Origin of the sequence: Aminobacter sp. MDW-2 (genome assembly GCF_014250155.1) — a bacterium.
Lineage (GTDB): Bacteria > Pseudomonadota > Alphaproteobacteria > Rhizobiales > Rhizobiaceae > Aminobacter > Aminobacter ciceronei.
Genome location: NZ_CP060197.1, coordinates 5094336 through 5148450, shown reverse-complemented (window position 1 = coordinate 5148450; position 54115 = coordinate 5094336). Strand labels below are relative to the sequence as shown.

Below are 54115 nucleotides of genomic sequence, written 5' to 3'. Positions count from 1 at the left end.
ATTGCGCTCGGCTTCTCGACCGCCCGGACCTTCGACCATGACGAGCGTGCCGACTTCGTTTCCGTCTCCGCCCTCAACGAAAACCGCATCGATCGCCTGTTCCGCGCCGCGGCCGAAGCAACCGAGGAGGCCGTGGTGAACTCGATGTGTGCAGCCGAGGTCATGCATGGCCGCGCCGGGCATGTCAGGCCGTCGCTGGCGGATTGGTTGCGAGGGCGAGGTTAGTTGCTAGGCTGAGGCTCAGAGCGGCAGCGGCTGACGCGCGTTGCGCCAGAACTCCTCAGGTTCTTCCAGCAGATGTGTCAGCCCGACACGCTCGAAGGCGAGTATCGCCTGCTCGGCGGCATCGGCGAGGATGTCCTCGGCGTCGAGATGGTCGGTCCTGCGGCTGCGCATCAACACCTTGCCGTTGACGATGACGGTGTCGACGTCGGCGGCGTTGGCGAAATGGGCGATGCGCGTCACCGGCATGACGGGCGGGTAGAGATGCGGCTTGCGCATGTCGACCAGCACGATGTCGGCCTTCTTGCCGGGCTCCAGCGACCCCAGTTCCTTTTCCAGGCCAAGCGCCCTGGCAGCGTCGATCGTTGCCATCTCGATGGTCTTGCCGGGCGGCAGATAGGCCGGGTCGCGGAAATGGCGGCGGTGGTAGTGCATGCACTGCGCCATGTGGCGGAACATGTCGTAGCCGCGGTCGGGGGCGGCCGCGTCCGAACCCAGGCAGACCGTGATGCCAGCCTCGAGCAGCTCCGGCACCGGGCAGCGGCCATAGACCGACATGATGGCGCTCGGATTGTGGATGATCGACGCGCCTGTCTCCTTCAGTGCTGCAAAATCTTCCTCGGTGAGGTCGACGCTATGACCCAGAAGCGCGAACTCACCGAGGACACCAAGATCGCGCGCCAGCGCGATCGACCCGTCGCGGTGGCCGTCCTGGGTGAACAGCACGCCCTTGCGACGGCGCAGATCCATGACCGCTTCGCCCATCTCGACGACCTGCCGTCGGGCATCGGCATCCGCCACCTGGGCGGCATAATAGACCGGCATGACAAGGCACACGCCGGTGCCGCGGCCGAGCAGGTCGTTCCAGCGATCGATCAGGATTTCGCTGACCTCGAGCTGGCGCTCGAAGCCGACGGATACGTCGCGCGCCTGACCGGTCTCCGAGAACTGGCGGTAGTTTTTCGGGAAGGGCGTCCGGCCGGGGCCGACGGCCATGAAGGTGCGCAGCCCGGATTCGGCGGTCGCACCGCAATGCGCGTCGCCATAGATGGGATCGTCGGTGCGGTAGATATCGGCGCCGCCGCCGAGCAGCGTCATACCGGTGGTGATGCCGCCACGCAGGCGTTCGAGCTGGGTCATGCGCGCCTCGGCGCGCCAGAAGTCCGGCGTCGAGCCGCGCGCGTAGATCTCCTCGCAGGCGTCGAACCAGCTGTCGAGCCCGGCGCCGGCATTGCGCACCAGCCCGTGGCCGGCATGCGAATGGCTGTCGATCAAGCCGGGCATCGCCACCATGCCTGTGCCGTCGATGATGTCCCTGGCGCCGACAGGCTCGGCGTCGCCGTCGCCACCGATGGCGCTGATGCGGTCGCCGGTGACAGCGATCCAGGCGCGGTCGATCACCCGGCGTTCCGGGTCGACGGTGATCGCCGTCACGTTGCGGACGAGGATGTCTGGCTGCGTCATGTCACTGCTTTCCAAAAGTCGGCGGGCGAAATCGCATGGTTGCGGAAGTCCGAGCCGGACTTCCGCAAGCCATGTCAAACCGGGGCTACAGCCCCAGAATGTCTTCTAGGTCACGCGCGAGCACGCGTTCGCTTTCGAGATCGAGCTGGTTTTCGATATGGGCGAGGTGGTGGTGCATGACGGCAAGTGCCTCCTTGGCGTCGCGCGCGGTGATGCTCTGCACGATCGCCGCATGCTCGTCGGGGCCGCAGTTCTGGATTTCCTTCTGCTGGTACATCGCCATGATCAGCGACGTCCGCGAAACCAGATCGCGCAGCAGGGTGGCGAGGATCTGCGATTGCGCCAACTCGGCGATCAGCATGTGGAACGCGCCCGAAAGCCTTATCGCCTCGGCGGTGTCGCCATCCTGGTGGGCCTTGCGTTCCTGGTCGACATGCTCGCGCAGCCGGGCCATGCCGGCGGCGTCGATGGTGGCGCACAGCCGCTCGACCAGACGCTCCTCGATGGTGCGGCGGGCGAAGAACACGTCGCGCGCTTCCTCGATCGACGGTTTGGATACGAACGCACCGCGATTGGGAACCAGTGTGATCAGGCCGTCGCGGGCGAGGTTCTGCAGCACATGGCGGATGCGTGCCCGGCTGGCGCCGAAGATGTCGGCAAGCTGCTCTTCTTTCAGCCGCGTGCCGGGGCCGATCTGCCGCTCGGCGATGGCGCTCCAGATCTTCTCGTAGATTTCCTGATCGGTGGCATGCCGCATGCCTGCTTCAGCGTCCATCCAATCCTCCTCCCGTTCGTCCCGATATGCGGCTCCAACCTATTCAAACCTAAAAGCGCGGCAAGTCAACAAATCTGTCGACAACGATTGTTGACAATAATTGGATACGATGACAGCGTGCGATGGATGGAGCCGGGAACCGACCTGCTACATGGTGGCGCGGGTCTGCCGTCCGGAAAGGTGAGGCGCCGGTGCTTCGGGTGTATGATATCGGCACCCACCACATGCTGCGGATTGCGGTCTGAGGGAGAAAAAATGGATTTCGATTTCGCCGAGCTGCCCGAAATGGACCGCTACCGGCTGCTCACCAACTTCGTCGGACCGCGCCCCATCGCGCTGGTCACCACCATCGACGAGCATGGCTGCAACAACGCCGCGCCGATGAGCTTCTTCAACGTCTTCTCACATGAGCCGCCGCTGCTCATCCTCGGCATGCAGACCCGTCCTGATGGCACCGCCAAGGACACCGTCGCCAACATCCGCCGCTCCGGCGAGTTCGTCGTCCACATGGTCGACATGGCGATTGCCAGCGAGATGATCGTCACCGGCATCAACTTCCCCGCCGACGTCGACGAGATCGAGCTCGCCGGCCTGACCAGCACGCCGTCGAAAAAGGTCGCGGCACCCCGCATCGAGGAATCGCCCTGCGCCATGGAGTGCCGTGTGTCGCAGATCCTCGATTATGGCCGCCGCACCATCGTCATTGGCGACGTCGTGCAGATGTATGTTCGCGACGACTGCCTCGATGAGCGCGGCCGCTATGTCCGGCCCGAGGTCTACCAGCCGATCGCCCGTCTCCACGCCGACAACTACATCGTTGCCGCCGACCAGTTCGTGCTCAAGCGCCCGGCCGAGCTTTTTCCTCAAGAGGAAAAAGCCGCCAATGCCGCCCCGAAGTCGGAAAAGGTCATCGGCTGAGGCTAGAGCCTTGTCGGCCCACCCGCTCCACCGCAAGGCGTAAGCCCCCGACGACCTTGCATGGGAAGGGCGCTCGTTTCGGGCGCCCTTTCTGTTTGGGCGTCAGTCCACGGCCGCCGCGCCGATGTTCTCGCTCAGCACGCGCAGCACGCGGGTCGCGCTTTCGATGTCGGCGTCGTCAACACCGGTAAGCACCAGGCAGCGCAGCTCGGCGACGTCGGCGAACATGCTGTCGGCCTCGCGCCGCGCCGTCGGCGTCAGAAAGATGCGCTTGGTGCGCCGGTCGCCGTCGGTGGTGCAGCGCACCACCAGCCCCTTCTTCTCCAGCCCGTCGATGAGCCCGACCAGCGAGGGCTGCTCGATCTGCATCTGCTCTGCCAGCTCGGCCTGCGTCTTGCCCTCGCATTTGGCGATCTGCATCATCAGTCGGGCGCGCGCCAGCGTCAGGCCGCGCTCCTTCACCCGCGCGTCGAACATCGTCCTGAGCTTGCGGTTGACCTTCAGCAATTCGTCAAAAAACGCGCTCTTCAGCTCGGCGCTGCTCATGTCGATCCCCCTTTTGTTCTTTTGATTATCATTAGATACCTATGTAATTCGCGGCAATATCTCCGGCAAGAACCATCCTCCTAGTCCCTTCGGACGAGGCTGCGGCTTCGATCAGCGTAGGTAATGTCCATTCTCGCCAATGGAGCGGCGCAGCCGGGGATGGAGGAGGTGGGGTGTGGTCCTGCGCAATCTGGCAAAGCTCGACCTCAACCTGTTGCATGTCTTCGAGGCCGTCTACGGCGAGGCCAGCATCACCCGTGCCGCCGAAACGCTCAACGTCACCCAGCCCGCCGTTTCCAACAGCCTGGCGCGCCTGCGCGACATCTTCGGCGACCAGCTGTTCGTCCGTGCCCGGCAGGGCATCGCGCCGACGCCGCTCGCCGAAACGCTGATCGGCCCTGTCCGTGAAGCGCTCACCGCGCTCGATCGCACGCTCGCACGGCACGAGCGCTTCGACCCGCTCGCCTCCGAGCGAATCGTCTCCTTCAGCATGAGCGACTATGCCGAGGCGGTCGTGCTGGCGCCGTTTGTCGGCGAGTTGAACCGGCTGGGCTCGAGGCTGACGGTGCGCAACCGCTTCCTTGCCGAGCGCGACCTGTTTCCCGGCCTGGCCTCGGGCGAGATCGACTTCGCCGTCGAGTCGCATCCGCTGGCCGAGGATGGTTTCGGCCAGCGCCTGCTTTTCAGTGACGAATTCGTCTGTGTCATGCGCCGGGGCCATCCGGCGGCGACCGAACCCTTCACCATCGAGCGCTACATGGCGCTCAGCCACCTGCACATCTCCAATCGCCCGCGCTTTGCCAATCTGGTCGACGGCGCGCTGGCCCGGATGAAGCTGAAGCGGCAGGTGGCGGTGCATCTCGAACATTGCCTGGCCGCTGCCGCCATCCTGTCGCGCAGCGACCTCTGCCTCACAATTCCGACCTCCTTCGTCCGGCACTTCCTGCCCGAAGATGGTTTCGTTGCGCTGCCCCGGCCTTTCCGCATGCCGCCGCTTCAGACCTGGCTCTACTGGCACCCGGCCTCTGAAGGCAGCCCGGCGCATGATTGGGTTCGCGGCGTGCTCGACGATTGTTTTCCGGACGCCTGCCGGGATCACTCAGGCTGATGTCGGTCATTCGGATTGGCAATTTGCCCGGGCAAACACCGCCGACCTATAACTTGAGCCAACAGCTGAGATCGAAAACCTGTCGCTGGGGCGATGGCCGCGAGGCTGTCGCCGGGAGGATGGCGCATGCGTGCTGCGGCAAGCATCGAGGAGATTGTTGAGCGTGGGCTTTGCACCGGCTGCGGCGCTTGCGCGAGCCTGCTCGGAGGCGACGCCCTGCGCATGGATATGTCGCCTGAAGGCTTCATGCGGCCGCGCGGCCAGCGCCCGCTCGACAAGGGCGAGCAGCAGGCGGTGCTGGAGATATGTGCCGGGCGCGCGCAGCAGGGCGCGGCACCAGCCAAGGCCAAGCCGCACCGCATTTTCGGCGCGATGCTGCATCTCGCCAAGGGCCATGCGACCGACAAGGAGATTCGCTTCAGGAGCGCCACCGGCGGCGTGCTCACCGCGCTCGCGGTCTATCTGGTCGAAAGCGGCGAGGTCGACGGCGTGTTGCAGACCGGCGTCGCAAGCGACAACCCGCTGCACAACGAACCGAGGTTCAACACCACGCGCGAGCAGATCGTTGCCTCGTCGGGCTCCCGCTACGGGCCGTCGGCGCCGCTGAAGGACATCGCAGCGCTGCTCGACAGCGGCCGCCGCTTCGCGTTCGTCGGCAAGCCCTGCGACGTCGCCACCTTGCGCAACCTGGCGCTTGTCGATCCGCGCGTCGACCTGCAGATCCCCTACATGCTGGCGATGGTCTGCGGCGGCAATCCCAGCATTGCCGCCACCTACAACATCGTCAGGCGCTTCGGCGAGGACCACCGCGACGTCGACGAGTTCCGCTATCGCGGCCATGGCTGGCCCGGTCCGACCTATCTGCACACGCGGCAGGGCAGGGCGCACAGCCAGAGTTATGACGAGACATGGTTCTCTAATCTCACCTACGAGCTGATGTTCCGCTGCAAGATCTGCGCTGACGGCACAGGCGAGCACGCCGACGTCGTCGCCGGCGATTGCTGGGTCATGGAGGATGGCAAGCCGAGCCATCGCGAGGCCGGCGACGGCTGGAACATGCACATTGCCCGAACCGTACGCGGCAGGCAGTTGATCGAGGATGCGCTCGTCGCCGGCTACATCCATGAGGAGGCGTTCTCCGTTGCCGAACTCGAAGCCATGCATGACGACCACGGCACCAAGAAGCGCTCGGTGCTGTGGCGGCTCGCCGGTCTCGCCCTGACCGGTCAGCCATTCCCCTGTTATGGCGGGCTGCGGGTGGTCCAGGCCGGCCTTGCCGCCAGCTGGCGCGAACGCTGGGCAGCCTTCCGCGGCACGCTCGCCCGCTCGCTCAAGCGCCGCAACCGCGAGAGCCCGATCACCTCGGGGACCTTCGTCCCGGACACCAAGACAAGCTGACAACGATCATCAAGGAGGAAACAATGTCTGTCGATCATCTGCGCGCCAAGCTCTCCGGTTCCGGGCCGGCGCTGTTTTTCCCGGATCCCGAAGTGCCGGCGATCTTCAATTTCGACCAGGGACTGGCAGCGCCCGAGACGTTTCCCACCGAGGACCTCGTTCGCCTCGCCCGCAAGGCGCTCGACGAGCACGGCGCCAAGGTGCTCGACTATTTCGACCCGGCCACCGGCTATGAGGAGCTGGTCTTCGGCTTCAAGGGCTTGCGCAAGGAGATCGCTGACCGCATTGAACGCACCCAGGGCAAGCAGCTCGGCACTCTTGGCGTCATCCTGACCTCGGGTTCGGTGCAGGGCATCGCCCTTGCCGCCAATGGCTACGTCAATCCGGGCGACGTCGTCGTCGCCGAGGCGGCGTCCTTCCCTTATGCGTTGCGCTTCATGCAGATGGCCGGCGGCGACCTGCGCACAGTGCCGGTCGACGACCACGGCATGGACATCGACAAGCTCGAAGCCTTGCTGAAAAAAGTCAAAGCCGAGGGCAAGAAGGTCAAGGTCGTCTACACCATCCCGACCTTCCAGACGCCAACCTGCACCGAGATGTCGGTGCCGCGCCGCAAGCAACTGCTCAAGCTCGCCAGCGAACATGACTTTCTCATCATCGAGGACAATGTCTATGGCGACCTGCGTTTCGCCGGCGAGGAATTGCCGACGCTGCTCAGCCTCGACACCGACGAGCGCGTCATCCAGTGCGGCAGCTTCTCCAAGATCGTCGCTCCCGCACTGCGGCTCGGCTGGATCGCCGGTCCGGCTGCCGCCATCGAACCCATCGCCGCCGTGCGCCAGGATCTCGGCGTCGGTCAGTGGCATGCCCGCGTCATGACATCCTATATCTCGGAAGGCTTGCTCGACGAGCATATCGCCGAAGTCAACAAGGTTTACAAAAGCAAGGCCGAGACGGCAGCGGGCGCCGTGCGCGACCATTGCGGCAACTACGTCACCTTCCGCATGCCGCAGGGCTCGTTCTATCTCTGGCTCGAAATCGACGAGCGCGTCGACTGGCAGCGCGCCGCCGAGCTTTCGGCGAGGGAAGGCATCTTCTTCCGCCCCGGCGAACGTTTCATGGGCGAGAGCGACGGCCGCCAGTTCCTGCGCCTTGCCTACAGCCATGTTAGCGAAGACATCATCGAGCGCGGCATCAAGAAGCTCGGCGAAATCCTCAGCGCTTGCGCCCGGGTTCCGGCATGACGATGGTTGTGCGCACGATCGCGGAGGGATTTGTCTATCCCGAATGCCCCCGCTGGCATGACGGCCAGTTGTGGTTCGCCGACCAGCATGACGGCCTCGTCCACGTCCTGGATGCCGCCGGAATCAGGTGCGACAGCTTCGCCGTTCCCGGCGGCCCATCCGGCATGGGCTGGCTGCCGGACGGCGACCTGCTCGTCGTCTCGATGAACGACCGTAAGCTGTTCCGACGGCTTGGCGACGGCAAACTCGTGCTTCATGCCGATCTCGCCGGCGTCCACCCGTTCCATTCCAACGACATGGTCGTCGACGGTGAAGGCCGCGCCTATGTCGGCAACATCGGCTTCGACTTCTACGCCGGCCAGCCCCCGGCGCCGACGGTGCTGGCCGCTGTCGCGCCGGATGGCTCCATCAGTGTTGCCGCGGACGACCTGATGTGCCCCAACGGTGCGGTGATTTCACCTGACGGTCGCACGCTCGTCATCGCCGAGTCGATGGCCGCCCGTCTCACCGCCTTCGACATGTCAGCCGACGGCAGCCTGTCCAACCGCCGGCTGTTCGCTGCGATCGACGGCCATGTGCCCGACGGCATCTGCCTCGACTCCGAGGGGCACATCTGGGCTGCATCGCCTTACGAAAAGATGGTGCTGCGCATCAGTCCGGCTGGCGAGATCGTTGAGCGGGTCGTCATCCCTGATGCCAACCCCTATGCCTGCATGCTCGGTGGGGCCGACGGTCGCGACCTCTACATCTGTATTGCCCCGCACCACGACCCTGAGATGACGGTGAAGCTGAGGGGAGGGCGCATCGATGTCGTCCGCGCGCCAGCATCGGGAGCAGGACGGCCATGAGCAACGTCGAACGTCTCAATCCTCCAGGCATGGCCTTCCCCGGCATGAGCCAGGCCGTCGGCTGCGGCGACTTCGTACTCGTGTCCGGGCAGGTGGCGCTGAAGGACAAGCAGATCATCGCGGTCGGCGATCCCGCCGGGCAGACCGAGCAGGTGTTCCGCAACATCGAAGCGGTGCTGGCCGAGGCGGGGCTGACGCTCGCCCATGTCGTCTCGCTGCGCTGCTACCTGACCAGTGCCGAAGCCTACCAGGCCTATGCCGTGGTCAAGAACCGCATCTTCGCCGACAATCCGCCGGCCGCCTCCGCCATGGTCGTCACCGCGCTCGTCCTGCCCGAGATCATGGTCGAAGTCGAGGCGGTCGCCTGGCGCCACGCGCTTGCCAAAGCTGCCGAGGTGTAGAACCTAGCCGGACCTGAAACTGGCCGAGTCGGGTCCGCCCGGCCGGCCGCGCTTGCGGAGGCCCGGTCTTGTCGATCAAAATGTACGGCATCAAGAATTGCGACACGATCAAGAAGGCCCGGACCTGGCTCGAAGGTCACGGCGTCGCCTACGACTTCCATGACTACAAGGCCTCGGGCATCGACCGCAAAAGCCTGGAGAGCTGGGTCAAGGAATTCGGCTGGGAGACCGTGCTCAACCGCGCCGGCACCACCTTCAAGAAGCTGCCCGACGCTGAGAAGGAAGGCCTCGACGCCGAAAAGGCGATCACCCTGATGCACGCCCAGCCATCGATGATCAAGCGCCCGATGCTCGACCTCGGCAGCCACCGCCTCGTCGGCTTCAAGCCCGAGGCCTACGAGGCCGCGGTCCCGAAGTGAGGCCTTCCGAGATCTGGTCGCCAGGCCGCAGTCGCACGCCCAAATTCGGCCCGGCTACTCCGCCCGCGTGCCGAATCTTGCCATCGTCGTTGCCACTTCCTCGCGCAGCCATGTCGAGAAGTCGCGCAGCTTGCGGCCGGGGCGCTCCAGCTTCGAGCTGACGAGGTAATAGCCGAGTCCGCTGGCGACCGTGATGCCGAACGGCGCCACCAGCCTTCCGTCGGCAAGTGCATCGGCCGACAGCAACTGCCAGGCCAGCGCCACGCCCTGTCCGCCCACCGCCGCGTCGATACCGAGGATCGGGTCGGTGAAGGACGGCCCCGCCCGTTGCACAGGAAACGGCTTTGCCAGCCCCGCCGCCTCGAACCAGCGCTCCCAGCTGATCATCGTGCTCTCGTCGGCGATGACGGGCAGATGCGTGAGATCGGCCGGCTCCTTGAGCTTTGCGGCCAGCGCCGGCGCGCAGACCGGAAACACCTCCTGCGCCAGTAAAAGCTCCGCCCGCACATCGGGCCATGTGCCGTCGCCCATGCGGATGGCGAGGTCGACGTCGGAATGGTCGAGATCGACAAGCCCGGTCGAGGCGTCGATCCTGAGCTTGATTTCGGGATGGCGCTGGTTGAAGCGGTTGAGCCGCGGCACCAGGAAGCGCGAGGCAAAAGCCGGTGCCACCGACACCACCAGCACGTTGCTTACCGCCTCGTCGGCCAGCGCCACCGCGCGGCCCAGCTCCTGAAAGCCGGTCGTAAGCCGCGCACAAAACTCCGCTCCGAAGGCAGTCAGCGCCAGTCCCGCGCCGGTGCGCTGGAAGATGGCACGGCCAAGCTGCGCCTCGGTGCGGCCGATCTGCTGGCTGACCGCGCTGGCCGATACGCCGAGCTCCTCTGCCGCCTTGACCAGCGAACCGCAGCGCGCGACGCTCTCCACCGCGCGGAGCCCGTTGAGATGGACGCGATTGAGAACGCGATTGAGTGCCCGACTTGAGATTTTCTAAACTCCGGCTTCGGCATTTCTTGATTGTAGCGTCAGCGTTTGTAGCGAAAATAGCGTGAAAGGATCAACGCCCAGGAGAAGTCAGATGAAGATTTTCTCAAGCCTCGCCACCCTGCTTCAAGTCAAGCATGACAACCACGGCATCGACAGCGAGCGTTTCCTCGCCTGGCTGCGCGATCCGCTCTCCCATCCTGACATCGCCCGCATGGACGAGCGCGAGCTCGCCGATCTGCCGCTCGGCCGCGGTTTCCGGCCTGCTTTGCCGGTACCGGGCGAGTGCCGCGCCTAGAGCAGAAGGAGGGCGTGGCCGAGCACGCCGAGAGTTGCCGCGCCAAGCGTCAGCACGCTGAGCCCGAAGCCCGTCGCCCGCTGCCACTGCGCCGCCTCGGCATGGCTGAAATGCCAGGCATGCAGCGTGCGGCCGACGGTGAAGGCAGCACCCAGCAGATGGATCGCCAGGACGGGCGCGCCGAGCGCTGCCGCAAATCCCAGCAGCACCAGCATCACGGGGATGTTCTCGATGGCGTTGGCATGGCCGCGCATCGTACGGCGGAGATGCGCCACCCCGCCGTCGCCGATAACCACCATGTGCCTGCGCCGCACCAGCGCGGTTGCCATGGTCAGCCACAGCAATATCAGCGCGTTCAGGCCCGCATAGAGGCCGGCTGCGGCAAGGGCTGACTGGTTCATACGCTCCCCGAACTGTCTAGATGACCAAACTGTAATATTCCGGTGCGGAAAATCGCCACGATCCGGCTCGCATTGCAACAGGTGGTCGCCGCAGGGGATTCCCTTGTGCCACGAAGTGTGACTTCATGCGGCCAACAGGCAATGCCCCCGTCTCCGAAAGGAACCCGGAACCGTGTTCATATCGTTCTTCCCGCAGCCGAAGCTGTTCTTCACCTCGGCTGCGGCCTGGAGTCTGGTGCTTGTGCTGTTCTGGTTCTTCGGCGGGGCGCAGCTGGGCGCCGTATTCGGCCTGCCTCCGGCGGCGCCGGGCACGCCACCCATCATCGGCATCACGGTGTTCCTGTCGGCACCGTTCATCTGGTTCTACATCTACTATGTCGCCGGCGTCCTGCTCTTTTATGCCTTCTGGCGCTGGTATTCGCCCCATCCCTGGCAGCAATGGTCGATCCTCGTCACCTCGGTCATCCTGTTCCTGATCTACTTCAACGTTCAGGTCAGCGTCGCCGTGAACAACTGGTACGGCCCGTTCTTCGATTACGTCCAGGGCCTGATGGGCGGCACCACCAACTCGACCAATGCCGAGTTCTATGCCGGCGCGGCCAGCTTTGCCTGGCTGGCGCTGATCGGCATGAACGTTTCGGTCGTCAACGCCTATGTCGTGCAGCACTGGATCTTCCGCTGGCGCACCGCCATGAACGACTATTTCATGCAGAACTGGAGCAAGCTGCGCCACATCGAAGGCGCCTCGCAGCGTATTCAGGAAGACACCATGCGTTTCGCCCAGATCATGGAAGACCTGGGGTCCAGCTTCGTTGCGTCGATCATGACGCTGATCGCCTTCCTGCCTGTTCTGATCGAGTTGCAGAAGCACATCACCGAGCTGCCGATCATCGGCGCTGTCCCGCAGCCGCTCATCCTCGCCGCGATCGGCTGGTGTTTGCTCGGCACGCTGTCGGTCATGCTCGCAGGTGTGAAGCTGCCTGGCCTGCAGTTCCGCAACCAGCGCGTCGAGGCCGCCTACCGCAAGGAGCTGGTCTATGGCGAGGACCACGCCGAGCGTGCCCAGCCGGCGACGACCACCGAGCTTTTCACCAATGTGCGCAAGAACTACTTCCGGCTCTACGCCCACTACATCTACTTCAACGTCGTCCGTTACACCTACCTGCAGGCCGACAACATCTTCTCCTTCATCATCCTCGGTCCGTCGATCGTCGCGCACAAGATCACATTGGGCCCGATGAACCAGATCTCGAATGCCTTCGGCCGCGTGACCGGATCGCTGCAGTTCCTGCTCAATTCCTGGTCGACGATCGTCGAGCTGCAGTCGGTACACAAGCGTCTGCGCGCGTTTGAGGCGACGCTGTCGGGTGAAGCGCTGCCCGATATCGACCAGCGCTATCTCGACCGGAAGAAGACCGGCTCCGAACCGGAGAGCGAGCCGGCCTGAGTGCCGGCGCCCCGGCCAGCGCAATCGCCGGAGCCAGATATCGGCATTGGATCGCCGGAGGCAGTTATCGGCAAGTAGCTGAGGGGGCGCGTTATGCACCCTCTTGCGGCTTCGCTATCACGGCATGGCGACTCTGTTGATGCGAATGGTTTTTGGTCGCGCTGCATGGCGTTGATGACTGATCACGGCCATGTCCCAACGGGTAAGGGCGTAAGCTCGCGCGAGTGGGCCTACCCGCGCGTCCAGCTCACCCGCCGGTCTGCACCGGCACTGTATCCTTCTGCCGCCCGACATAGTCGGCATAGCTGATGCATTCGACATCCGCCTTCACGCAGACCTCGCCGGCGAAGCGCTCCAGCGCACGCCAATAGGCGCCGTCATTCATCAGCGTGAAGTGGAAGCCGATCTGCAACGGAATGCGGCCGCCTTCATATTGCGTGTCGAAGGCCTTGCGGAACGCGCCGTAGGCGCGGCTTTCGTATTTTGCCGCTTCCGCGGGCTTGTCGACGCCGCCGGAGTGGCGGACGAACAGATTGTAGTCCATGGCGATGATGCGTCGCTCCGAGGGGCCTTCAGGAATCTCCGGCAGGGCAAAATCCATCATCGAGCCGTCGAGCCTGGGTTCTTCCGGTCCGCGCGACACGCCGCTGGCATTGTAGGCAAAACCCCTGTCGCGAAGTGCTGCCGTCAGCCCCTTGCTGTCGGAGAGATAAGGCGCGCGAAAACCCTTCACCGATGCGGCGATCCTCGCCCAGCCATCCGGCTCGGGCGAGATGCCGTTGATCCTGTAGGCGTCGCGCATGATTGTCGAAAACGCGTCGAACTCCTTGGTCCACTCGGCCTTGCTCCACTTGCCGCCGTCGAAATGGCCGCAGGCGTGGCTGGCGATGTCGTGGCCCTCGGATGCGGCGAGGTTGATCTGCCCGAGGCGGTCGACAACCTCCTGTCTGGTCATGGCGAAGCCGACATTCGACTTGCCGGCCGACTTGCCGGGCGCCTGGTAGCTGCTGCGCGTCTCGCGCGACAACAAGAACACGCAGGACAGGAAATAGGTGAAGCGCGCCCCTGTCCGCGCCGCAAGCTCCCGGCTGCGCTGCCATTGCGCGAGGTCATGCGCGCCGTCGAACGAGATCAGCACGATCTGCGGCTTCTTGATGTCCTCGACCTTGGGCGCCGGCCCGGCCATCGCGGAGGACGCGACCAATGACGCGGATACGAAAGCACTGACTGGGAACGCTTTGGTCATGTCGAACTTCGATGCAATTTCGGGGGGCTTGTTCGGTATTGGGGCGAGATCAGCCGGTAGGGCCGAAATGTGGCATGGATGCGTCCCGCCGCCTATGCGTCCATTTGGACCAAGGAGCCGGGGTGATGGCTTCGGGCGCCAAATTCCACGGGCAAATCTCCACTGCCGCGCTCCGCCCCACCCCCCTCTGGCCTGCCGGGCGTTCGATGCTCGAAAAGCCAAGTAGTTGGCTTTTCGTCCGCTGCGCGGACCGCATCTCCCCCCCCCACACACACAAGGAGGGAGATTAGTCGCTCCGCCGGCGGCGCTCATCCCGCCGCTGCTACGGTGGTGATTGCCTGAGGCGTTGATGACGGCGTGATCTCCCTCCTTGTGGGGGAGATGGCCGGCAGGCCAGAGGGGGGTGCGAAGGAGCATGACGTCAAAGGTTGACTTCGCAAGGCACGACCGGCTCTCACTGCACGCGGAACCCGTATGAACCGAATTTCCGCCCCGCCCCCTTCCATGGCGGCGAAATTCCGCTAAAACGCAGGCTCAAACGGCCCCCGAGGGGCAGAGGTGATTGGACAGCATGTCGGACGACAGTTTCTTTCGTGAAGTAAACGAGGAAATTCGCCAGGAGAAGGCGAAGGCCCTGTGGGACAGCTATGGCCCCGCAGCCATCGTCGTTGCCGTGCTGATCGTTATCGGCACCGGCCTGTTCGTGGCCTGGGAATATTGGGTCGAGACCAAGGCCAACAGCTCCGGCGACCGCTTTTCGCAGGCGCTGACGCTCGCCAATTCCGGCAAGGCCGACGAGGCGCTTGCCGCATTCGATGCGCTCGAAAAGGACGGCTACGGCGCCTATCCACTGCTCGCCCGCATGCGTGCCGCCACCGTCCAGGCCAACAAGGGGGACTTCAAGGCGGCCATCGCCGGCTTCGACGAAGTGGCTGCCGACAGCTCGATCCCCAATGTCATTCGTGATGTCGCCCGCCTGCGTGCGGCACTGCTGCTCGTCGACAACGGCAGCTATGCCGATGTCTCCGGCCGCGTCGAAGCGCTGACCAACGACACCAACCCGCTGCGCCATTCGGCCCGCGAGGCGCTCGGCCTTGCCGCCTGGAAGGAAGGCAAGCTCGCCGACGCGCTCAAGCTGTTCGAGCAGATTTCCTCCGACGAAGGCGCGCCGCGCAATGCGCGTCAGCGCTCCAACCTCCTGGCCGAACTGATCCGCGGTTCCGGCAACGCGTCGTGATGCGGGCCCGATGGCTTTCAAGATCGCGATAATCGGCCGGCCCAACGTCGGCAAATCCACCCTTTTCAACCGCCTGGTTGGAAAGAAGATCGCCCTTGTCGACGACACGCCCGGCGTGACGCGCGACCGCCGTGTGCATGCGGCCAAGCTCTACGATCTCGTCTTCGATGTCATCGACACGGCCGGCTTCGAGGATGCGGGTGCGGCAACCCTCCAGGGCCGCATGCGGGCGCAGACCGAGATCGCCATCAAGGAAGCCGATCTCATCTTTTTCATGGTCGACGCCAAGGCGGGTCTCACGCCAGACGACCGAACCTTCGTTGAGATCGTGCGCCGTTCCAGCAAGCCGGTGGTGCTCGTCGCCAACAAATCCGAGGCGCGCGGTGCCCAGGGCGGCGCGCTCGAAGCGTGGGAGCTCGGCATCGGCGAACCGGTGCAGATCTCGGCCGAGCATGGTCTTGGCATGCCCGACCTGCGCGATGCCGTCGTCGAAGCCCTCGGCAAGGACGTCGTTTTCGCCGATGACGAGGACGAGACCGGCGACATCGCCGAAAGCGACGTGCTGATCGGCGAGGACATCGCCGATCCTGACGCCGAGGAGGCGCCCGCCTATGACGAGACCAAACCGCTGCGCATCGCCGTCGTCGGCCGGCCCAATGCCGGCAAGTCGACGCTGATCAATGCGCTGATCGGCGAGGAACGCCTGCTCACCGGGCCCGAGGCCGGCATCACCCGCGATTCGATCTCGGTCGACTGGGACTGGCAGGGTCGCAGCATCAAGATGTTCGATACGGCCGGTATGCGCCGCAAGGCCAAGGTCCAGGAAAAGCTCGAGAAGCTGTCGGTGCAGGACGGCCTGCGCGCCATCCGCTTTGCCGAGATCGTCATCATCGTGCTCGATGCGACGATTCCGTTCGAGAAGCAGGACCTGCAGATCGCCGACCTGATCATCCGCGAGGGCAGGGCGCCGGTCATCGCCTTCAACAAGTGGGATCTCATCGACAACCCGCAGGAGACGCTGGCCGAACTGCGCGAGAAGACCGAGCGGCTGTTGCCGCAGGCGCGTGGCCTGCAGGCAGTGCCGATGTCGGCGGAGACCGGCCGCGGGCTGGAAAAGCTGATGGACGCGGTGATGAAGACGCACCGGGTCTGGAACAGCCGTGTCTCGACCGGCAAGCTCAACCGCTGGCTCGAGGGCATCCTCGCCCATCATCCGCCGCCCGCCGTCGCCGGCCGCCGGCTCAAGATCAAGTACATCACCCAGGCAAAGACCCGGCCGCCTGGCTTCGTCCTGTCCTGCTCGCGCCCCGACGTGATACCGCAGTCCTATGTGCGCTATCTGGTCAACAACCTGCGCGACGCCTTCAACATGCCCGGCGTGCCGATCCGCATGGCGCTGCGCGCTTCTGACAACCCGTTCGCCGGGCGGGCCAAGAAAAAGAAATGAAACATCGAAGGGCTCGCGCAAGCGGGCCCTTTTTGCATTGCGCCCGCCCCTTGTTGCATTGCGCCAAGGTTGCGCCCGTTAACGCTCCATCAAGGTTAATGCATCATTTTCCTCTCCAGTAGGGTGTGTTGCGTCCTGGAGAGTTTCCGTGCATCGAGGTGTTGTGAAGCGGCGGTTTGCTGCTGCCCGCGAGGGAAGACGTTCGTTCCTGGCGCCGGCCGTCATCGGCCTGGGCATCTGGCTCGGCTTTCCCACCGTTGCCGCCTATCAGGACATTACTAGCCTCGTCTCCGGCCTTGAGAACAAGGACACGCGCTGGGGCGCTTATGTCGAGAAAGCTGCCGCCGGCTCGGTCCATGCCGCTGAAATGCCGTTCGTCGACGGCATCATCACCGGTCCGATCTCGGGCTCGGGCGTCAAGATCGCCGGTGTCGGCACCGTCGCGTTTCGCGGCAAGAAGTTCGGGTCGTCCGACCTGCCTGACGAGGACCGCATCGTCCGCGTCGACAAGAAGGCCCGCATCGTCAACATCTCAAGGGTCAGTCCGCCGAAGAACTTCACCGCCGGCTCGGTGTTCGAGCGCACCAGTTCGCTTCTGCGCCCCGCCCTCGACAGCGGCCTCAAGCTGACCTTCGCCAAGCCCGCGATCAAGGGCAAGGAAGTCCAGATCGCCGGCTCCTTCCACGTCAAGGAAACCGAAAAGCGCGCGACGCGCGGCGTGCCGGCCATGTTGGCCTCGCTGGTCAACAACGACAAGGCCGACATCCTGGCGACAGCTTACGCACCGGCCGCGCCCGACTATGCCAAGGCCTCGCCCTTCGAGGCACTGCTGCGCGACGACGACGAGGCCGGCGGCCGCTTCATCCCGCCGATGGGCAAGGGCGACCACTGGTGGCTGGCCAATCCGCTGCCGGCAGGCGTCTTCTCCAAGGCCGAGCAGGCCTGCCTCGCCAGCGGCATCTACTTCGAGGCGCGCGGCGAATCGGTGCGCGGCCAGGCAGCGGTCGCCCAGGTCATCCTCAACCGCGTCCGCAACCCGGCCTATCCCGGAACCATCTGCGGCGTCGTTTATCAGAATGACGGCTGGTTCAACCGCTGCCAGTTCTCGTTTGCCTGCGACGGCATCAAGGACCGCGTCACCAGTCCCTCGCACTACAAGACCGCGCAGGACGTCGCCATGGCGGTGACCGCCGGAAAGATCTTCATCCCGGAAGTCGGCTCCTCGACCCACTACTACGCCAACTACGTGAATCCCGGCTGGGCGCGCGGCATGAAGAAGATGACCAAGATCGGCCTGCATATCTTCTACCGCACCTATGGCGGCGGCTGGAGCTGATCGCTTCCGGCCGGGCTCATGGAGTCGGCCAGTCGCCGGATTGCACGCGGATTCGGCGGGCGATCACCGAGCGGAGCCACGGGCAGGATGTCGCACTTCGACAACTAGCTGATTTTCCTACATAAAATACTTAGTTAGATGGGCCTCCCCGTGGCTTGACGGGCAGGGGCCCTCTAACTATGTTGCCGGCGACTTTGAAGCGGACGAACGGATACGCTCGGACCGGGTGGGAGTTTGCAATGGCCAAGCCTTCGGGCCCAGGCGGAAATGGAAACTCCCGGCCTGAAAATCGAGCCGAGAACGATCACCGCGACGACGAACTCGAGCGCCGTCGGCAACAGCTTGAAGCAACGCTTGCGACAAGACGCCAGACTGCCCGCGAGGGGGAAAAGAGTACAAGGTCGAATGGTGTGACCGGCTACGGCCAGGCACTCAAGCTGTCCAGCGAGTTCATCGCCGGGATCGCGGTTGGTGTCGGTCTGGGGTGGATCATCGATCGGATGGCAGGCACGTCGCCATGGGGCTTGATCGTGTTTCTGCTGCTCGGCTTCGGCGCCGGTGTGCTCAATGTCCTGCGTTCGGCAGGAATGGTTACTGAGGCCGGTATCAGGTCGCCCGACAAGACGTCGGACGAACCGGAAAAGAAATAGCAGCGCCGCAAGGCGCAATTTAGGCGAAGGGGGGCCAGCGTGGCCAACGATCCAATTCATCAGTTTCAGATCTCGAAATTGATTCCGATCGAGATCGGCGGCCTCGACTTCTCCTTCACCAACTCGTCCGCCTTCATGGTTGCCACCGTGGTCGCCGCCAGCGCCTTCCTGTTCCTGACGACGTCGAGCCGCGGCCTGGTGCCGAGCCGCCTGCAGTCGGTTTCGGAGATGTCTTACGAATTTGTCGCCTCGATGCTACGAGACGCGGCGGGTCCCCAGGGCATGCGTTTCTTCCCGCTGGTGTTTTCGCTGTTCATGTTTGTGCTCGTCGCCAACCTGATCGGCCTGTTCCCTTACTTCTTCACCGTCACCAGCCATCTCATCGTCACCTTCGCGCTGGCGCTGCTGGTCATCGGTACGGTCATCGTCTACGGCTTCATGAAGCACGGTTTCGGCTTCCTGAAACTCTTCGTCCCGCACGGTGTGCCTGGCATCCTGGTGCCGCTGGTCGTCCTGATCGAAGTGATCTCGTTCCTGTCGCGTCCGATCAGCCTGTCGGTTCGTCTGTTCGCCAACATGCTGGCCGGCCACATCACGCTCAAGGTTTTCGCTGGTTTCGTCACTTCGCTCAGCGCATTCGGTGCTGTCGGCGTCGTCGGCTCGATCCTGCCGCTGTTCATGACGGTCGCGATCACCGGCCTGGAAGTCCTGGTCGCGTTCCTGCAGGCCTATGTGTTTGCGGTGCTGACCTGCATGTACCTCAACGACGCCCTGCACCCGGGCCACTAATTCGACGGCGGCTGCCGCCGTCTTGGATACCGCAACTAAATTTCGATCCACAAGGAGTTGGACAATGGAAGTTGAAGCAGCAAAGGCAATCGGCGCAGGCATCGCTTGTCTCGGCATGGGCGGCGCAGGCATCGGCCTGGGCACCATTTTCGGTAACTACCTGTCGGGTGCCCTGCGCAACCCGTCGGCAGCTGACGGCCAGTTCGGCCGCCTGATCTTCGGCTTCGCCGTTACCGAAGCTCTGGGCATCTTCTCGCTCCTCATCGCTCTGCTCCTGCTCTTCGCATAAGAGCCGCGCAAGCGAGTTGACCGGCCGCGTGTTGCGGCCGGTGGGATGACAGGGGATAGAGATGTTTGTCACGCCGGGTTACGCCGAGGAAGTCGCACCTGCGGCCGGGGAAGCTCATTCTACCGACGCCACCACTGCGCACACCGAAACGGGTGCGGAGCATGGCGGTGGTGGGTTGTTTCCGCCTTTCGATACGTCGAACTATCCGTCGCAGCTGCTCTGGCTCGCGATCACCTTCGGCCTGTTCTATCTCTTCCTGAAGAACGTCGTGCTGCCGCGTGTCGGCGGCATCCTCGAGGTGCGCCGCGATCGCATCGCCGGGGATCTCGACCAGGCTGCCCGGATGAAGTCCGAGGCGGATGCGGCGGTCGCCGCATACGAGCAGGAGCTTGCCGAGGCCAAGGCCAGGGCAAACGCCATCGGCCAGGAAGCACGCGACGAAGCCAAGGCGGAAGCCGAAGCCAAGCGCAAGGAAGTCGAAGCCGGGCTCGACCAGAAGCTGACCGCTGCGGAAGCACGCATCGCTACCATCAAGGCCAATGCCATGAAGGAAGTGGGCACCATCGCCGAGGACACCGCTGCCGCGATCGTCCAGGCACTGGGCGCAGGCAAGGTCGACAAGGCTGACATCGCCGCCGCCGTCAAGGCAGCGAGCAAGTAGGAGAGGGGCCATGGACGCAACATTCTGGGCCACAGTCGCTCTCGTCATCTTCGTCGGCGTCGTCCTGTACCTGAAGGTGCCGGGCATGCTTTCGAAGTCGCTCGACGAGCGCGCCGAACGCATCCGCGCCGAACTCGAAGACGCACGCAGGCTTCGTGAAGAAGCCCAGCAGCTGCTCGCCGAGTACCAGCGCAAGCGCAAGGAAGCCGAGAAGGAGGCCGCCGACATCGTCGATCTGGCCAAGCGCGAAGCCGGCCTTCTCGCCGAAGAAGCGCACAAGAAGACCGAAGAGTACGTTGCTCGCCGGACCGCACTTGCCGAGCTCAAGATTGGCCAGGCCGAACGCGACGCCGTCAACGAAGTTCGCGCCAACGCTGTCGACCTCGCGGTCGAGGCAGCTCGCCAGATCTTCGCCGGCAAGGCCGACGCCAAGACCAACGCCGACCTATTCAAGGGCTCGGTTCAGGAATTGAAGGCCAAGCTCAACTAAGTCGAGCCGCCAATTAAGTCAGGCAGCCGGGCAGATTTGAAAAAGCCGCTGGAATTTCCGGCGGCTTTTTTGTTTTCAGGACAGCCAGGGGCGACTGTCTTTCGTTTGGCAAGGAGCTGCTCCGGTGCGGCTTGCACCTTGCCGCGGCCGCTGCTAGCCGGGTCACATGATCCAGATCGTCGAAATCGGCAAATCCCGCGTGCTTCTTTTCAGCCGGAGCGGCTCGTTGCTGCGCGCGCCCAGCGACGCCAATGACTTCATCAGCGAGGCGTGGTCGAACGAGGCCGAAGTCCTCGCCATCCCCGTGGAAAGGCTTGCCCCGGATTTTCTCAAGCTCAGCACCGGCATTGCCGGCGAGGTGTTTCAGAAGTTTGTGAATTACGGCCTGGGCTGCGTGATCGTCGGCGACATCACGCAGGCGCTGGAAGAAAGTGGTGCGCTGCGTGACTTCGTGCGCGAGACCAACAAGGGCAAGTCGATCTGGTTCGTTGCGGATCTTGCCGAACTTGACGTCAGGCTCGGGACGTCGCCACTTCAGAGTGGGCAGGGTTAGGCGCCAGGCGTTTCTGCCGTGGTTAGTCCCTGAACGGGGCAAAGGAAATGCGGTGCAGCCGAAGCGATGCGCCGTGCTCGATGATCGCCGCCCTGTGGCGCGCGGTGGCGTAGCCCATATGGACTTCGAAACCGTAGCGGTTGTCGTTCGAGCCGCAGACAGACATCATGCGGTCGCGCGTCACCTTGGCGACGATCGAGGCGGCGGCGATGGATTGCGAGCGCTGGTCGCCCTTGACAAGGGCGCGGCAGGTGCAGGCGAGGCCGGGCGGCACGTCGCGGCCGTCGGCCAGCGCCGACTTCGCCGCCACCGGCAGGCCGGCAAGCGCCCGGCGCATCGCTTCCAGGCTCGCCTTGCGGATATCGCTGCGGTCGATGCTGTCGGCCGAAACCGACGCCACGGCGACGCCAAGGGCCTTGCACAGCACCTCGTCGAACAGCGCGTCGCGCTGGGCGGCTGTAAGGCGCTTGGAATCGTCCAACCCCGATGGAATGTTGCCGGGGTCGAGCACCACGGCGGCAGCGACAACCGGGCCGGCGAGGGGGCCGCGTCCGGCTTCGTCGAGGCCCGCGCATGGCCACAGGCCAGCCGATATCGCTTTCGTTTCGAAGGCGAAGTCGGGCTTGTCGATGAATTCGAAGAGGGGTGGAGAATCGGAGCGCGGGCGAGCCATGGTGCGGCGATGCTCGCATCGGCCCCGATCCTCCGCAAGACCTTCCCGGCCGATTAGGGCGGCGGCTCGGGAAGGCACCGTCAACTGGCCACGGGGAACGGCCGGACGGAATTTCTTTTCTGGGACGGTGGCGCCGCCAGAGTTTTCAAAGCAGCGTCAATTGCAGCTGATCCTTGGGGCCGGCTTCGAAAAGGTCGGTCCGGAGCGGGGTGCGCACCGAATTGAGGCCCAGGCGCTGTGCCGCGATCTCGAAGCGGCGGCCGATCTGCCAGGCATAGGGCCCCTTGCCCTTCATGCGCTTGCCCCATTCCGAATCGTAGTCCTTGCCGTCGCGCATCGAGCGGATCAACGACAGCACGTGGCGATAGCTGTCGGGATAATGGCGCAGCAGCCAGTCCTTGAAGATCGGGCTGACTTCCAGCGGCAGGCGCAGGATGACGTAGCCGGCGCTGGTGGCACCTGCGGCCTTGGCCGAATCGAGAATGCGCTCGATCTCCTGGTCGGTGAGGCCTGGGATGATCGGCGCGACCATCACCGAGACCGGAATGCCTGCATCGGAGAGCTGGCGGATAGCTTCGAGCCGCTTCGTCGGCGTCGCGGCCCGAGGCTCCATCGTGCGCGCCAGCATGCGGTCGAGCGTCGTCACCGACAGCGCCACCTTGGCCAGGCCTTTTTCGGCCATGCGGCTGAGGATATCGATGTCGCGTGTGACCATTGCCGACTTGGTGACGATGCCGACAGGATGGTTGCGCGCCTCCAGCACCTCGAGCACCTCGCGCATGATGCGCCAGTGCTTCTCGATCGGCTGATAGGGATCGGTGTTGGTGCCGATGGCGATGGTGCGCGGCTGGTAACCGTCCTTCGACAGTTCGCGGTCGAGCAGCCGCGCCGCATCCGGCTTGGCAAACAGCTTGGATTCGAAATCGAGCCCGGCCGACAGGCCCATATAGCTGTGGGTGGGGCGGGCGAAACAGTAGACGCAACCATGCTCGCAACCACGATAGGGATTGATCGAGCGGTCGAATGAGATGTCGGGCGACTCGTTGCGGGTGATGATGGTGCGCGGCTTCTCGACCTGGACCTCGGTCTTGAACGGCGGCAGCTCCTCGATTGTGCTCCAGCCGTCGTCGAAGACATGGCGGCTGACCGGTTCGTAGCGCCCCGACGGGTTGACGCCGGCACCGCGGCCGCGTCGGCGCTCATGGTTGATGCGCAGGCCGCTTTCCTCGATCATGGCATTGGCCATTCCGGCTCCGCCACCCTTGAAAGCGGCAATATCGGCCCGTGCGATGGGTTCCATTTCGCTATCTCCCCGAGGGAAAGAGGCCGCCCGTCGATTCGTTCGGCATGAAACTATTCCTATTTTGGAAAATAGAACAAAGCAAGAACTTTGTTCTCCGGGCCGCGAGGCTGGCGCTTCGGCCGGCTTTCCGATATGCGGCTGGATATGCTGAGCGTTCTGATCGAGACCAGGGACGACGAGGAGGGGCTGGCCCGCACGCTGGCGGCGCTGGTCGGCGGCGCCGTCGAGGGTGTCGTGCGCGAGGTGATCGTCTGTGACCTCGGCTCCACCGACCAGACCCATTATGTCGCCGAACATGCCGGCTGCGCCTATCTCGCCAAGGGCGGCATCCAGGCGGGCATCGCGCAGGCAAGGAGCGACTGGCTGCTGCTGCTCGAGCCGGGCGCGCGGCTGGCCGAAGGCTGGACCGAGGATGCTGTTCGCCACATGAGCCGGCTGACCATGGCGGCGCGCTTCACCCGGTCGCGGGCGAGCAACCGTCCGTTCTGGGAACGGGTGACGTCGCGGCCGCGCGCTCTGGAGCAGGGGCTGGTCATCACCAGGAAACAGGCAGCTGTTCTGGGTCGCAACGGGGCGGACGCCGAAGGCATCGCGCGCGGACTTGCCATGAAGACGCTGGATGCCGAAATCGTCGTCGCGCCGCGCTAGGGCAATTCCAGCAGCGACATTTCGCCGGAAATTGCGAAAGACGCCCTGGCTTCAGGCTGACTTGGTGCCGCCACGCCTGAGGTGCTCGTCGAGCCGCGGCATGATCTCGACGAAATTGCACGGCATGTGGCGGTAATCGAGCTGCGCCTTGAGAATGCCGTCCCAGGCGTCGCGGCACGCCCCTGGCGACCCCGGCAGCACGAAGACGAAGGTGGCGTTGAGCACGCCGCCGGTGGCACGCGACTGGATCGTCGACGTGCCGATCTTGTCGTAGGAAATGCGGTGGAATACCTCCGAGAAGCCGTCCATGCGCTTTTCGAAGATCGGCTCCAGCGCGTCCGGCGTGACGTCGCGGCCGGTGAAGCCGGTACCGCCGGTGGTGATGATCACGTCGATTTCGGCATCGAGCGACCAGGCGGTGACGCGGTCGCGAATCTTGTCCTTGTCGTCGGTGACGATGTCGCGCGCCTTGAGCACGTGCCCGGCTTCGGTGATGCGGTCGGCTAGCGTCTGGCCTGACTTGTCATCGGCCAGCGTGCGGGTGTCGGAGACGGTCAGCACCGCGATGCGGACGGGAACGAAGGGGCGGGGCTCGCTGGCCATTATGTTGGGCTCCTAGGTCCGGGTCGTTGTGGCGGCGCTGAACCAGCCGGGGCGCTCTGCGGAGATCGCCGTCGCCGCGTGCGCGGCGGCAGCGTTGCTGTCGAAGATGCCGAAACAGGTGGCACCCGATCCCGACATGCGGGCGAAGGCGGCACCCGAATTGTGAAGGGTGCTCAGCACCGCGACAATCGAGGGTTCGATCGACATTGCTGCAGGCTCGAGGTCGTTGCGGCTGGTTGTCAGCCAGTCAAGCACGGTATCGGCGCTGTCGAGCGGCGCGAGAGGGGGATTTTCACGTGAGGCCAGCGCCCGGAAGACGCTCGGTGTCGCCACCGCGATGCCGGGATTGACCAGCACCATCGGCAGCGAAGGAAAATGCCTGACCGGGGCGAGCTGCTCGCCGATGCCGCGGGCGATCAGCGGATGCCCTGCCAGGCACATCGGCAGGTCGGCGCCAAGCGGCAAGGCGAGGCGGGCAAGGGTTGCGGCATCGGCCGGCAGGCGCCAAAGGCGGCTCAGGGCGCGCAACGCGGCAGCCGCGTCGCTCGAACCGCCGCCGATGCCCGAGGCGACCGGCAGGTTCTTTTCGAGCGCTATGGCGACCGGCTGGGTGGTGTGATGGGGAAAGGCAGCGCGCAGCGCGTCCCGGGCCTTGAGCACGAGGTTGCCGCCATCGACCGGCACATCGGCGGCAAAGCGGCCGTTGACGACGAAACCGTCCTCTGTTGCCGCCGCAACGGTGATGCGGTCGCCAAGCTCGGCAAAGACGACAAGGCTTTCGAGCAGATGATAGCCGTCATCGCGCCGGCCGGTGACATGCAGCGCCAGATTGATCTTGGCCGGGGCGAGTTCGGCGAGCGGAACGTTGTTGAAGGTCACGGGCGGGGCATCAGTCTTTCTCGAGCCGGTACTCGCCGGTTTCGGGATCCTTGACCAGTGTCCCGTTGGCGCCGGTCTGGCGCTGCTTCTCGTTGCGCCGCACCTTGGCAGTCACCCGTTCGGCCTCCTTGATGAAGGAGCGGTAGCCGATATAGGCGACCACGCCGACAAGCGCGAAAAAGATGAGCTGCGGCATTTCATTCTCCTCCCTTCGGTGCCGTTTCCGGCCGGCCGGGGCTGTCCCCACATGATAATCCGCCGTTTCGGCTTTTTCAAAGGCCGAACCGGCTCCACAATGCGCGTTCTTCCGCCGCATCCACCAGGCCGGTGGCAACCGCACCGGCTGCTTCAGGCGTGAAGCCGAGGGATGAGCCGAGGCCGAGCCTGCGGCCGAACAGGCCGCGCGGTGCTGTGATCAGCTTAAGCTCGGCCTTGGGGCCATAGCGGTCCTTGAGCACGGTGCGCATGTCGCCGAGCGCGTCGACGAGGCCGAGTTCGAGGCCCTTCTTGCCCGACCAGAACAGGCCGGTAAACAGGTCCGGGTCGTCCTTGAGCTTGCCGCGGCGGCGCTCCTTGACCATCTCGATGAAGGTCTCGTGCACTTCGAGCTGCAGCTTCTTCAGCCGCTCGACGTCTTCGGCCTTTTCCGGCTGGAACGGATCGAGCGTCGCCTTGTTGGCGCCGGCGGTGTAGACGCGGCGCTCGACGCCGATCTTCTTGATCAGGTCGGTGAAGCCGAACGAGGCCGATACCACGCCGATCGAGCCGACGATGGAGGACGGGTCGGCGAAGATCTCGTCGCCGGCAATGGCGATCATGTAGCCGCCCGATGCGGCGACGTCCTCGACGAAGACCAGCACCTTCTTGTTCTTCTCGGCGGCAAGGTCGCGGATGCGCTTGAAGATCAGGCGCGACTGTACCGGCGAACCGCCCGGCGAATTGATCGAGATGGCCACGGCGGGCGCGCTGGAAATCGAGAAGGCCTTTTCGATCAGCCCGGCTGTGCTTGCCAGTGAAAGCGTCGGCCGGAACTGGCTGCCGCCCGACATGATCGCGCCTTGCAGCCTGATGACGGGGATGACGATCTCGCCGCCTCGCATAGATCTCGGCAGCAGGCGGCGGAACAGGTTCTTCACGTAATCTCTCCGGTCTCTGGTCATGCGGATGTATGTATTCCCGCGACAACCGCAATGCTTCGGCCCAGTTCTGGCGCCGAAAAGCTTCAATCGCCGAAAAGCGACGCGCGGCCGTTGCTTATGTCGTCGGCGCGTTGCGAGAAGCTGTCGCCGGGATCGCGCAGGACCAGCGGCGGGCAGAGCGTCAACGGCGCCCGCGAGGCGCGAACCGCCCGCACGATGATACGGATCGCGGCCGCGTCGGCGCGCGGATGCACCGGTACGATCTCGGCCTTGCCGAAGCGGCCCTCGAGGGCCGTAAGGATCGCTGCGAGCTGCTCCGGCCGGGCGATGATGGCGAGGCCGCCGCGCGGCTTGACCATGGCGGCAGCACTCCGGAGCCAGCTTTCGAACAGCCCGTCCTCCATGACATGCGCCTGCCGCTTCAGCGCGTCCGGTGTCGGCCGGTGATGTGCAGGATTGAAGGGCGGGTTCATGATGACGAAGTCGAGCGAGGCGTCGGCAAGGCCTGCCTCGGTGCGTGCCTTGCCGGAAAGGCCGACATCGGCGACGAGCACCGACGCGCGCTCGCGCAGCGAGGCGTTGCCGGGATAAGCGAGCGTCGCCTCGGCGAAGCGCGCCATATCCGTGGTGAGCTCGACAAGTTGTACCTTGGCCTGCCTGCAGCGCGACGCAACCGCAAGGCCGGCAGCACCCGCACCTGCGCCGAAATCGGCAAGCCGGCCGGCGAAAGTTCCCGGCACGGCGGCTGCCAGCATCAAGGCGTCCATGCCGGCGCGGTGGCCGCTGTCGCTGGGCTGCACCAGCCAGAAGTCGCCGCGATGGAATGCGTCCACCGTATGCGGTGGCAAGTCCAGATGTTTTGCGGGTGGCGGTTCGGCTGTCACTTCCGGCGAATTTCGTGCTCGATGCCGGCGTCGGTAAGAAGCTGCCGTGCTTCGTCGGCGTCGTCGGCATCGATCATGATCCGCCGCGGCAGGATGCCGATCGAACCGTCGAGCACGCTCATGTTCTCGTCGGCGGTGAAGCTGCCGATGCCGGCGTCGCGCAGCAGTGCCTCGACGAAGGAGATGATGACGGCGTCATTGGTGCGGATGAGTTCGATCATCTCAGGAAATTCGCAGTTTGGAGCGGCGAAGTAAACGCTGCCTGTTGCACCGCGCCAATTCGCCACTTGCGGGCACGGTGCATGCCGCCCTAGAATCGCCTAAGAGCTACGCGCGCGACCACGCGCCTGTGTAATTTGGGAGTGTTGGCCTTGGGTGTCGTTCTCAACATCGAGAAGGGAAAGCGGGACGCTGCGTCGATCAAGGACCTGATCGACCTGACGTCCGCCGACATGGGGCGGGTCAACGAGCTGATCCTGTCCAAGGCCGGCTCCGACGTCGAGATGATCCCCGAGGTGGCCAACCATCTGATCTCCTCCGGCGGCAAGCGCCTGCGCCCGATGCTGACGCTCGCTGCGGCGCAGATGTTCGGCTACGCCGGCGAAAACCACGTCAGGCTCGCGACCTCCGTCGAGTTCATGCACACGGCGACGCTGCTGCATGACGACGTCGTCGACGAAAGCGACCTGCGCCGCGGCAAGAAGACGGCGCGCACCATCTGGGGCAACCAGGCGAGCGTGCTCGTCGGCGACTTCCTGCTCGGCCAGGCCTTCCGCATGATGGTCGAGGTCGGTTCGCTGGAAGCGCTCGACATCCTGTCCTCCGCTGCCTCGATCATCGCCGAGGGCGAGGTGATGCAGCTGGCCGCCGCCAAGAACCTCGACACCACCGAGGACGAACATTTCGCCGTCATCAAGGCAAAGACCGCTGCCCTGTTCTCGGCCGCCGCCGAAGTCGGTCCGGTCATTGCCGGCGCGTCGAAGAACGACAAGGCAGCACTGCGCTCCTACGGCATGAATCTCGGCCTTGCCTTCCAGCTCATCGACGATGCGCTCGACTATGGCGGGTCGAGCAAGGACCTCGGCAAGAATGTCGGCGACGACTTCCGCGAGGGCAAGGTCACGCTGCCGGTGATCCTGAGCTATCGCCGCGGCACCACTGCCGAACGCGCCTTCTGGAAGAGCGCGATCGAGGAGGGCAAGACCGACGATGCGGCGCTGGAGAAGGCCGTTGGCCTGATGGTGCGCCACGGCGCCATCGCCGACACGATCGGCCGCGCCAGCCATTTCGGCGAGATCGCCCGCGATGCGCTGGCCCCGCTGGAGCAGACGCCGCAGAAGTCGGCCCTCATCGACGTCATCGATTTCTGCATCAGCCGCGTCGTTTGAGGCAGGATTCCACCTGCCGTTGGTTCAACATTGTGAATTCGTTGAGCCGCCTGTCGTATTGTGAAGCCGGTGCGGATTGAAGCGTGACCCCAAAAAGGCCATGCTTGGCGCCGACAAGCGGTTGCGACCCGGCCACCGGCTGGACGACCGTAGGACCTTGGTAGGAAGGATTTTCATGCGGCAGCGACGCGCGATCTGGCTGTTGGGCCTTGCGGCTCTGGCGGGCTTTACTGCCCTGACCCAGCCTGGATATGCCAAACAGCTCACCGAACCGGTCGAGATCAGTTCGTTTTCCGGCGCCTATCTCGCGGCCCGCACCGCCGAGGCCGACGACGACCTGGACAGCGCAATTGCTTATTACAAGCGCGCTTTGGCCTTCGATCCCGAAGATGCCGCCCTGCAGCAGAGCCTGATGCTGGCGCTGATCGCGCAAGGCCGCTTCGATGAATCGCTGCCTTATGCCGAGATGCTGAAGACAGTTCCCGACGTGGAGCGTTTCTCGCGCCTGGCGCTTGCCGTCGATACCTTCCGCAAGAAGGATTACGAGGGCGCGGAGAAGTGGCTCAAGCTGGCGCTCGAATCCGACCTCGACCGGTTGATCACAGGCGTCATGACCGCCTGGGCCAAGCAGGGCGAGGGCAAGGCCGGCGACGGGCTGCGGTTCCTCGACAAGCTCGAAGGCCCGGAATGGTACGAGCTGTTCAAGACCTACCACCGCGCTTTGATCGCCGAGACCGCCGGCCAGAAGGACAAGGCGGACGAGATCTATCGCGCCACCATCGACAATCTCGGCGCCGGCAGTGCGGCACCGGAGACCTGGATGCGCGCCGCCGAATCCTATGCCGGTTTCCTTGCCCGCACCGGCAAGAAGACCGAGGCGCTGGCCATCCTCGACCGCGCCGACGAGTTTGCCCCCGGCAAACTGCCGATCGCTTCCTTGCGCGAAAAAATCACCAAGGGCGAGAAGATCGGCCCACTGGTCGCCAATCCGCAGGATGGTGCTGCCGAAATCCTGCTCAACCTGTCGACGGCGCTGAACCGTGGCGGCGGCGAACCCTTCGTCCGGCTCTATCTGCAATATGCGCTTGCGCTGAAGCCGGAGAGCGACGAGCTTCTGGTGCAGCTCGCAGCCATTGCCGAGCAGCAGCAGAATGGCGAAGAGGCGATCGCGCTTTACCGCCGCGTGCCCGCAGCCTCGCCGCTCAAGCGGCTGTCGGAATTGCAGCTCGGCCTCAACCTCGCCGATCTCAAGCGCCACGACGAGGCGATCAAGCATCTCAAGGCACTGGTCGACGCCAACCCCGACGACATGCGCGGCTATCTCGCGCTTGGCGGGGTCTATGCCTCGACCGACAATTACCGCGCCTCAGCCGATGTCTACGACAAGGCAGTCAGCGTGCTGAAGACGCCAACCAACACCAACTGGAACGTCTTCTACCAGCGCGGCATCGCCTATGAGCGGCTGAAGGAATGGCCCAAGGCAGAGCCGAATTTCCGTGAAGCGCTGAAGCTGTTCCCCAACCAGCCGCAGGTTCTGAACTATCTCGGCTATTCCTGGGTCGACATGAACATGAATCTCGAGGAAGGCCTCGGGATGATCAAGCAGGCCGCCGACCTGCGCCCGAGCGACGGCTACATCATCGATTCGCTGGGCTGGGCCTACTACCGCCTCGGCAAGTTCGAGGACGCGGTCCGCGAGCTCGAGCGCGCGGTGTCACTGAAGCCGGACGATCCGGTGCTCAACGACCATCTCGGCGACGCCTACTGGCGTGTCGGGCGCAAGCTCGAGGCGACCTTCCAGTGGAGCCATGCCCGCGACATGAAGCCGGAGCCGAAGATCCTGGCCGATGTCGAGCAGAAGCTCGCCAAGGGCCTGCCGGACCTGCCGGAGAAGCCGACGGCGCTGGAAGCCCCTGCCAAGCCGATCTCGGTCAAGCCGGCAGCCCCTGCCCAGGACAGCCAGAAGAAGAGCGAACTGGAAACGCCTGCAGTCGAACCGGCCGCCCAGGTGATCCCAGCCGCCTACAAGGTGCAGCGTGGGCAATCGCTGTGGTCGATCGCCAATGACGTGCTCGGCAATGGTGACCGCTATCGCGAGATTCTCGATCTCAACCCGCAGCTGCGCGGCGATCCCGCGCGCTTGGCACCGGGCCAGGAACTCCAGCTGCCGGGCAAGTGAGCCGCACGCTGCTTGACCCGTATCTTCGGGCAGAATAGGACGGGGCCTCTCTGGCCCCGTTTTGCTGGGGCTCCAATGAACGAGCTTTGTCCGTGACCGACACCATGCCCGCCCACATGCACCCCAGCCGCTCGTTCCAGGGCCTGATCCTGACGCTGCACAATTACTGGGCCGAACACGGTTGCATCATCCTGCAGCCCTACGACATGGAAGTGGGCGCGGGCACGTTCCACCCGGCAACGACGTTGCGTGCGCTTGGACCCAAGCGCTGGAACGCAGCCTATGTGCAGCCTTCGCGCCGCCCCAAGGACGGCCGCTACGGCGAGAACCCGAACCGGCTGCAGCACTATTACCAGTACCAGGTCATCCTGAAGCCGAACCCGTCCAACCTTCAGGAGCTCTACCTCGGCTCGCTCAAGGCGATCGGCATCGATCCGCTTATCCATGACATCCGCTTCGTCGAGGACGACTGGGAAAGCCCGACGCTGGGCGCCTGGGGCCTCGGCTGGGAATGCTGGTGCGACGGCATGGAAGTGTCGCAGTTCACCTATTTCCAGCAGGTCTGCGGCATCGAATGCGCGCCCGTCGCCGGCGAGTTGACCTATGGTCTCGAACGCCTGGCGATGTATGTGCAGGGCGTCGACAATGTCTACGACCTCAACTTCAACGGCCTCGAAGGCGACGACAAGGTCACCTATGGCGACGTCTTCCTGCAGGCCGAGCAGGAATATTCCAGGCACAATTTCGAGCATGCCAACACCGCGATGCTGCTCAAGCATTTCGAGGATGCCGAAGCCGAATGCAGGTCGCTTCTCGCTGCCGGCGCGCCGGCCGATGGCGGCAATCTGGCCCAGCATAGGATGGTCTTCCCGGCCTATGACCAGTGCATCAAGGCGAGCCACGTCTTCAACCTGCTCGACGCGCGCGGCGTGATCTCGGTTACCGAACGCCAGAGCTACATCCTGCGCGTCCGCAACCTGTCCAAGGCCTGCGGCGAGGCTTTCCTGCTGACCGAAGCCGGCGGTTTGGCTGCTTGACGGTCTTACCTTCCCCTTGTCGGGGAGGTCGCCGTGAAGTGGCCATCAGGCAGCAGCGAGTTCCAGCCCCTCCGGAAGGCGGGGTTGCAGCGTTTCGCCATTGATCGTCTGCAACGCCTTGCGCACGCCGGGCATCCGGAATTCGGCCGGGGCCGCCACATGCATGGCGAGCAGGGCGCTGAGGCTGAAGATCTGGAGCAGGGCAGAGGCGGTTTTCATTGTCGTTCGGCCAATAGGTGTCTGTCTGAGCGTGGGTCGCTCCAGCGCAGCATCCGGTTCATGGAAATCTTCATCCCTAGGACGATTGTCCCGGCGACGGTCCGACAGCTCGACGGAATTTTGCCGATCGCGTTCGGGCCGATCGCGTTCGGGAAGTGACAGCGGGCGGCTGAGTTGCTATGCCGCGCGGACCATTTCCGCGTGAGCCCGTCCGATGCCCGATCTGCTTTTAGAGTTGCGTTCCGAAGAAATCCCCGCGCGCATGCAGCGCAAGGCGGCGGGTGACCTCAGGAAGATGCTGACCGACGGTCTTGTCGAGGCGGGTCTGACCTATGAGGCGGCACGCGAATACTGGACGCCGCGCCGTCTGACGCTCGACATCAGGGGGCTGACGGCCCGCTCCAAGGACATCCATGAAGACCGCAAGGGCCCGAGCACCAAGGCGCCGGAAGCGGCGATTCAGGGTTTTCTGCGCAGCGCCGGCCTGAGCTCGATATCCCAGGCGCATGTCCACAGCGATCCCAAGAAGGGCGATTTCTATGTAGCCCATATTTCCAAGCCCGGCCGCTCGGCGGAGGAGATCATCGCCGAGCTGGTGCCGGCGATCGTCAAGACCTTCCCCTGGCCCAAATCGATGCGCTGGGGCCCGGCCTCGGCCAAGCCGGGCAGCCTGCGCTGGGTGCGCCCGCTCCAGTCGATCGTCTGCACCTTCGGCCCCGAGACCGAGGAGCCGGTGGTCGTCGACTTCGAGGTTGACGGCATCCGTTCCGGCAACGTCACCTTTGGTCATCGATTCCATGCGCCCGAGGCAATCACCGTGCGCCGCTTCGACGACTACGCCGCCAAGCTCGAGGCCGCCAAGGTCGTCATCGACGCCGAGCGCCGCAAGGAGATGATCTCCGCCGATGCGCGCAACCTCGCCTTTGCCAATGGCCTCGAACTCGTCGAGGACGAAGGGCTGCTCGAAGAGGTTTCCGGCCTCGTCGAATGGCCTGTTGTGCTGATGGGCACCTTCGAGGACACGTTCCTCGAGATCCCGGCCGAAGTCATCCGGCTGACCATCCGCGCCAACCAGAAGTGCTTCGTCACGCGGCCGCAGGGCAGCGAGGACGCGCTTTCCAACCACTTCATCCTGACCTCGAACATCGAGGCCAAGGATGGCGGCAAGGAGATCGCGCATGGCAACGGCAAGGTGGTGCGCGCCCGCCTTTCGGACGCGCTCTATTTCTGGAAGACGGACCAGGGCGACCTGCCCGATCTCGATACGCTGAAGCAGTCGGCCGAAGCCTTCGGCCTCGATATCCACAAGCCGCTCGACCAGCGCATGGCCCGCCTTGACCATCTTGGCGTGACCTTTCATGCCAAGCTCGGCACCCAAGGGCAGCGCGTCCAGCGCATCCGCGGGCTCGCCCGTGAGATCGCGCCGCTTGTCGGTGCCGAGCCGAAGCTGGCCGACCGCGCCGCAGTGCTCGCCAAAGCAGACCTTCAGACCGAGGTCGTCGGCGAGTTCCCCGAACTGCAAGGCGCCATGGGCCGCAAATATGCGCTGCTGCAGGGCGAAAGCCCGTCGGTGGCAGCGGCGATCGAGGAGCACTACAAGCCGCAGGGTCCCTCCGACCGCGTGCCCGCCGACCCGGTTTCGGTTTCGGTGGCGCTGGCCGACAAGCTCGACACGCTCGTCGGCTTCTGGACCATCGACGAAAAGCCGACGGGGTCGAAGGACCCCTATGCGCTTCGTCGTGCCGCACTCGGCATCGTCAGGATCATCCTGTCGGCGCGCGGCAAGCTGCCGCTGCAGGCATTGTTCGATGCGGCGCTGCGTCAGCTCGATGAGAGCTCCATCGCCAAGAAGCTCGCCGCGTTCGAGGCAAAGCAGGACGCGATCGACAGCGGCGATGTCGATGGCGAGCAGGATGTCGACAATGCGCTGGCTGCCTATGAGGCGGAGCTGCGCAGGGAAACGATCGGCCGTGCCGCGCCGCTCAAGGCCGACCTGATCGCCTTCTTCCATGACCGTCTCAAGGTCTATCTGCGCGAGCTTGGCGCCCGCCACGATCTTATCGACGCCGTCATCACGCCGGAGGCCGACGACCTGTTGACCATCACCCGGCGTGTCGAAGCGCTGGGTCACTTCGTCGACAGCGAGGATGGCAAGAACCTGCTCGCCGGCACTAAGCGCGCCGCCAACATCCTGGCCGCCGAAGAGAAGAAGGGGACCGCGGTTGCCGACGCCGTCGACCCGGCTCTCTTCCGCGAAGAGGCGGAAAAGGCGTTGTTCGCGCCGATGAATCAGGCTGTCAGCGAAGCTGCCCAGGCGATTCGGAACGAAGACTTTTCCGGCGCCATGCGCGCCCTCAGCGTGTTGCGTGAACCCGTCGATTCATTCTTCGAGAAAGTTCTCGTCAACGACGACGACGTTGCCGTGCGTGCCAACCGCCTGGCGCTGCTCGCGCGCATCCGTGCGGCGACCGACCAGGTCGCCGATTTCTCCAAGATCGCGGGATAGGCTGGGGCGGCGCAAAGCCGCCCTTTCCATTCAGTCGAGCAGGCGAACCTTGACGCTCTGGCGATAGACCTGGACCTCGATCAGCGGCTCGCCGTGAAGGATGGCGCTGCGCGTCGAGTTGCTCATCGCGCCAGGCTTGTTCAACAGCTGCTCGAAGCGCGCACGCTTGGCATTGCTGGTGAACCAGTCGTCGAGGTCGTCTTCCTCGTCGGTCTGGATGTGCCGATGCACATTGGCGCGGTCCTGCCGCACGACCTGGGCGGCGCTGTCGAGCGCGTAGCCGTCGCTGGCCTGATGGTCCTTCTCGGAGATCCGCGCGACATAGGTGCCGAGCAGCTGATCGGCCTGTGCCACGCCTGTGCCGGAAAGCAGCATGGCCAGGAGCCCCGCTGCGATGCTGCGACCTGCCTTCATGGATCAACCCCTTGCCCAGATTGCCGATATGTTGCCGCGACGGTGCACAACGACGGCGTGACGGTCAAGCCGGCCTATTCGGTTTTGACATGGGCTGGCGCTGGGTCGATCGGGGTCCCGTCGGGCGCAACAGGCAAGGGCGACTGGTCGCCGGTCGCGGCCTGCTGGGCGGGCACGGCTTCCGCGGCAACGGGCGCGCCAGCCGACGTATCAGGCGACGCTGAACCAACCTCGCCGCCGCGGATGACCATCAGCTCAGGCCCCATCTTATGGTTGGTGCTTGTCGGTTCGGCTTCGATCGCCGCGACCTTGCCGGCGTCGACCTGGGCAGCGCCGAGCGCGACGATCGACCTGCTGGCCGATTTCGGGGCGTCGACGCTGACCGATGACGGGCTGGCCGCACTGGCTTCGACGATGACGATCGAAGATGCGTGAGCCGTACCGGACGCGGCGATGCCGGCAACAAGAAACGCAGCACAAAGGCGCATTTGACCCTCGGAGTTGAACCAACTTCAAGGCGCAATATAACAGCTGGGCGGTTGCAGCCCGATTTCGAAGTTGCGGTGCATTTTAGGCAATGCCGGAAATCTTGGCGGTGGCGCACTTGTCGCATGGGGCGGCGCGGAGTAGGGACCGGGCATGCAACAGGAAGCTGAGACGTGGCGGAACTGATCGCAGCCGACAAGGCGATGGACGCGGCACTGGCGCTGCTCGGCGCCGGCGAGGTGGTGGCCATACCAACCGAGACCGTCTATGGCCTGGCAGGTGACGCGACCAATGGCGAGGCCGTCGCCCGCATCTTCGAGGCCAAGGGCCGGCCGCGCTTCAACCCCTTGATCGCCCACGTTGCCGACATGGCCATGGCCGAGCGCATCGGCGTGTTCGACCCGCTGTCGCGCAAGCTCGCCGAAAAGTTCTGGCCAGGCCCGCTGACCCTCGTCGTGCCCCTTCGCCCCGGTTCGGGCATTCATCCACTGGTGACAGCTGGGCTCGACACCATTGCGCTGCGCATGCCCAAGGGGTTCGGCGGCACGTTGATATCACGGCTCGGCCGGCCGCTGGCGGCCCCCAGCGCCAACAGCTCGGGCAAGATCAGCTCGACCAGCGGCGAGGCGGTGGCCAGCGATCTCGGGGCGCGTATCCCGCTCGTCGTCGACGGTGGTTCGACGCCGGTCGGGCTGGAATCGACGATCGTCAAGGTCGAGGACGGCCGCGTGCGGCTGCTGCGCCCCGGCGGCGTTCCGGCAGGTGACATCGAAGAGGTGGCCGGTGCGCCGCTGCTGCGCGGCGTGACCGCCGGCATCGAAGCGCCCGGCATGCTTGCCTCGCACTACGCGCCGGGTGCTGCGATGCGGCTCAATGCCGACGCTGTCGCGGCAGGCGAGGCGCTGCTGGGTTTTGGCCCGCGCCGTGCCGATGGCTGGCAACAGGCCCGCGCCTTCCTCAATCTGTCCGAGACAGGCGACCTGCGCGAAGCGGCGACAAATCTCTTTGCGCATCTCCAGGCGCTCGACCGCAGCGGCGCCGAGCTGATCGCCGTCGAGCCGATACCGTTCGACGAACTCGGCGAGGCGATCAACGACAGGCTGGCGCGCGCCGCTGCCCCTCGTGACAATTCTCACGTCTGAACTTAGCTTCCGTCATATGCCCCAGAATCTTCCCGGCCTCGACCCCGCGCTTGCCGAGCGCTTCGCTGCCATCGTCGGCCTGCGTCATGCGCTGCGCGCGGAAGGCGACATCGAACCTTATGTGCATGAGCCGCGCGGCCTGTTCACGGGTGCCAGCTCGCTGGTGCTACGCCCGGCAAATGTCGAGGAAGTCAGCGCGATCATGAGGCTCGCCACCGAAACGGGGACGCCGATCGTGCCGCAGGGCGGCAATACCGGCCTCGTCGGCGGCCAGGTGCCGGATCGTTCGGGCGGCCAGATCGTGCTGTCGCTGTCGCGCCTCAACCGCATCCGCGAGATCGATCCGGTCTCCAACACCGTCATTGCCGAGGCCGGCGTCGTGCTCGACGTGCTGCACAAGGCAGCCGACGAGGTCGACCGGCTCTATCCCCTGTCGCTGGCGTCGCAAGGGTCCTGCCAGATTGGCGGCAATCTGTCGTCCAATGCCGGCGGCACCGGCGTGGTGGCCTATGGCAATGCGCGCGAGCTGTGCCTTGGCGTCGAGGTGGTGCTGCCGACCGGCGAGGTGCTCGACGACCTGCGCAAGCTGAAGAAGGACAACACCGGCTACGACCTCAAGAACCTGTTCGTCGGCGCCGAAGGCACGCTCGGGGTCATTACGGCGGCGGTACTGAAGCTCTATCCCAAGCCCAAGGGTCGCGAAGTCGCCTGGGTCGGGCTGGCGTCGCCAGAGGCAGCGCTCGCCTTGTTCGACCGCGCCCAGGACATGGCCGGCAGCGCGCTGACGGCGTTCGAGCTGATCGGCCACCGGCCGATGGAATTTGCCATGCGCCACATTCCCGATGCGCGGCCGCCGCTGGAAGGCGACTGGCCCTGGCAGGTGCTGATGGAAATCTCCTCGGGCCGCTCGGCCGAGGACGCGCGCGCGCTGATCGAGGACATCCTCTCGGCCGGCTTCGAGGCCGAGCAGGTCGGCGATGCGGCGATTGCCGCAAGCGTTGCCCATGCCAACGAGTTCTGGCGCCTGCGCGAGATGCTGCCGGAAACGCAGAAGGTGGAAGGCGCGTCGATCAAGCACGACATCTCTGTGCCGATCGCCAGTATCCCCGCCTTCATCGCACAAGGTGCCGTCGCTGTTGCCAGCGTCTGCCCGGAGGCGCGCGTTGTCTGCTTCGGCCACATGGGTGACGGCAATCTGCACTACAACGTCTCGCAGCCGGTCGGCATGGCAGCCGACGCGTTCCTGGCGCTCTACCGCGACATGAACAAGGCGGTGCACGACGTCGTACGCGCCATGAACGGCTCGATCTCGGCCGAACATGGCATCGGCCAGCTCAAGCGCGATGAGCTCATTGCCACGGCGCCGCCGATCGCCATCGAGCTGATGCGCCGCGTCAAGGCGGCGTTCGATCCCGCCGGCATCATGAACCCCGGCAAGACGATTTGAACGTCTCTGGTGGTATTCCGATAACCATCGCCGAGATCAGCAAAATTTAACCCAATTTCTTAAGCGGGGCGGTAAGGTCACCCCGCTAGTGTCCTTCCTAACGAGACCGGGAAAACTGGTCCGGAGAGACCGGAAACCGGCTCTCAGGAGATAACAGGAAGGCACACCATGAACACCGGACTGAAGCCAGTCTGGGCGGGACGCAACATGCGCCTCGACCCGTTCCGCTTGCCGCAGATGGTCAGCTACGCGACGCGTGACGACCTTGGCGACGTCACCTTCACCATCGATCACCGCGGCGCGGTGATCCGCCGCCTGCTGGCGCTCAGCGGGCTGCCGGCGACGATTGCGCTGCCGGCGCGCGCGTTCCGCGGCGTTGCGGCCCGTGCGATGGAAGACGAGGACCTGAACGTCACGGTGACGCTGGAACTGCTGCACAACGATCCGATGCTGTCTGTGCCGCTTCTGGTCGCCGACGATCTCGACGACGTTGCCGCCGACTGGCGCGCCTGGGCCGACTATTACAGCCTGCCCATGCTGCTGATCGAGGCGGACGGCGTTGCCCGCACGCTCGAGGAGTCGCTCGGAGCGGCGATCAAGACCCTGCCGGCGCAGGACCGACGCAAGGGGCGCGTCTCCAGGATGCGCAGGCCGCGTTTCCTCGCCCGCCGCAAGTCGGGCGCGCTCGGTGTCCGCCTCGTCATCGACGGCGAAGAGATCATCGCCCGGGCGTGACGCAGAGAATCTAGATCAGCGGCTTCAGCGCCACCCAGGCGCCGCCGCAGATCAGGCCGATGAAGATGATCCAGCCGATCTGGCCGTTCGACCTGAACAGCCTGAGGCACTGGTCGGGATTGTCGATGTCGAGCACGACGATCTGCCTGATCATGTGTGCGCCGGCGGCGACAAGGCCGGCGAGTGCCGGCATCGGCACCTGGGCGATGGCAAAGGCCGTCGCAAACAGCATCAACGCCCCGGCATAAAGCCCGAACAGCCATGACTTGGTGTTTTCGCCGAAGAAGCGCGCGGTCGACTTCACGCCGACAAGCGCGTCGTCTTCCTTGTCCTGGTGGGCGTAGATCGTGTCATAGCCGATCACCCACATGATCGAACCGAAATAGAGCAGCACGGCCGGGCCGTCTATGTCGCCGAATTCGGCTGCCCAGCCCATCAGCGCGCCCCAGGAAAAGGCGAGGCCAAGCACGAATTGCGGCCAGTTGGTGATGCGCTTCATGAACGGGTAGATCGCAACAATCGCCAGCGACGAGATGCCGAGCAGAATGGTGAAGCTGTTGAACTGCAACAGAACGACCAGTCCGACAAGCGCCTGCAGCACCAGGAACACCCAAGCCTGACGGCGGCTGACCTGGCCCGAGGGCAGGGGGCGGGAACGCGTGCGCTCGACCTGGGCGTCGATGCCTTCGTCGACGATGTCGTTGTAGGTGCAGCCGGCGCCGCGCATCGCCACCGCTCCGATGAGGAACAGCACCAGGAACGAAGGCGAAGGCAAAAGCGACATCAGGCTGTCACCCGGCCGCGCATAAGCGCTTGCCGCCATCGCCGCCGACCACCAGCATGGCCACAGAAGCAGCACCCAGCCGATCGGCCGGTCCCAGCGCGCGAGCTGGGCGTAAGGCCACAGCCCACGTGGCAAGGCACGGTAGACCCAGTGACCGCTGGGAGCATCGGCGACCCGGCCCTGGCCGGCTTTTGATTGGATCTGTTCCATGTCATGGGAGTGCCAGCGACGTGGGCAGGCGTCAAGCCGACGATTTGTCCGTGTTTGGCAGCGCTGCAGCTTGACCTCGTCCCTCCCGGCCACTAGCGGGTGCATCACGTCAAGCATCGGCAAGAGGTCAAGCGCATGAACATCCTGCTCATCGGTTCCGGCGGCCGCGAACACGCACTGGCCTGGAAGCTTGCGGCCTCGCCGATGCTGACCAGGCTTTATGCCGCGCCGGGCAATCCGGGCATCGCCCGCGAAGCCGAACTGGTGGCGCTCGATATTGCCGACCACGCCGCCGTCGCAGCCTTCTGCAAGGACAAGGCGGTCGACCTCGTCGTTGTCGGCCCTGAAGGGCCGCTGGTCGCCGGCATCGGCGACGACCTGCGGGCAGCCGGCATTCGTGTCTTCGGTCCCTCCAGGGTGGCCGCACAGCTCGAGGGGTCGAAGGGCTTCACCAAGGATCTTTGTGCCCGCTACGGCATTCCGACAGCTGCCTATGGCCGTTTCGACAATGCCGGCGACGCCCGTGCCTATGTCGAGAAGATGGGCGCGCCGATCGTCATCAAGGCCGACGGCCTCGCCGCCGGCAAGGGCGTTACGGTTGCGATGACGCTGGACGAAGCGTTGGAAGCTGTCGACGCCTGTTTCGAGGGTGCCTTCGGTGGTGCCGGCGCATCTGTCGTGGTGGAAGAATTCATGACCGGCGAGGAGGCGAGCTTCTTCTGTCTTTGCGACGGCAAGACGGCGCTGCCGTTCGGAACCGCGCAAGACCACAAGCGTGTTGGCGACGGCGATGTTGGACCGAACACCGGGGGCATGGGAGCCTATTCGCCGGCGCCCGTCATGACGCCCGAACTGATCCAACAGACCATGCGCGAAATCATCGAGCCGACGATGCGCGGCATGGCTGAAATGGGTGCGCCGTTCTCGGGCGTGCTGTTTGCCGGCCTGATGCTGACCGACCAGGGTCCGAAGCTGATCGAATACAACACCCGCTTCGGCGACCCCGAATGCCAGGTGCTGATGATGCGGCTGAAGGAAGACCTTCTCGTGCTGCTCAATGCCGCCGCCGATGGCCAACTCACCCATGTCTCGGCGCGCTGGCGCGACGAGGCGGCGCTGACGGTGGTGATGGCGGCCAAGGGGTATCCGGGCACGCCGGAAAAGGGCTCCGTCATCTCGGGCATCGACAGGGCGGAAGCTGCCGGTGCGCAGGTGTTCCACGCCGGCACCGCCGTCAGCGACGGCAAGATCGTCGCCAATGGCGGCCGCGTGCTGAACGTCACCGCCACGGGCAGCGATGTCAGCGAAGCGCAGCAGAAGGCCTATGCGGCTGTCGACGGGCTCGACTGGCCGGAAGGGTTCTGCCGCCGCGACATCGGCTGGCGTGCGGTCGAGCGCGAACAGCAGAAATAGTCGGCTGGACGCCGGGGCGACCGACTAGCGCTCGGCGCGGTCGCTCTCGGTCGAAGCGGTGGCGACCGGATCGAGCCTTGCGGCGTTCTGGCTGGCCACACGCACCATTTCGTCGCGCCTCAGTGCTGCGAATTCCGCCATGCCGTTGTTGTAGCGGCTGGGTGCCGGTCTGAACGCCGGAAGTGCGCCGAGCACGGCCTTGTCCCAGCTCGAGCGCAGCGTCTCGGCAAGCAGGTCGAGCCGCACCGGATAGGCGACCGAGGCATAGGTGATGCGGCTTTCGCCCTTCAGCCCCTCATCCCTGGCGATCGGCAGCGGCACATTGAGCATGAAGTCGTCTGTCGTTTCGACAAGTTGGCCGAACGGCCAGACCTGGCGCAGGCCTTCGGCGTCCATTGGTGCGACGTTCACATCTATGTCGTTGGGCGTGCCGGCGACGCGGTAGGGGCAGCGGCGTTCTCCGCAATTGGCCTGGGCCGAGAACTGCCACAGCGAATAGCGCTGCCAGTTGCCCTTCGGGAAATGGATGCCGATCTCGGGCTTGTAACGCGCATACCAGAGCGGCAGCCGCGACAGCAGCCGGTAGCGATAGCGGTTGTCGGCGATGTATCTGGAGGTCGTGCCGTTGGTGTAGAGGATCGGATAGCGGCCGGTGCGCAGGAAGATATGGCGCACGAACAACTCGGCGTCCTCGAGCGACATCCATTTGGTCGGATCGTTTTCCTCGATGTCGATCGCCATCAGATCGTCGGGGCCGGGTTCGGCGAAATCGAGGAAGTTCTCGGCCTGCTCGATCGGGTTGCCGGGACGGGCAAGGTGGTAGGCACCCCATTTCAGCCCGAGCGCCTTGGCGACGACCTTGCGCGTGTGGAACAGCTCGCGGGCAACCGCATGTCGTTTCCACAGCGCCTTGCACAGCCTGTAGGCGGTTTCGTCGCCGGAGCAGGAATAGGCCGGGGGCAGTCCGTCGGAGGCCTTGTTGATGAAGCCGACGATGCGCTTGTCGCCCGACAGCTTCTGCCAGTCGATGGAATTGTATTCGTAGGCGTCGATGACCAGCGCCCGGTCGGACTTCTTCCATGGTTCGGAGAAGTCGGAGGCCGCAGCCGGCGCGGGGATGTGGTTTACCCAAGCGGCGGTCAGCGCTGCGAGCGCGAGGCGATGAAATCTAGACGCCAGTCCCCTCAAAAGGCGATCCTCGGTGATCGATATCAGATCGTGGACCGCCATGGTTAAGGAAATGCTGATGCGGCTCCACCGCCTGCAGGTTGAAAGCAAGCGCTTTTGGGGCCGATTGAGGCGTTATTCGAACGGATCGGGGGCGGGCTTGGTCGGCAGCGTGCCTTCGGCCGCGCGCTTGCGGTGATGGGCAAGCGAGCATTTCGGCGAGCACAGTATGCCGCGATCGGTCCAGTAGGCGGCGCCGTCTTCGATCTTGCCGCCGTGATACCAGAAGCCCTCGGAACGGTAGGGCAGGCCGCATTCGATGCAGCTGAAGGTGTCGGGCCGGGCGAGCATGGCGTCCTCGATGATTTTTGCCGGTTCTACCAAGCCGCACGCCTTGGCGCAAAGTGTGATGAAATTTGACGTTTACGTAAAAAGTCACTTCCCCTCGGCTCGGGAAGGCGGCTAGTGTGGAGGCCAAGCGGTGGTGAGGCCGCAAGCAGATCGTCAGGTGCAGGAGGAAGCATCATGTACCGCGCCCCGGTGGAAGAGATAGCGTTCGCGCTGAAGCATGTTGCCGGCCTCAAGGCCGCCATGGATGCCGGCACTTTCGGCGACCTTGGCGAGGATCTGGTCGACGCCATCCTTGGCGAGGCCGGGCGTTTCGCCAGCGAGGAGGTCGCGCCGCTCTACAAGGTCGGCGACCGCACCGGCGCCAAGCTCCGCGATGGGGCCGTCACCATGCCGCCGGGCTGGAAGGAGCTTTACAGGCACTGGACCGAAGGCGGCTGGAACAGCCTGAACGGCCCCGAGGAATATGGCGGGCAGGGCCTGCCGACGATGATGGGCGTGGCGACGCTCGAAATGTGGAACTCGGCTTCGATGGCTTTCGGCATCGGACCGACGCTGTCGATGGGCGCGGTCGAGGCGCTGGAAAAGCACGCATCGGAAGACCTGAAGTCGGCCTATCTGGCCAAGCTCGTCTCCGGCGAGTGGATGGGCACGATGAACCTGACCGAACCGCAGGCCGGTTCCGATCTGGCCGCCTTGCGCACCCGCGCCGAACGGTCGGGCGACGGCACCTATCGCATCTACGGCCAGAAGATCTTCATCACCTATGGCGAGCACGACTTCACCGACAATATTGTCCATCTGGTGCTAGCGCGATTGCCCGATGCGCCGGCCGGCACACGCGGCATCTCGCTGTTTTTGGTGCCGAAATTCCTGCTCAACGAAGACGGTACGCCAGGTGCGCGCAACGACGTGTTCTGCTCTGGTATCGAGGAGAAGCTCGGCATCCACGCCTCTCCGACCTGCACGATGATCTATGGCGACGGCTTCGCCAAGGGCCGCGAACCGGGCGCTGTCGGCTGGCTGATCGGCGAGGAAAACCGCGGGCTCGCCTGCATGTTCACGATGATGAACAATGCCCGCCTGCTGGTCGGCATTCAGGGCGTGGCGGTTGCCGAGACGGCGTTCCAGAAGGCGCTCGCCTATGCCAATGAACGCCGCCAGGGCAAGGCGTCGTCCTACTCGGGCGAAGGCATGGCGCCGATCGTCCATCACCCCGACGTGCAGCGCAATCTTCTGACGATGAAGGCGCTGACCCAGGCCGCACGCGCCATCGCCTATTCCTGCGCCCATGCCATCGACATGGCGCGGGTGTCGACCGGCGCCGACAAGGCGCATTGGCAGGACCGCGCCAATCTGCTGACGCCGCTGGCGAAAGCATTCTCCACCGATGTCGGCGTCGACGTTGCTTCGCTTGGCGTGCAGATCCACGGCGGCATGGGCTTCATCGAGGAAACGGGTGCGGCTGCCCTTTTGCGCGATGCCCGCATCGCCCCGATCTATGAGGGCACCAACGGCATCCAGGCGATCGACCTCGTCACCCGCAAGCTGCCGCTCGGCAATGGCGAGCATGTCTTCGGCTATGTTGGCGAACTCGATGGCATAGCCATTGCCGTCGCTGCGATGAACAGCGAGGCCTATGGCCGAACGGCGCTCATTCTCGAGCAGGCGCTCGACGACCTCCAGAGCGTCACGCGTCATCTGCAGAAGCAGCTTGGCGACGGCCGAACGGACGATGCGTTGGCCGGGGCCACGCCTTATCTCCGGCTGTTCTCCTTGGTCGCCGGTGGCGCATATCTGGCGCGCGCCGCACTCGCCGACGGCGACGAGCGGCGCATCGCGCTGTGCCGGTTCTTTGCCGAAAACCTGCTTGGCGAGACCGCAGCACTCAAGGACCGTATCACCGGCGGCACGGCAAGCCTTGCCGCCGCCGCCAAAGCGCTGATCTCGGCGTAGCTTCTGGGACGAGGACCGACGTGACCGACCACATTCTCATCGAGCGGCAAGGTGCCGTGCAGATCATCCGGATGAACCGTCCGGACAAGAAGAACGCCATCACCCGCGCGATGTATGCCGAGATGGCGGCGGCACTCGTCGCCGGCGACAAAGATCCGGCCGTGCGCTGCCACGTCTTCCTGGGCGTGCCGGGCGCGTTTTCGTCGGGCAATGACCTCGCCGACTTCATGGCGATCGCCACGGGCGGTGAGGGCGGCGGCGAGGTGTGGGAGTTCCTGCTCGCTTTGGCCGGCACCGAAAAGCCTGTCGTCTCGGGCGTCGACGGCATTGCGGTGGGCATCGGCACGACGATCAACCTGCATTGCGACCTGACCTTCGCCACGCCGCGCACGATGTTCCGCACGCCCTTCGTCGATCTCGGGCTGGTGCCCGAGGCAGGCTCGAGCCTGATCGCGCCGCAGTTGCTCGGCCTGCAGGGCGCCTTTGCCCTGCTCGGTCTGGGCGAGGGCTTCCCGGCCGAACGCGCGCTCGCTGCCGGGCTGATCTACAAGGTTGTGGCGGAAGACGAGCTCGAAGCAGCGACATTGGCAGCTGCCGGTGAAATCGCGGCCAAGCCGCCCGAGGCGCTCAAGATCGCACGCGACCTGATGCGCGGCGACCGGACAAAACTCGTCGAGCGCATCAAGGAAGAGGGCGCGCATTTCCGCGCCCGGCTGAAGTCGGACGAGGCGCGTGCCGCACTCGTCGCCTTCATGACGCGCAAGAAGGGCTGACCCTTACCCGTCAGGGTCGGCGAACCGAAGCAGGGCGAACGGCTGGAGCGCGCTTCATCACCCCCAGCCCCTCCGCTTCAGGAGCGACCCTCCCCACAAGGGGAAGGTGAGAATCACGGATAGAGCCGATCCTTGTCCCAGCCACCGTCTGCCGTGCGCGTGAAGACGACGCGGTCGTGCAGGCGGAAGGGGCGGTCGTGCCAGAATTCGATCTGGCTCGGCACGATGCGGAAACCCGACCAGTGCGGCGGGCGCGGGATGTCGCCGATGACGTGCCGGGCGGTGTATTCGGCGACGGCCTTTTCCAGCGCGAAACGGCTTTCGAGCGGGCGCGACTGCTTCGAGGCCCAGGCGCCGATGCGGCTGCCGCGTGGGCGCGAGGCGAAATACTCGTCCGCCTCTGCATCGGTGACGATTTCGACCGGACCGCGCACACGGACCTGGCGGCGCAGCGATTTCCAGTGGAAACACATCGCGGCTTTCATGGTGGCGAGGATTTCGCGACCCTTGGCGCTTTCGAAATTGGTGTAGAAGACGAAGCCATGTTCGTCGAATCCCTTGAGCAGCACCATACGCACGTCAGGCAGTCCGTCGGTATCGACGGTGGCCAGCGCCAATGCGGTGGGGTCGTTGGGTTCGCTGGCCGTGGCGTCCTTCAGCCAGGAGGCAAAGAGCTGGAAAGGCTCCGCAGCCTCCGTGAAGTCACCGCTTTTTAACTCTGTGTCCGTCATAGCTTTACTCGACCTGCCATTTCCGACCGGGAGAATGCCTATTGTCGCGCTTCGCGCAAGCCTTTGAGGGCCATTGCCTCCCACAATTCGGGTTCCGATCCTTCAAGGTGTTGCTGCTGCTCGGCCTGACGACGATCAGCGGGTGTGGCGCCGGCGGCTTCAGCCTCGAAAAGGCGGAGGTCGACCGCAGCCTCGTCACCAGCAAGGTTCCCGACGACGCGAACAGGACCACAGACGCGAATCGACTGTCCGACGAGACGACGATCCGCAACGCGGTTTCATCCGTCGACGTCGACGAGATGAAAGGCCAGCCGATTCCCTGGGCCAATGCCGAAACCGGTTCGCGCGGCGCGATCACGGCGCTTGTCGAAAGCAAGGAACGGGGCGTGCTGTGCCGCGAATTCGCCGTTTCGCGCGAGAGCTTCGACGGGGTCGGCCTGTTCAGGGGCGAGGTCTGCGCCGCCGGTTCGGGCACCTGGCAGATGCTGTCTTTCGCGCCCGCCTGACGGTTGCGGCGTTCAGCCTCTGGAATTTCTTCCTAGCCGAGCGCATATAGGAAGCAACAAACCCTTTTCTCTCTCGTGGATTGATGTAATGCGCGACCCCTATGAGGTGCTGGGCGTTGCCAAGAACGCCTCGGCCAAGGACATAAAGGCGGCTTTCCGCAAGCTCGCCAAGAAACACCATCCGGACCAGAATCCGGACGATCCCAAGGCCAAGGAGCGTTTTGCCGCCGCCAACCAGGCCTATGAGATTCTCGGCGACGAGAAGAAGAAGACGGCTTTCGACCACGGCGAGATCGACGCCGAGGGCAAGCCGCGCTTCCATGGCTTCGAAGGTGCTGGCGGCGGCGACCCGTTCGGCGGCTTCCGCCGCCAGCAGGCGGGACCCGGTGGGTCGCGTTTCGAGTTCCGCTCGGGCGGCCCGGGTGGCGCGTCCTTCGACGCCGGCGACATCTTCAGCCAGATCTTCGGCGATTCCTTCGGCCAGCGTGGTCATGGTGCCGGCATGGGCGGAGGCGCGGGTGCCCAGCGCGCGCAGCCGGGCGGCGACGTCAATGTCACGCTCGACGTCACCATCGAAGAGGCAGCGACCGCACCCAAGGTGACGGCGATGTTCCCCGATGGCCGCAAGATGGCGGTGAAGCTGCCGGAATTCGTCGAGGACGGCCAGACGATCAGGCTCAAGGGCCAGGGCGAGCAGGGCCTTGGCGGCGCCGGCGACGCGCTGGTCAAGATCAGGTTCCGTCGCCATCCGCGCTACCGCGTCGAGGGCAGAGATCTGCATGTCGACCTGCCGGTGAGCCTCAAGGAGGCGGTGCTCGGCACCAAGGCGGCGGTGGAAACACCGACCGGTCGGCTGGCGGTGAAGATCCCCGAATGGTCGAGTTCCGACAAGGTGCTGCGCCTCAAGGGCCGCGGCTTGCCGGAAAAGGCAGGCGGTCACGGCGACTTCTATGCCCATGTCCGCGTCATGCTGCCCGAAGGCGGCGATGCGGCACTCGAGGAATTGATGCGCAAGTCTGCCGACTGACGCAAGGCTTGCGTCATCTTTGCGGTCCATGGCCCTGGCTGCGACGAAGGTCGCATGAAAGCTTGAAGGTGCAGGTTGCCTATGCGATAGGCTCTGCAAAACAGTCAAAGCATTGGAGTGCGCTCATATGGCGGGTGGACAGGGCCTGATGGCCGGCAAGCGCGGCCTTATTCTCGGCGTCGCCAACAACAGATCGATTGCCTGGGGAATTGCCAAGGCCTGCGCCGACCAGGGCGCGGAGCTTGCCTTCACCTATCAGGGCGATGCGCTGAAGAAGCGCGTCGAGCCGCTGGCCGCCGAAATCGGCGCGTTCGTCTGCGGACATTGCGACGTCACCGACATGGCCACCATCGATGCCTGCTTCGAGACGCTGGAAAAGAAGTGGGGCAAGCTCGACTTCGTCGTCCATGCCATCGGCTTCTCCGACAAGGACGAGCTGACCGGCCGATATGTCGACACCAGCCATGCCAACTTCCTGCGCACCATGGACATCTCGGTCTATTCCTTCACCGCTGTCGCCCAGCGCGCCGAGAAGCTGATGACCGATGGCGGCTCGATGCTGACCATGACCTATTACGGCGCCGAAAAGGTGATGCCGAACTACAATGTCATGGGCGTTGCCAAGGCAGCTCTCGAGGCGAGCGTGAAGTATCTCGCCGTCGACCTCGGCCCGAAGGCGATCCGCGTTAACGCGATTTCCGCCGGCCCGATCAAGACGCTTGCCGCCTCCGGCATCGACGACTTCCGCTACATTCTGAAGTGGAACGAGTACAACGCGCCGCTGCGCCGCACCGTTTCGATCGAGGAGGTCGGCGATTCTGCGCTCTACTTCCTGTCGAACCTGTCGCGCGGCGTCACCGGCGAAGTGCACCACGTCGATTCCGGCTACCACGTCGTCGGCATGAAGGCCGTCGATGCGCCTGACATCGCAGCCGTGAAGGACTGATCCTTCCCGAACAGCATCGCCATGATCCCGCTCCTCTATGTCGTGCGCCATGGCCAGACGCCATGGAACGCCGAGCAGCGGCTGCAAGGGCAGGCCGACATCGACATCGATGCGGTCGGGCGCGAGCAGGCCGATCGCAACGGCCGCCGGCTTGCAGAGCTGATCGCTGATCCCAAGGCCTTCGATTTCATCGCGAGCCCGATGCGGCGCACCCGCGAGACCATGGAACGGGCGCGGACAGTGATGGGGCTCGATCCCATGGCCTACCGCACCGATCCGCGCCTCGTCGAAGTGAACTTCGGCGACTGGCAGGGCTTCACCTTCGCCGAGCTTGAGGCACGCCTGCCGGGCGCCAGCACGGCGCGCAAACACGACAAGTGGGATTTCGTTCCGCCGGGCGAAGAAGCCGAGAGCTACGAGATGCTGGCCTGCCGCATCCGTCCGTGGCTCGTCGAGCTTACGCAGCCGACGGTCTGCGTCACCCATGGCGGCGTGATGCGCGCGATCTTCCGGCTTGTCGAAGCCCTGCCCAAAAACAAAGCCGCGGCCCTGGAGATCCCCCAAGACCGCGTGCTGAGAGTGCAGGATGGCCGCCTCGACTGGCTGTAAAGCCCGAGGCCCGATTTCTGTTACTGCGGCAGTTCCATGTCGGTGATCAGGTTCTCGCCCTCGACCACGTCATAAGCGAGCAGGATGTCCATGCCCGGCTTGATGTTCTCGACGTCGAACTCGCCCGGCAGCTTGTAGGACTTGCCGTTGGAAAGCGTGATGGTGGACTTTTCCTTGTCGACCGACTTGACCTGACCTTCGGCTTCGGCAGCGAGCGCAGCGCCAGACATCATCAGCACGGCGGCAACGGCGCCAATAAGGGTACGCATTGTCGTCCTCTTTTTTCTGCGCCCCGCAAGGCGAGGCAAAATGTTAACGAGCGGTTGGAAGGAAGCAGAAACCAACCGAATGTGTCAAAACTAAAACTGCTGCGATCACGGTTTGACCACCGTTAATGCAGCCAATTGACCGCTTCGGGCCCATGCCGATACACAAAAGATGCCTGCCATCGGAGGGTTTGAGGCCGAAAAGCAATTTTACTTTTCAGGGGCATGCGTTAGAACGCGGCCATATCCGGAAAGGCCCGCTTGCATGTCGCACAACACCTTCGGCCATCTGTTTCGCGTCACCACCTGGGGTGAGAGCCATGGGCCGGCGCTTGGCTGTGTCGTCGACGGCTGCCCGCCCGGCATCCGCTTCACGCTGAAGGACATCCAGGACGAGCTCGACAAGCGCAAGCCCGGCCAGTCGCGCTTCGTCACCCAGCGCCGCGAGCCCGACGAGGTCAAGGTGCTGTCGGGCGTCGTCACGGACGACGACGGCGAGACCCTGATCTCGACCGGCACGCCGATCTCGATGCTGATCGAGAATGTCGACCAGCGCTCCAAGGATTATGGCGAGATCGCGCGGCAGTATCGACCCGGCCATGCCGACTACGCCTATGACGTCAAATATGGCCTGCGCGATCATCGCGGCGGTGGCCGTTCCTCGGCGCGCGAGACGGCGGCGCGCGTCGCTGCCGGCGCGATCGCCCGCAAGATCGTGCCCGGGCTGGTGGTGCGCGGCGCGCTGGTGTCGATGGGCACCAGGTCGATCGATCGCGCCAACTGGAACTGGGATTTCATCGGCAGCGCCGAAAACCCGTTCTTTACGCCGGACCCCGCCTCGGTCCAGGTCTTCGCCGACTATCTCGACGGCATCCGCAAGGCCGGATCGTCGGTCGGTGCGGTCATCGAGATCGTCGCAGAGGGTGTGCCGGCCGGCCTTGGCGCGCCGATCTATGCCAAGCTCGACCAGGACATCGCCTCCAATCTGATGTCGATCAACGCCGTCAAGGGCGTCGAGATCGGCAACGGCTTCGAGGCCGCGCGCATAACAGGCGAAGAGAATGCCGACGAGATGCGCATGGGCAATGACGGCACACCGCTGTTCCTGTCCAACAATGCCGGCGGCATACTGGGCGGCATTTCGACCGGACAGGACGTGATCGCGCGTTTCGCCGTCAAGCCGACATCCTCGATTCTGACGCCGCGCAAATCGATCGACAAGGACGGCAAGGACGTCGACGTCATGACCAAGGGCCGCCACGACCCGTGCGTCGGCATCCGCGCCGTGCCGATCGGCGAGGCCATGGTCGCCTGCGCCATCGCCGACCATTATCTGCGCCACCGCGGCCAGACCGGCAGAATCTAGGGGCAGGGGGAAACGGGGCAGCTGGGCAATTCTCCCAAGCTGCAAAAAACCCTACTGCCTTGCCGCCCGAATGACCTAATCTGCTCCACACCAACCACACGCACCGAGTGACCACGCCATGCCATACGACCAGAAGAAAGTTGTCGAAGCGCTGCGCGCCTTCGAGCGCGGCGAGATCGTGGTCGTCATGGACGATGACGGGCGCGAGAACGAAGGCGACCTGATCGTTGCCGCCGTCCACTGCACGGCGGAAAAGATGGCCTTCATCGTGCGCCACACCTCCGGCATCGTCTGCACGCCGATGCTCAAGGAAGACGCCCGGCGCCTCAACCTTGCGCCGATGGTGGCCGACAACGATTCTGCCCACACCACCGCCTTCACCGTCAGCGTCGACTTCAAGCATGGCACCACGACGGGCATTTCGGCCGACGACCGCACGCTGACCGTGCGCAACCTGGCCAATCCCAACGCCGGCGGCGGCGACTTCGTCCGCCCGGGGCACATCTTCCCGCTGATCGCGCGCGAAGGCGGTGTGCTGATGCGTTCGGGCCATACCGAAGCCGCGGTCGACCTGTGCAAGCTTGCCGGTCTGCCGCCGGTCGGCGTGATTTCGGAACTGGTCAATGACGACGGCACGGTCATGCGCGGCCCGCAGGTCGCGTCCTTTGCCGAAAAGAACGGGCTGCAGCAGGTGTCCGTCGCCGACCTGATCGCCTATCGCCAGCGCCAGGAGACGCTGATCGAACGGGTCAACGCCTTCGAAATTGACACTCCGGCCGGCAAGGCCAAGGCCATCACCTACACGTTGCCGTGGGATTCGATGCATCATCTCGCCATCGTCTTCGGCGACATCCGCGACGGCGAAGAAGTGCCGGTGCGCCTGCACACCGAGGACGTCGTCACCGACGTGTTCGGTACCAGCAACAAGCTTGCCGACATCATGAAGACCTTCGGCGAGTGCAAGCGCGGTGTCATCGTCTATCTGCGCGAGGGCTCGGTCGGCGTCTCCAATCTCGGCCGCAACCGCCCGTCGGCGGAGCGCGAGGACCACGAAGAGGCGCGCCGGCGCGAGGATGAATGGCGCCAGATCGGCCTCGGCGCGCAGATCCTCAAGGATCTCGGCATCTCGTCGATCAACCTGGTCGCCTCGCGCGAACGCCACTATGTCGGCCTCGAAGGTTTCGGCATCCGCATCGCCAAGACCGAAATCCGCTGATTTCGGCACGCCTGCGGGGTAAAATGCCCCTAGCCGGGCGCGGATTGGCTCATCCCTCATGGTGATTGACATCCGCCTGATGCGGCGCATCCTCCTGTCCACCTCTTAGGGGAGAGTCGGGTATGTGGGATTTCAGCATCGGCCAGAGCCTGGCGATCATGGCACGCACCTGGCCGTTCATCGTGCTGCGCATGGTCGTCTATTTCGGCATCACGCTCGCCTATATCGTGGCAATGGGAGCGGGCGCCGGCGTCGGCTACGGCGTCGGCCACATCGCAACCGACCCTGAAGGGCCGGTTTCATTCGCCGTCTGGGGTGGCATCGCCGGCTTCGGCGTGGTGTCGGTCGCGGTCTACTGGATCCGCGAATACATCCTCTACATCGTCAAGGCCGGGCATATCGCCGTGATGGTCCATCTGATCGACGGGCGCGAGATTCCCGGCGGCCAGAACCAGATTTCCTATGCCCGCGAGGTCGTCACCGAACGCTTCACCGAAGCCAGCGTGCTGTTTGTGCTCGACCAGCTGGTGAAGGGCGTGATCCGCACCATCACCGGGCTGATCGGCGGCATCGCCGCTTTCCTGCCGATCCCCGGCCTCGACGGGCTCGTGCGGTTTCTCAACACCATCGTCCGCATGTCGCTGACCTATGTCGACGAGATCATCCTCGGCTACAACATCCGCATCGGCAGCAACTCGCCCTGGCAGAGCGCGCGGCAGGGCGTGGTGCTCTATGCCCAGAACGGCTCGACCATGATCAAGAACGCGGTCTGGCTGTCGCTCGTCGTCTGGGTCGTGTCGCTGTTCATCTTCCTGTTCATGCTGGCACCCGCAGGCGCCATTCTCTACTTCATGCCGGGCGAAATGGGCGGCTGGGCATTCGTGCTGGCGATCGTCTTTGCCTGGGCGTTCAAATCGGCGCTGATCGAACCCTTTGCCGTGGCATCGCTGATGCAGGTCTATTTCAAGGTCATCGAAGGCCAGGTGCCCAATCCGGAATGGGACCGGAAGCTGGAAGAGGCGTCGTCGAAGTTCCGCGAGCTCAAGGAAAAGGCTTTTGGCTCAGGCGAAGCGTCGCGCTGGGACGGGTCGGCAAAGAACGTCTGAAGGCAAAAGGCACGGTCCGCTGGTGCGTGCCGTGCCGTGAACCGTCTATTCGGCCGGAGCCGGGACGAGGCGCGACGTCGAACGCCGGAAGCTGGCTTGGCCGACAAGGGTGACGGCAAGGGCGATGAAGCCGGCGAGCATCGAGACGAAGAAGCCGCTGGTCGGGCCGAGATTGTCGATGAACCAGCCCGATGCCGAGGACCCTGCGGCCATGCCGATGCCGATGCCGGTGATTGCCCAGGTCATGCCTTCGGTGAGCTTGGACGACGGAACGATCTTTTCCACCAGCGCCATCGAGATGATGATGGTCGGCGAGACGGCGACGCCGGCGACGAACAGCACCACGGCCAGTGTCGGGATGCTGGCGACCATCATCAGCGGCAAGGTGGTGAGGGCGGCCAGTGCGATCGCCAGCAGCAACTGGCGCGGCAAGGCAAGCTTGAGCTTCAGCGCGCCGAAGGCGAGGCCGGCGACAAGCGAGCCGGCGGCATAGGCCGACAGCGCAAAACCGGCGGAGGCCTTGTCGCCCTGGGCTTCGGCAAAGGCGACGGCGGTCACTTCGGCGGTGCCGAAAATGGCGCCGATGGCGATCAGCGTCAGCACCAGGATCTGCAGCGAGCCGAGCCGGATGACCGACTTGCCGCCTGATTTATCCTGGGCGTGGACCGGCGGTTCCGTCGACGTCTGGGCCGCAAAGAGGAAATTGCCCAGCGCAAGCAGCGTCGTGGCGACAAGCGGACCGGCTTCCGGAAACAGGCCGACGCTGAGGCCGATGGCAACGATCGGGCCAGTCATGAAGATGACCTCGTCGACGACCGACTCGAAGGCAAAGGCGGTG

The 54115-nt window shown here is 64.6% G+C and carries 60 protein-coding genes (2 of these 60 only partly in view); 37 read left to right on the top strand and 23 right to left on the bottom strand.

Annotation, left to right across the window (positions count from 1 at the left end; all coding sequences use genetic code 11):
* A protein-coding gene (locus H5P29_RS25440) for a P1 family peptidase (RefSeq protein WP_154386795.1) crosses the window boundary here: on the top strand, positions 1–225 show its 3' portion. The gene continues 807 nt to the left of window position 1, outside the view; the window shows 225 of its 1032 coding nt (coding positions 808–1032); the start codon falls outside the window, past its left edge; the stop codon is at positions 223–225.
* A 15-nt stretch (positions 226–240) separates the two neighbouring features.
* On the opposite strand, the gene H5P29_RS25435 is transcribed toward H5P29_RS25440, so the two are convergent.
* Both H5P29_RS25435 and H5P29_RS25430 read right to left on the bottom strand, forming a co-directional pair.
* Positions 241–1686, bottom strand: coding sequence for an amidohydrolase family protein (locus H5P29_RS25435; protein WP_154386794.1), 1446 nt, complete (start codon positions 1684–1686; stop codon positions 241–243).
* 85 nt (positions 1687–1771) lie between these two features.
* A complete protein-coding gene (locus H5P29_RS25430) occupies positions 1772–2461 on the bottom strand; it encodes a GntR family transcriptional regulator (RefSeq protein ID WP_067964715.1) in 690 nt (229 codons plus the stop codon).
* Positions 2462–2716: 255 nt separating this feature from the next.
* Between H5P29_RS25430 and H5P29_RS25425 the strand changes: the two genes are divergently transcribed.
* Complete coding sequence (locus tag H5P29_RS25425) at positions 2717–3379, top strand: flavin reductase family protein (RefSeq protein ID WP_154386793.1); 663 nt, start codon at positions 2717–2719, stop codon at positions 3377–3379.
* Between the two features lie 102 nt (positions 3380–3481).
* Here the strand turns inward: H5P29_RS25425 and H5P29_RS25420 are convergent, their stop codons facing one another.
* Positions 3482–3925, bottom strand: coding sequence for a MarR family winged helix-turn-helix transcriptional regulator (locus tag H5P29_RS25420; RefSeq protein WP_154386792.1), 444 nt, complete (start codon positions 3923–3925; stop codon positions 3482–3484).
* 175 nt (positions 3926–4100) lie between these two features.
* Between H5P29_RS25420 and H5P29_RS25415 the strand changes: the two genes are divergently transcribed.
* The 6 genes from H5P29_RS25415 (at position 4101) to H5P29_RS25390 (ending at position 9343) form a co-directional block, all read left to right on the top strand.
* Complete coding sequence (locus H5P29_RS25415; RefSeq protein WP_067964709.1) at positions 4101–5033, top strand: LysR family transcriptional regulator; 933 nt, start codon at positions 4101–4103, stop codon at positions 5031–5033.
* 126 nt (positions 5034–5159) lie between these two features.
* Positions 5160–6431 carry a Coenzyme F420 hydrogenase/dehydrogenase, beta subunit C-terminal domain gene (locus H5P29_RS25410; protein ID WP_185910195.1) on the top strand — a complete coding sequence of 424 codons (1272 nt, stop codon included), beginning with the start codon at positions 5160–5162 and terminating at the stop codon, positions 6429–6431.
* A gap of 23 nt (positions 6432–6454) precedes the next feature.
* Complete coding sequence (locus H5P29_RS25405) at positions 6455–7675, top strand: PLP-dependent aminotransferase family protein (RefSeq protein ID WP_154386790.1); 1221 nt, start codon at positions 6455–6457, stop codon at positions 7673–7675.
* Positions 7672–8523, top strand: a complete 852-nt coding sequence (locus tag H5P29_RS25400; RefSeq protein ID WP_154386789.1) for an SMP-30/gluconolactonase/LRE family protein — start codon at positions 7672–7674, stop codon at positions 8521–8523. Before H5P29_RS25405 ends, H5P29_RS25400 begins: the two co-directional genes overlap by 4 nt.
* Positions 8520–8924: a RidA family protein gene (locus H5P29_RS25395; RefSeq protein ID WP_067964700.1), complete on the top strand. Its 405-nt coding sequence runs from the start codon at positions 8520–8522 to the stop codon at positions 8922–8924. Before H5P29_RS25400 ends, H5P29_RS25395 begins: the two co-directional genes overlap by 4 nt.
* Before the next feature lie 68 nt (positions 8925–8992).
* Positions 8993–9343, top strand: a complete 351-nt coding sequence (locus H5P29_RS25390) for an ArsC family reductase (protein ID WP_067964698.1) — start codon at positions 8993–8995, stop codon at positions 9341–9343.
* Positions 9344–9397: 54 nt separating this feature from the next.
* Here the strand turns inward: H5P29_RS25390 and H5P29_RS25385 are convergent, their stop codons facing one another.
* Positions 9398–10270, bottom strand: a complete 873-nt coding sequence (locus H5P29_RS25385; RefSeq protein ID WP_246786998.1) for a LysR substrate-binding domain-containing protein — start codon at positions 10268–10270, stop codon at positions 9398–9400.
* A 151-nt stretch (positions 10271–10421) separates the two neighbouring features.
* Between H5P29_RS25385 and H5P29_RS25380 the strand changes: the two genes are divergently transcribed.
* Positions 10422–10625 (top strand): hypothetical protein, encoded by a 204-nt coding sequence (locus H5P29_RS25380; RefSeq protein WP_067964694.1) that lies wholly within the window; start codon positions 10422–10424, stop codon positions 10623–10625.
* Here H5P29_RS25380 and H5P29_RS25375 read toward each other — a convergent pair.
* The gene (locus H5P29_RS25375; RefSeq protein WP_067964692.1) at positions 10622–11026 is read right to left on the bottom strand and encodes an MAPEG family protein; all 405 of its coding nucleotides are present in this window, start codon (positions 11024–11026) and stop codon (positions 10622–10624) included. The genes H5P29_RS25380 and H5P29_RS25375 overlap by 4 nt on opposite strands.
* A 172-nt stretch (positions 11027–11198) precedes the next feature.
* Here H5P29_RS25375 and sbmA point away from each other — a divergent pair, with 172 nt between their 5' ends.
* Positions 11199–12473, top strand: a complete 1275-nt coding sequence (gene sbmA, locus H5P29_RS25370) for a peptide antibiotic transporter SbmA (protein WP_067964689.1) — start codon at positions 11199–11201, stop codon at positions 12471–12473.
* A 247-nt stretch (positions 12474–12720) separates the two neighbouring features.
* Here sbmA and H5P29_RS25365 read toward each other — a convergent pair whose 3' ends face one another.
* Positions 12721–13719 carry a polysaccharide deacetylase gene (locus H5P29_RS25365; RefSeq protein ID WP_067964687.1) on the bottom strand — a complete coding sequence of 333 codons (999 nt, stop codon included), beginning with the start codon at positions 13717–13719 and terminating at the stop codon, positions 12721–12723.
* Between the two features lie 571 nt (positions 13720–14290).
* On the opposite strand from H5P29_RS25365, the gene H5P29_RS25360 reads away from it, so the two are divergent.
* From H5P29_RS25360 to H5P29_RS25320, 9 genes are all read left to right on the top strand, one after another.
* Positions 14291–14956: a tetratricopeptide repeat protein gene (locus H5P29_RS25360; RefSeq protein WP_067964684.1), complete on the top strand. Its 666-nt coding sequence runs from the start codon at positions 14291–14293 to the stop codon at positions 14954–14956.
* Positions 14957–14966: 10 nt separating this feature from the next.
* Positions 14967–16403 (top strand): ribosome biogenesis GTPase Der, encoded by a 1437-nt coding sequence (der, locus tag H5P29_RS25355; RefSeq protein WP_154386788.1) that lies wholly within the window; start codon positions 14967–14969, stop codon positions 16401–16403.
* Between the two features lie 148 nt (positions 16404–16551).
* Positions 16552–17739 carry a cell wall hydrolase gene (locus H5P29_RS25350; RefSeq protein WP_185910194.1) on the top strand — a complete coding sequence of 396 codons (1188 nt, stop codon included), beginning with the start codon at positions 16552–16554 and terminating at the stop codon, positions 17737–17739.
* Between the two features lie 239 nt (positions 17740–17978).
* Positions 17979–18389, top strand: coding sequence for an AtpZ/AtpI family protein (locus H5P29_RS25345; RefSeq protein ID WP_154386787.1), 411 nt, complete (start codon positions 17979–17981; stop codon positions 18387–18389).
* A gap of 39 nt (positions 18390–18428) precedes the next feature.
* Positions 18429–19178 (top strand): F0F1 ATP synthase subunit A, encoded by a 750-nt coding sequence (locus tag H5P29_RS25340; RefSeq protein WP_067964675.1) that lies wholly within the window; start codon positions 18429–18431, stop codon positions 19176–19178.
* Positions 19179–19242: 64 nt separating this feature from the next.
* Positions 19243–19467, top strand: a complete 225-nt coding sequence (locus tag H5P29_RS25335; protein ID WP_067964673.1) for a F0F1 ATP synthase subunit C — start codon at positions 19243–19245, stop codon at positions 19465–19467.
* A 61-nt stretch (positions 19468–19528) separates the two neighbouring features.
* Complete coding sequence (locus H5P29_RS25330; RefSeq protein ID WP_067964671.1) at positions 19529–20128, top strand: F0F1 ATP synthase subunit B; 600 nt, start codon at positions 19529–19531, stop codon at positions 20126–20128.
* A 10-nt stretch (positions 20129–20138) separates the two neighbouring features.
* Positions 20139–20618 (top strand): F0F1 ATP synthase subunit B, encoded by a 480-nt coding sequence (locus H5P29_RS25325; protein ID WP_067964670.1) that lies wholly within the window; start codon positions 20139–20141, stop codon positions 20616–20618.
* A gap of 166 nt (positions 20619–20784) precedes the next feature.
* Positions 20785–21171, top strand: a complete 387-nt coding sequence (locus H5P29_RS25320) for a DUF4180 domain-containing protein (protein WP_067964668.1) — start codon at positions 20785–20787, stop codon at positions 21169–21171.
* 22 nt (positions 21172–21193) lie between these two features.
* On the opposite strand, the gene H5P29_RS25315 is transcribed toward H5P29_RS25320, so the two are convergent.
* Together H5P29_RS25315 and H5P29_RS25310 are read right to left on the bottom strand one after the other, a co-directional pair.
* Positions 21194–21844, bottom strand: coding sequence for a ribonuclease HII (locus H5P29_RS25315; protein ID WP_067964666.1), 651 nt, complete (start codon positions 21842–21844; stop codon positions 21194–21196).
* A 145-nt stretch (positions 21845–21989) separates the two neighbouring features.
* Complete coding sequence (locus tag H5P29_RS25310; RefSeq protein WP_067964664.1) at positions 21990–23144, bottom strand: PA0069 family radical SAM protein; 1155 nt, start codon at positions 23142–23144, stop codon at positions 21990–21992.
* Positions 23145–23291: 147 nt separating this feature from the next.
* Between H5P29_RS25310 and H5P29_RS25305 the strand changes: the two genes are divergently transcribed.
* Positions 23292–23795 (top strand): glycosyltransferase, encoded by a 504-nt coding sequence (locus H5P29_RS25305; protein WP_067966971.1) that lies wholly within the window; start codon positions 23292–23294, stop codon positions 23793–23795.
* 51 nt (positions 23796–23846) lie between these two features.
* On the opposite strand, the gene moaB is transcribed toward H5P29_RS25305, so the two are convergent.
* The 6 genes from moaB to H5P29_RS25275 all read right to left on the bottom strand — a co-directional run bounded on the left by moaB (position 23847) and on the right by H5P29_RS25275 (position 27521).
* The gene (gene moaB, locus H5P29_RS25300; protein ID WP_067964662.1) at positions 23847–24398 is read right to left on the bottom strand and encodes a molybdenum cofactor biosynthesis protein B; all 552 of its coding nucleotides are present in this window, start codon (positions 24396–24398) and stop codon (positions 23847–23849) included.
* Positions 24399–24410: 12 nt separating this feature from the next.
* Positions 24411–25277, bottom strand: a complete 867-nt coding sequence (locus H5P29_RS25295; protein ID WP_067964660.1) for a 4-(cytidine 5'-diphospho)-2-C-methyl-D-erythritol kinase — start codon at positions 25275–25277, stop codon at positions 24411–24413.
* A gap of 10 nt (positions 25278–25287) precedes the next feature.
* Positions 25288–25473 (bottom strand): NfeD family protein, encoded by a 186-nt coding sequence (locus tag H5P29_RS25290; protein ID WP_067964658.1) that lies wholly within the window; start codon positions 25471–25473, stop codon positions 25288–25290.
* 76 nt (positions 25474–25549) lie between these two features.
* Entirely contained in the window at positions 25550–26413 is an 864-nt protein-coding gene (locus H5P29_RS25285) for a S49 family peptidase (protein ID WP_182575241.1), read from the bottom strand.
* 86 nt (positions 26414–26499) lie between these two features.
* The gene (locus tag H5P29_RS25280; protein ID WP_246670876.1) at positions 26500–27270 is read right to left on the bottom strand and encodes a tRNA1(Val) (adenine(37)-N6)-methyltransferase; all 771 of its coding nucleotides are present in this window, start codon (positions 27268–27270) and stop codon (positions 26500–26502) included.
* A gap of 26 nt (positions 27271–27296) precedes the next feature.
* Positions 27297–27521 carry a DUF2007 domain-containing protein gene (locus tag H5P29_RS25275; protein WP_067964652.1) on the bottom strand — a complete coding sequence of 75 codons (225 nt, stop codon included), beginning with the start codon at positions 27519–27521 and terminating at the stop codon, positions 27297–27299.
* A gap of 150 nt (positions 27522–27671) precedes the next feature.
* Between H5P29_RS25275 and H5P29_RS25270 the strand changes: the two genes are divergently transcribed.
* From H5P29_RS25270 to H5P29_RS25260, 3 genes are all read left to right on the top strand, one after another.
* A complete protein-coding gene (locus H5P29_RS25270; RefSeq protein WP_154386784.1) occupies positions 27672–28688 on the top strand; it encodes a polyprenyl synthetase family protein in 1017 nt (338 codons plus the stop codon).
* A gap of 175 nt (positions 28689–28863) precedes the next feature.
* The gene (locus H5P29_RS25265) at positions 28864–30867 is read left to right on the top strand and encodes a tetratricopeptide repeat protein (RefSeq protein ID WP_067964648.1); all 2004 of its coding nucleotides are present in this window, start codon (positions 28864–28866) and stop codon (positions 30865–30867) included.
* Positions 30868–30959: 92 nt separating this feature from the next.
* Complete coding sequence (locus H5P29_RS25260; RefSeq protein ID WP_067964646.1) at positions 30960–31904, top strand: glycine--tRNA ligase subunit alpha; 945 nt, start codon at positions 30960–30962, stop codon at positions 31902–31904.
* Positions 31905–31949: 45 nt separating this feature from the next.
* On the opposite strand, the gene H5P29_RS25255 is transcribed toward H5P29_RS25260, so the two are convergent.
* Positions 31950–32123 carry a hypothetical protein gene (locus H5P29_RS25255; RefSeq protein WP_154386783.1) on the bottom strand — a complete coding sequence of 58 codons (174 nt, stop codon included), beginning with the start codon at positions 32121–32123 and terminating at the stop codon, positions 31950–31952.
* A gap of 214 nt (positions 32124–32337) precedes the next feature.
* Here H5P29_RS25255 and glyS point away from each other — a divergent pair, with 214 nt between their 5' ends.
* On the top strand, positions 32338–34629 hold the full coding sequence (glyS, locus tag H5P29_RS25250; RefSeq protein ID WP_154386782.1) for a glycine--tRNA ligase subunit beta: 2292 nt from the start codon (positions 32338–32340) through the stop codon (positions 34627–34629).
* 30 nt (positions 34630–34659) lie between these two features.
* On the opposite strand, the gene H5P29_RS25245 is transcribed toward glyS, so the two are convergent.
* The gene (locus H5P29_RS25245) at positions 34660–35043 is read right to left on the bottom strand and encodes a hypothetical protein (protein WP_067964642.1); all 384 of its coding nucleotides are present in this window, start codon (positions 35041–35043) and stop codon (positions 34660–34662) included.
* A 74-nt stretch (positions 35044–35117) separates the two neighbouring features.
* Complete coding sequence (locus H5P29_RS25240) at positions 35118–35531, bottom strand: hypothetical protein (RefSeq protein ID WP_067964640.1); 414 nt, start codon at positions 35529–35531, stop codon at positions 35118–35120.
* 201 nt (positions 35532–35732) lie between these two features.
* Between H5P29_RS25240 and H5P29_RS25235 the strand changes: the two genes are divergently transcribed.
* From H5P29_RS25235 to H5P29_RS25225, 3 genes are all read left to right on the top strand, one after another.
* Positions 35733–36671, top strand: coding sequence for an L-threonylcarbamoyladenylate synthase (locus H5P29_RS25235; protein ID WP_154386821.1), 939 nt, complete (start codon positions 35733–35735; stop codon positions 36669–36671).
* A 16-nt stretch (positions 36672–36687) separates the two neighbouring features.
* Positions 36688–38118, top strand: a complete 1431-nt coding sequence (locus tag H5P29_RS25230) for an FAD-binding oxidoreductase (protein WP_067964636.1) — start codon at positions 36688–36690, stop codon at positions 38116–38118.
* 168 nt (positions 38119–38286) lie between these two features.
* Positions 38287–38853 carry a DUF6101 family protein gene (locus tag H5P29_RS25225; RefSeq protein WP_067964634.1) on the top strand — a complete coding sequence of 189 codons (567 nt, stop codon included), beginning with the start codon at positions 38287–38289 and terminating at the stop codon, positions 38851–38853.
* Positions 38854–38863: 10 nt separating this feature from the next.
* Here H5P29_RS25225 and ubiA read toward each other — a convergent pair whose 3' ends face one another.
* The gene (gene ubiA, locus H5P29_RS25220) at positions 38864–39847 is read right to left on the bottom strand and encodes a 4-hydroxybenzoate octaprenyltransferase (protein ID WP_067964633.1); all 984 of its coding nucleotides are present in this window, start codon (positions 39845–39847) and stop codon (positions 38864–38866) included.
* A 135-nt stretch (positions 39848–39982) separates the two neighbouring features.
* Here ubiA and purD point away from each other — a divergent pair, with 135 nt between their 5' ends.
* Complete coding sequence (gene purD, locus H5P29_RS25215; RefSeq protein ID WP_067966969.1) at positions 39983–41260, top strand: phosphoribosylamine--glycine ligase; 1278 nt, start codon at positions 39983–39985, stop codon at positions 41258–41260.
* A 24-nt stretch (positions 41261–41284) separates the two neighbouring features.
* Here the strand turns inward: purD and H5P29_RS25210 are convergent, their stop codons facing one another.
* Both H5P29_RS25210 and H5P29_RS25205 read right to left on the bottom strand, forming a co-directional pair.
* Positions 41285–42490 carry a glycoside hydrolase family 25 protein gene (locus tag H5P29_RS25210; RefSeq protein WP_083948652.1) on the bottom strand — a complete coding sequence of 402 codons (1206 nt, stop codon included), beginning with the start codon at positions 42488–42490 and terminating at the stop codon, positions 41285–41287.
* 72 nt (positions 42491–42562) lie between these two features.
* A complete protein-coding gene (locus H5P29_RS25205; RefSeq protein ID WP_154386820.1) occupies positions 42563–42778 on the bottom strand; it encodes a hypothetical protein in 216 nt (71 codons plus the stop codon).
* Between the two features lie 174 nt (positions 42779–42952).
* On the opposite strand from H5P29_RS25205, the gene H5P29_RS25200 reads away from it, so the two are divergent.
* Entirely contained in the window at positions 42953–44731 is a 1779-nt protein-coding gene (locus tag H5P29_RS25200; RefSeq protein WP_067964631.1) for an acyl-CoA dehydrogenase, read from the top strand.
* Positions 44732–44751: 20 nt separating this feature from the next.
* The gene (locus H5P29_RS25195; RefSeq protein WP_067964629.1) at positions 44752–45504 is read left to right on the top strand and encodes a crotonase/enoyl-CoA hydratase family protein; all 753 of its coding nucleotides are present in this window, start codon (positions 44752–44754) and stop codon (positions 45502–45504) included.
* 113 nt (positions 45505–45617) lie between these two features.
* Here the strand turns inward: H5P29_RS25195 and pdxH are convergent, their stop codons facing one another.
* On the bottom strand, positions 45618–46235 hold the full coding sequence (gene pdxH, locus H5P29_RS25190; protein ID WP_067964627.1) for a pyridoxamine 5'-phosphate oxidase: 618 nt from the start codon (positions 46233–46235) through the stop codon (positions 45618–45620).
* Between the two features lie 41 nt (positions 46236–46276).
* On the opposite strand from pdxH, the gene H5P29_RS25185 reads away from it, so the two are divergent.
* From H5P29_RS25185 to H5P29_RS25170, 4 genes are all read left to right on the top strand, one after another.
* Positions 46277–46741, top strand: a complete 465-nt coding sequence (locus tag H5P29_RS25185) for an RT0821/Lpp0805 family surface protein (protein WP_067964625.1) — start codon at positions 46277–46279, stop codon at positions 46739–46741.
* A gap of 88 nt (positions 46742–46829) precedes the next feature.
* Positions 46830–47768 carry a DnaJ C-terminal domain-containing protein gene (locus tag H5P29_RS25180; RefSeq protein WP_154386781.1) on the top strand — a complete coding sequence of 313 codons (939 nt, stop codon included), beginning with the start codon at positions 46830–46832 and terminating at the stop codon, positions 47766–47768.
* A gap of 127 nt (positions 47769–47895) precedes the next feature.
* A complete protein-coding gene (fabI, locus tag H5P29_RS25175) occupies positions 47896–48714 on the top strand; it encodes an enoyl-ACP reductase FabI (protein ID WP_067964622.1) in 819 nt (272 codons plus the stop codon).
* 21 nt (positions 48715–48735) lie between these two features.
* Complete coding sequence (locus H5P29_RS25170) at positions 48736–49323, top strand: histidine phosphatase family protein (RefSeq protein WP_067964620.1); 588 nt, start codon at positions 48736–48738, stop codon at positions 49321–49323.
* A gap of 20 nt (positions 49324–49343) precedes the next feature.
* Here H5P29_RS25170 and H5P29_RS25165 read toward each other — a convergent pair whose 3' ends face one another.
* Positions 49344–49592 (bottom strand): DUF1344 domain-containing protein, encoded by a 249-nt coding sequence (locus tag H5P29_RS25165; RefSeq protein WP_067964618.1) that lies wholly within the window; start codon positions 49590–49592, stop codon positions 49344–49346.
* 262 nt (positions 49593–49854) lie between these two features.
* On the opposite strand from H5P29_RS25165, the gene aroC reads away from it, so the two are divergent.
* The 3 genes from aroC (at position 49855) to H5P29_RS25150 (ending at position 53277) form a co-directional block, all read left to right on the top strand.
* Positions 49855–50955, top strand: coding sequence for a chorismate synthase (aroC, locus tag H5P29_RS25160; protein ID WP_067964616.1), 1101 nt, complete (start codon positions 49855–49857; stop codon positions 50953–50955).
* Positions 50956–51073: 118 nt separating this feature from the next.
* Positions 51074–52171 (top strand): 3,4-dihydroxy-2-butanone-4-phosphate synthase, encoded by a 1098-nt coding sequence (gene ribB / locus H5P29_RS25155; protein ID WP_067964613.1) that lies wholly within the window; start codon positions 51074–51076, stop codon positions 52169–52171.
* A 122-nt stretch (positions 52172–52293) separates the two neighbouring features.
* A complete protein-coding gene (locus H5P29_RS25150; RefSeq protein WP_154386780.1) occupies positions 52294–53277 on the top strand; it encodes a hypothetical protein in 984 nt (327 codons plus the stop codon).
* 45 nt (positions 53278–53322) lie between these two features.
* Here the strand turns inward: H5P29_RS25150 and H5P29_RS25145 are convergent, their stop codons facing one another.
* On the bottom strand, positions 53323–54115 hold the 3' portion of the coding sequence (locus H5P29_RS25145) for an MFS transporter (protein WP_083948651.1). The gene runs 416 nt beyond the window's last position; 793 of the gene's 1209 nt are visible here — the last part of the coding sequence; its start codon lies off the right edge, out of view; it ends in the stop codon at positions 53323–53325.

Excerpts from the sequence above, each read along its gene's own strand:
- H5P29_RS25430 (WP_067964715.1), bottom strand. The coding sequence starts at position 2,461 with ATGGACGCTGAAGCAGGCATGCGGCATGCCACCGATCAGGAAATCTAC.
- H5P29_RS25400 (WP_154386789.1), top strand. The coding sequence starts at position 7,672 with ATGACGATGGTTGTGCGCACGATCGCGGAGGGATTTGTCTATCCCGAA.
- H5P29_RS25320 (WP_067964668.1), top strand. The coding sequence starts at position 20,785 with ATGATCCAGATCGTCGAAATCGGCAAATCCCGCGTGCTTCTTTTCAGC.
- H5P29_RS25205 (WP_154386820.1), bottom strand. The coding sequence starts at position 42,778 with ATGCTCGCCCGGCCCGACACCTTCAGCTGCATCGAATGCGGCCTGCCC.
- H5P29_RS25345 (WP_154386787.1), top strand. The coding sequence starts at position 17,979 with ATGGCCAAGCCTTCGGGCCCAGGCGGAAATGGAAACTCCCGGCCTGAA.
- fabI (WP_067964622.1), top strand. The coding sequence starts at position 47,896 with ATGGCGGGTGGACAGGGCCTGATGGCCGGCAAGCGCGGCCTTATTCTC.
- H5P29_RS25290 (WP_067964658.1), bottom strand. The coding sequence starts at position 25,473 with ATGCCGCAGCTCATCTTTTTCGCGCTTGTCGGCGTGGTCGCCTATATC.
- pdxH (WP_067964627.1), bottom strand. The coding sequence starts at position 46,235 with ATGACGGACACAGAGTTAAAAAGCGGTGACTTCACGGAGGCTGCGGAG.
- aroC (WP_067964616.1), top strand. The coding sequence starts at position 49,855 with ATGTCGCACAACACCTTCGGCCATCTGTTTCGCGTCACCACCTGGGGT.
- H5P29_RS25230 (WP_067964636.1), top strand. The coding sequence starts at position 36,688 with ATGCCCCAGAATCTTCCCGGCCTCGACCCCGCGCTTGCCGAGCGCTTC.
- H5P29_RS25410 (WP_185910195.1), top strand. The coding sequence starts at position 5,160 with ATGCGTGCTGCGGCAAGCATCGAGGAGATTGTTGAGCGTGGGCTTTGC.
- ribB (WP_067964613.1), top strand. The coding sequence starts at position 51,074 with ATGCCATACGACCAGAAGAAAGTTGTCGAAGCGCTGCGCGCCTTCGAG.
- H5P29_RS25225 (WP_067964634.1), top strand. The coding sequence starts at position 38,287 with ATGAACACCGGACTGAAGCCAGTCTGGGCGGGACGCAACATGCGCCTC.
- H5P29_RS25420 (WP_154386792.1), bottom strand. The coding sequence starts at position 3,925 with ATGAGCAGCGCCGAGCTGAAGAGCGCGTTTTTTGACGAATTGCTGAAG.
- H5P29_RS25310 (WP_067964664.1), bottom strand. The coding sequence starts at position 23,144 with ATGGAACCCATCGCACGGGCCGATATTGCCGCTTTCAAGGGTGGCGGA.
- H5P29_RS25240 (WP_067964640.1), bottom strand. The coding sequence starts at position 35,531 with ATGCGCCTTTGTGCTGCGTTTCTTGTTGCCGGCATCGCCGCGTCCGGT.
- H5P29_RS25395 (WP_067964700.1), top strand. The coding sequence starts at position 8,520 with ATGAGCAACGTCGAACGTCTCAATCCTCCAGGCATGGCCTTCCCCGGC.
- der (WP_154386788.1), top strand. The coding sequence starts at position 14,967 with ATGGCTTTCAAGATCGCGATAATCGGCCGGCCCAACGTCGGCAAATCC.
- H5P29_RS25315 (WP_067964666.1), bottom strand. The coding sequence starts at position 21,844 with ATGGCTCGCCCGCGCTCCGATTCTCCACCCCTCTTCGAATTCATCGAC.
- H5P29_RS25200 (WP_067964631.1), top strand. The coding sequence starts at position 42,953 with ATGTACCGCGCCCCGGTGGAAGAGATAGCGTTCGCGCTGAAGCATGTT.
- purD (WP_067966969.1), top strand. The coding sequence starts at position 39,983 with ATGAACATCCTGCTCATCGGTTCCGGCGGCCGCGAACACGCACTGGCC.
- H5P29_RS25425 (WP_154386793.1), top strand. The coding sequence starts at position 2,717 with ATGGATTTCGATTTCGCCGAGCTGCCCGAAATGGACCGCTACCGGCTG.
- H5P29_RS25330 (WP_067964671.1), top strand. The coding sequence starts at position 19,529 with ATGTTTGTCACGCCGGGTTACGCCGAGGAAGTCGCACCTGCGGCCGGG.
- H5P29_RS25405 (WP_154386790.1), top strand. The coding sequence starts at position 6,455 with ATGTCTGTCGATCATCTGCGCGCCAAGCTCTCCGGTTCCGGGCCGGCG.
- H5P29_RS25210 (WP_083948652.1), bottom strand. The coding sequence starts at position 42,490 with ATGGCGGTCCACGATCTGATATCGATCACCGAGGATCGCCTTTTGAGG.
- ubiA (WP_067964633.1), bottom strand. The coding sequence starts at position 39,847 with ATGGAACAGATCCAATCAAAAGCCGGCCAGGGCCGGGTCGCCGATGCT.
- H5P29_RS25245 (WP_067964642.1), bottom strand. The coding sequence starts at position 35,043 with ATGAAGGCAGGTCGCAGCATCGCAGCGGGGCTCCTGGCCATGCTGCTT.
- H5P29_RS25165 (WP_067964618.1), bottom strand. The coding sequence starts at position 49,592 with ATGCGTACCCTTATTGGCGCCGTTGCCGCCGTGCTGATGATGTCTGGC.
- H5P29_RS25380 (WP_067964694.1), top strand. The coding sequence starts at position 10,422 with ATGAAGATTTTCTCAAGCCTCGCCACCCTGCTTCAAGTCAAGCATGAC.
- H5P29_RS25150 (WP_154386780.1), top strand. The coding sequence starts at position 52,294 with ATGTGGGATTTCAGCATCGGCCAGAGCCTGGCGATCATGGCACGCACC.
- H5P29_RS25235 (WP_154386821.1), top strand. The coding sequence starts at position 35,733 with ATGGACGCGGCACTGGCGCTGCTCGGCGCCGGCGAGGTGGTGGCCATA.
- H5P29_RS25335 (WP_067964673.1), top strand. The coding sequence starts at position 19,243 with ATGGAAGTTGAAGCAGCAAAGGCAATCGGCGCAGGCATCGCTTGTCTC.
- H5P29_RS25435 (WP_154386794.1), bottom strand. The coding sequence starts at position 1,686 with ATGACGCAGCCAGACATCCTCGTCCGCAACGTGACGGCGATCACCGTC.
- H5P29_RS25265 (WP_067964648.1), top strand. The coding sequence starts at position 28,864 with ATGCGGCAGCGACGCGCGATCTGGCTGTTGGGCCTTGCGGCTCTGGCG.
- H5P29_RS25255 (WP_154386783.1), bottom strand. The coding sequence starts at position 32,123 with ATGAAAACCGCCTCTGCCCTGCTCCAGATCTTCAGCCTCAGCGCCCTG.
- H5P29_RS25360 (WP_067964684.1), top strand. The coding sequence starts at position 14,291 with ATGTCGGACGACAGTTTCTTTCGTGAAGTAAACGAGGAAATTCGCCAG.
- H5P29_RS25375 (WP_067964692.1), bottom strand. The coding sequence starts at position 11,026 with ATGAACCAGTCAGCCCTTGCCGCAGCCGGCCTCTATGCGGGCCTGAAC.
- moaB (WP_067964662.1), bottom strand. The coding sequence starts at position 24,398 with ATGGCCAGCGAGCCCCGCCCCTTCGTTCCCGTCCGCATCGCGGTGCTG.
- H5P29_RS25365 (WP_067964687.1), bottom strand. The coding sequence starts at position 13,719 with ATGACCAAAGCGTTCCCAGTCAGTGCTTTCGTATCCGCGTCATTGGTC.
- H5P29_RS25170 (WP_067964620.1), top strand. The coding sequence starts at position 48,736 with ATGATCCCGCTCCTCTATGTCGTGCGCCATGGCCAGACGCCATGGAAC.
- H5P29_RS25305 (WP_067966971.1), top strand. The coding sequence starts at position 23,292 with ATGCTGAGCGTTCTGATCGAGACCAGGGACGACGAGGAGGGGCTGGCC.
- H5P29_RS25180 (WP_154386781.1), top strand. The coding sequence starts at position 46,830 with ATGCGCGACCCCTATGAGGTGCTGGGCGTTGCCAAGAACGCCTCGGCC.
- glyS (WP_154386782.1), top strand. The coding sequence starts at position 32,338 with ATGCCCGATCTGCTTTTAGAGTTGCGTTCCGAAGAAATCCCCGCGCGC.
- H5P29_RS25325 (WP_067964670.1), top strand. The coding sequence starts at position 20,139 with ATGGACGCAACATTCTGGGCCACAGTCGCTCTCGTCATCTTCGTCGGC.
- H5P29_RS25275 (WP_067964652.1), bottom strand. The coding sequence starts at position 27,521 with ATGATCGAACTCATCCGCACCAATGACGCCGTCATCATCTCCTTCGTC.